Source organism: Staphylococcus sp. HMSC077D08 (assembly GCF_001837945.1).
Classification (GTDB): Bacteria; Bacillota; Bacilli; order Staphylococcales; family Staphylococcaceae; genus Staphylococcus; species Staphylococcus epidermidis.
The window spans coordinates 89,286-146,956 of the sequence record NZ_KV834742.1 but is presented as its reverse complement, the minus strand read 5'-3'; the positions used below and the strand labels follow the sequence as shown (position 1 = coordinate 146,956).

The following is a 57,671-nucleotide window of genomic DNA, read 5'->3' as shown; positions in this document are numbered from 1 at the left end:
TACGGGAGATTTAACTATAAAAGATTTAATCAATCGTATTGACGGCTCGACGCTTATAGATGAAAATAGTATTGACGTATTAGAAAAATTTGATAACGCTGTAATTTTATTTATGGGCGCAGGTGACATTCAAAAGTTACTAAAAGCTTATTTTGAAAAATTAGGCGTAAAAAATGATTTTTAATATGTTTATATAAAAGCATCATGGGTATTAAATATTAATGACTTTTATTTTATGGTAATTAGGAGGCGTTTTTAATGGATTGGATTTTACCAATTGCAGGAATCATCGCTGCGATAGCGTTTTTAATTCTATGTATCGGTATCGTCGTGGTACTTATTTCTGTTAAAAAGAATTTAGACTATGTGGCTAAAACACTGGATGGTGTTGAAGGCCAAGTTCAAGGTATTACTCGTGAAACGACTGATTTACTTCATAAAGTGAATCGCTTAACTGAAGATATTCAAGGTAAAGTGGATCGTTTAAATTCTGTAGTTGATGCTGTTAAGGGCATTGGAGACTCAGTACAAAACTTAAATGGATCTGTAGATAGAGTTACAAACTCAATTACGCACAATATTTCTCAAAATGAAGATAAAATTTCTCAAGTTGTACAGTGGTCAAATGTTGCAATGGAGATTGCTGACAAATGGCAAAACAGATACAATCGTAGAGGAAGTGCAAACTACAAAACAAACACTGTAGCAGATGATGCAAATCATAGCTACAATTCACGTGTTAATAAATAATTAATACTATTTAATGACAAATGCACTTAAATGAGGCTTTTACTTATTTAAGTGCTTTTGTTTTAGGAGGAAAGTTTATGGAACATTATAATCGTGATAATTTCGAGAAAAGCCATACAAGCGAAGAATTGTATCATCGCTCATCTCGTTCACAATCTAACTCATTGAAACGCAAGGATTTCGTAGTTAGTTTCATAGCAAGTGCGATAGTAGGTTCTGCTGTTGGATTGTACTATAAAAATAAAATATATAAAAAAACGGATGAATTGAAAGAAAAAGAACAAGATTTACGCAGTAAAGTTGAAGACTATAAACAACGAGCGGAAGATACAATGTTTTCTGTTAAATCTAAAGTTGAGCAATTAAAAAATGATTCCAAAGATAATATACATGCAGATGAATTACAAGCTCAAAAAGCTGCGATACAACGCGAAACGCATTTAGCGGATGAATCACCGGAAGCTCAAGCAATTCAAGAAGCAAAAAAAGAAACAAAAAAAGCGGATGGTGTGAGACCATCAGCAACAGAATTAGCAGCTCAACAAAATGCGATACAACGCGAAACGCATTTAGCGGATGAATCACCAGAAGCTCAGGCAATTCAAGAAGCTAAAAGTGAAGTTGATTCAAACAATAAAACATCTATGACACACATAGATAGTGAGAAAGAACCTTCTGCTGAAGAAATTGCAATTGCTCAAACGGCAGTTAAAGAAGAAGTACGTAGCCATAATTTAGCAAACCCATCTGCAAGTGTAGAAGATACTAAAAGTAAGTCAGAAACTGAAACAGAAAAATTAGCTGCAGCGGCAAAAGCAAAAAGAGATAAAATAAATAACAATAATAAAGTTGCTAGTAACACGAAAAACCTAATGCAAGAAGAATCTATAAAACATTCAAATAACTCTGATGTTCCAAATCTTGTAACTAATTTAAATCAATCTCAAGCATCAGGTACTAATTCAGATGCTTATCGCTTAGCACAGGCAGCAAAAGAGAAAAAATCTAAGCTCACAAATGGTTCTAAAGAAACACAACTTACAGAATCATTGTTAAAAGAACCATCAATTGCTAAAGCTCAAACAAAATTGAAGCGTATCCCTACACTTATTACTGAATCTAAACAACATTCAAATAATCCACACATCCAAAAAAATGCGAATCAGACTAAAAACATCACAGCAACTAAAGAGGATTCCGAAGGCAAACAGCAACATACACCTAATCAAAACAAACGCAATAAACAGCAAAAAGTAGAAAAAACTAGTAGCAAAATTGAAAAACGAACATTTAATGATTAATCTCGAGTTTTAAATATTCACAATGATAAAGTGTACAATGAAGTGTATTGAACATTGTAAAAGTTATATTCTTTATCTACTTAACACGATTTATAAACTATTGTAATTATTATGTTAAATTTTAAATGTAAGTCATTAATTTAAGATATTATTTCACTTTAATTTTAGATATTTAAATAATATCAGACATCTAGAGGTAGGACGACGAATTTATATTCAGTTCGTTCCTATCTCTTTTAACATTTAAATAATATTGGAATGTCATTATTTAATAAATTATTATTTACATAAATTTACAGAAGATTTAGTATTTTCTGTAAATTAACGCTTGAACTATAAATGTGAAATTGTTAAAATTAGATTTGAATATTTTTAATTTTATCGCTTTAAAGTAACATACTTTATGCGGAACTATATCTTAGAGGTGAGTAGAAATGACGAATAAACTAGAACAGTATAGAGAAGAAATTGTTTCCTTAAATGATCAAATATTAGAATTACTATCGAAGCGAGGAGAATTAGCACAGAAAATTGGTGAAGAAAAAATTAAGCAAGGTACACGAGTATATGATCCTCAGCGTGAAAAGGAAATGATTAATCAGCTATTAGATAAAAATAAAGGTCCATTTAACGACAATGTGATTAAGCAATTATTTAAAGAAATTTTTAAAGCCTCTACAGATTTACAAAAATCAGAAAATGAAAAACATCTTTATGTATCACGTAAATTGAAACCTGAAGATACGATTGTTAAATTTGATAATGGCGGAATCATTGGTGATGGTAATAAATCATTTGTATTTGGTCCTTGTTCTGTAGAATCACAAGAACAAGTTGATGCTGTAGCACAAGATTTGCAGGCTAAAGGTGAGAAATTTATTCGTGGTGGAGCGTTTAAGCCTAGAACTTCTCCTTATGATTTCCAAGGTCTTGGAGTAGAAGGTCTTAAAATTTTGAAAAATGTTAAAGATAAATATAACTTAAATGTAGTAAGTGAAATAGTTAATCCAAATGATTTCGAAATCGCTTCAGATTATTTGGATGTTTTCCAAATTGGTGCTAGAAACATGCAAAATTTTGAGTTGCTTAAAGAAGCTGGTCGTACAGACAAACCTATTTTATTGAAACGTGGTTTATCAGCAACGATAGAAGAATTTATCTATGCAGCTGAATATATTGCTTCACAAGGTAACCGAAATATTATTTTATGTGAGAGAGGTATTCGTACATACGAAAAAGCAACTAGAAATACATTAGATATCTCAGCTGTACCTATTTTAAAGCAAGGAACACATTTACCTGTTATGGTTGATGTAACGCATAGTACAGGTAGAAAAGATATTATGTTACCGACAGCGAAAGCGGCTTTAGCCGTTGGTGCTGATGGAGTTATGGCCGAAGTTCATCCAGATCCTTCTGTTGCTTTAAGTGATGCTGGTCAACAAATGGATCTTAATGAATTCAATCAATTTTATCATGAATTAAAACCACTTGCTGATATGTACAATTCGAAGAAACTGAAATAGTAGATCAATGTATCGTTATACAATTAAATAAGTAATAATTTCCCATAGTTCTATATATTTTGAGCTATGGGAAATTTTATTTATACCAACTCATTAATAAAAAATCACATAAAAAATATTAAATGTAACGAAGTTTTTAACAGAATTGTGACAAAAACATAAAATGATTTCACAAACTATACAAATATGATAAACTTTGAAAATGATATGAAAACACGTTATAATAACAAATAAAACGTTTACAAGGAGGAAATTATGACAGTTACAATTTATGATGTAGCCCGAGAGGCCAGGGTATCAATGGCAACTGTTTCACGTGTAGTAAATGGAAACCAGAATGTTAAACCAGAAACACGTAATAAAGTAAATGAAGTCATTAAAAGGTTAAACTATCGACCTAACGCAGTTGCAAGAGGTCTTGCAAGTAAGCGTACAACGACGGTTGGAGTTATTATTCCTGATATTTCAAATGTTTATTACTCTCAACTTGCAAGAGGTTTAGAAGATATTGCAACAATGTACAAATATCACTCAATTATCTCAAACTCAGATAATGATCCAGAAAAAGAAAAAGAAATTTTTAATAATTTATTAAGTAAACAAGTCGACGGTATTATTTTCTTAGGTGGAACTATTTCTGAAGAAATTAAAAGTCTTATTAATCAATCATCTGTACCAGTCGTAGTTTCTGGAACGGATGGTAAGGATGATCATATTGCATCTGTAAATATTGATTTTAAACAAGCAGCCGAAGAAGCAACACAATATCTTATAGAGAAGGGTGCTAAAACTTTTTCTTTAATAGGTGGAGAATATTCTATAAAGGCACAAGATGATGTCTTAGAGGGTCTTAAAAATGTTTTAAGTCAGCATCAACTAAAATTAGACGATACATTACATTTATCTGGCAATGAAAGTTACAAATCAGGTATAAAAACATTTGAACAATTACAATCGAATTTACCAGATGCTGTTCTTTGTATCAGTGATGAGCAAGCAATTGGTATATTACATAGTGCACAAGACGCTGGTGTGAAAGTACCTGAAGATTTACAGATTATTAGCTTTAACAATACACGTTTAGTTGAAATGGTGAGACCACAGTTATCTAGTGTTATTCAACCATTGTATGATATTGGTGCTGTTGGAATGAGATTACTGACTAAATACATGAATGATGAAGAAATTGAAAATCCTAATGTCATATTGCCTCATAGAATAGAATATCGTGGGACAACTCAGTAAAAATAATGAGTGACATATTAGATATCTAGATTAATGCTCTATAGTGAAAAAAATATTTTCATTATAGAGTGTTTTTCATATTCTTTTATTGTATCTAAATCATTCAATTTTTCTATATAAATTCACTTTAACAGATATTACTAAGGAATAACTTTGTAATTGTTCTTGTTATTACAATTAAATATTTATTAATTTTATGGATGAATATGATTATCATATTATCAACGAATTACAAGTTTTGTGATTCGTGTAACTTTTGCAAAATTTCTTATGTATCCAGAATACGAATAGCATGAGCATTTCTTAAATGACGAACTTTTAGTACTAAATACATTAAAATATTCGACATTTAAATGTAAGTCGGTTATCATGATTCATATAACTCGTTAATTATATATAATCAAGGGGCTGAATATTTTGGCACATTTATCAGATTTAGAAATAGCAAACTTATCAAAACTTAAACCAATAAGTGAAATTGCAAGAAAAGTAGGAATTACTGAGGACGCTTTAGAACCATACGGCCACTATAAAGCTAAAATAGATATTAATCAGATACAAGAACAGGAGAAAAAAGGGAAAGTCGTATTAGTAACTGCTATGAGCCCAACACCTGCTGGTGAAGGAAAATCCACAGTAACTGTAGGTTTAGCTGATGCATTTAACAAATTGAATCATAATGTTACCGTTGCATTACGAGAACCTGCCTTAGGACCAACTTTTGGTATTAAAGGAGGCGCAACTGGTGGTGGTTATGCTCAAGTACTTCCTATGGAAGATATTAATATACATTTTAATGGTGATTTTCATGCAATTACTACTGCAAACAATGCACTTTCTGCATTTATCGACAACCACCTACATCAAGGAAATGAATTAGGAATTGATCAACGAAGAATTGAATGGAAACGTGTTTTAGATATGAATGATCGTGCGTTACGTCATGTTAACGTAGGATTAGGTGGTCCAACTCACGGAGTACCTAGAGAAGATGGTTTTAATATAACAGTTGCGTCAGAGATAATGGCTATTTTATGTCTAAGCCGAAATATCAAAGACTTAAAAGAAAAAATAAGTCGAATTACCATTGGTTATACACGTCATCACAAACCGATAACAGTTTCTGATTTGAAAGTAGAAGGTGCATTAACTTTAATACTTAAAGATGCGATTAAACCAAATTTGGTTCAAACAATTGAGGGAACTCCAGCTCTTGTTCACGGAGGCCCTTTTGCCAATATTGCTCATGGTTGTAACTCTATATTAGCAACTGAAACTGCAAGAAACTTATCAGATATTGTTGTTACAGAAGCAGGATTTGGTTCAGATTTAGGTGCCGAAAAGTTTATGAACATTAAAGCTCGCGAAGCAGGTTTCGATCCTTCAGCAGTTGTTGTTGTAGCAACGATTCGTGCTTTAAAAATGCATGGTGGTGTTGCAAAAGACCAACTTCAACATGAGAATATAGAGGCAGTTGAAGCGGGACTCGTTAATCTTGAAAGACATGTGAATAATATTAAAAAATACGGTGTCGAACCCATAGTAGCTTTAAATGCATTTATTCATGATACAGCTTCTGAAACAGCTTGTGTGAAACAATGGGCTAAAGATAATCAAGTACGTATTGCTTTAACAGAAGTATGGGAAAAAGGTGGAGAAGGTGGAATTGAACTTGCTAATCAAGTGTTCGATGTAATGCAGGAACCTCAAAACTTTAAGCCTTTATATGATTTAAAACAACCACTCGAAGCTAAAATTGAAACGATTGTTAAAGAAATTTATGGAGGTTCAAAAGTAAATTTCAGTAGTAAAGCACAAAAGCAATTAAAGCAATTTAAAGAGAATGGCTGGGATGAATATCCGATTTGTATGGCTAAAACTCAATATTCATTTAGTGATGATCAGACATTGTTAGGTGCCCCAAATGATTTTGAAATAACAATTAGAGAACTTGAAGCTAAAACAGGCGCTGGATTCATCGTTGCATTAACAGGTGCTATAATGACTATGCCTGGTTTACCGAAGAAACCAGCTGCACTAAATATGGATGTTACTGATGATGGTAAAGCAATAGGTCTTTTCTAAGAAAATAAAAAAGAGAGTGAGTCAGTGTTGTTAATAAATATTGCTCGCTCTCTTTTTATTACAAAAATTTTGATAAATATATTTGATTTTTATTCGTCTTTCGATTGTTTCAGCAAGTGCTGTTTAATATTGTATTTTTCAGCATTTTTGTATTGTTGTTTAGAAATTTTTCCTTCAACACGCATACGTTTAAGTACGTATTGTTGACGTTTCATGCTCAATTTTAAAAGATGGTGAGGCTTTATTTTGCCATGTTCGTCATAAGGCGTATAGCCATATGGACTTTGCAGTAAGCCAATGAGATACGCTGATTGTGCAACATTCAAATCTTTTGCAGGTATACCAAACAGACTATATGAAGCGGAAGATATACCAGTTATATTGGCACCGTTGTAGTCATGACCAAAAGGAACGATATTTAAATACGTATATATGATTTCATCTTTTGATAATAAAGTTTCGACCCGTGTAGCCAAGATAATTTCATTTGCTTTACGACTATAAGTTTTTTTGTTTGAGAGCACTTGATTTTTTACTAATTGTTGCGTGATCGTACTACCACCAGAAGATTGGTTTGAATTTGTGATATCTTGAAGCATCGCTCTTAAAAGTGCTTTAGGCATGATACCGTTATGTTTATAAAATAATGTATCTTCAGAGGCTGTAAGTGCATGTATAATATTTGAATTTACATGGTTCGGTCCAACTATAAGTGTATTTTGTGAATGATCATATTCTTCCAAAATTTGATTATTATGATTTATTAGCTCATCGCCAGGTATATGAAGGATTTTTGCTTTCAAATCTTTATCACTTATTGACGAAGCATCTTTAGTTAATTGTTGGAAGTAAAATACTAATGACAACAGTATGATAAAACCAATCAAAAAAAACACCAAAAAAATCATGACACATATATGTTTGACTTTTTTATATAAATGTTCAAATTTAGTATATTTATCTGTAGTTAGTATTTGATACTTGTTGAAATGCATTAGATACCTCCTAAAGTTAGATATAGTATACCACATCTTGAAATTTGACTTTTAAAATAATGTTAACTATAATAATATTCAATTCAATATGTTTTGAATATAAAGGACAAGTAACTTTTGAGAAAGCTTAAAGAGAACTAGTGGTGGCTGTGAACTAGTAGTTTCTTATTGGTGAATACACCTTGCTATTTTTATTATTCAACGTTTTATTAATGAACGTATCATTAATAGAGATATTTATGAGTAACGAACTCTATCTAAGTATGGTGGTACCGTGCATAAGCGCCCTTACATTTTTGTAGGGGCGCTTTTTAATAGGTTTGGATAAATCACTATATTTATTAAATATCTTTAACTTTTTTAATTTAAAAAATTAGGAGGATTTTATCAATGACTAATGCTTTAATAGAAGATTTAAAATGGAGAGGGTTAATTTATCAACAGACAGATGAAGAAGGTATCGAAGAATTATTAAATAAGGAACAGGTCACATTATATTGCGGTGCAGACCCTACAGCTGATAGTTTACATATTGGTCACTTGTTAACTTTTTTAACATTAAGACGATTCCAAGAACATGGGCATCGTCCTATCGTCTTAATTGGTGGAGGTACTGGTATGATAGGTGATCCTTCTGGAAAGTCTGAAGAGCGTGTGTTACAAACAGAATCACAAGTTGAAGCTAACGTCAAAGGCCTGTCTAATCAAATGCATCGATTATTTGAATTTGACAGTGATAAAGGGGCACAATTAGTCAATAATAAAGATTGGCTTGGTCAAATTTCGTTGATTAGTTTTCTTAGAGATTATGGTAAACATGTAGGCGTTAACTATATGCTAGGAAAAGATTCTATTCAAACTCGTTTAGAACATGGTATCTCTTATACAGAATTTACTTATACGATTTTACAAGCTATTGATTTTGGTTATTTAAATCGTGAGTTAAATTGTAAAATTCAAGTAGGCGGTTCCGATCAATGGGGTAATATTACAAGTGGTATTGAATTAATGCGACGAATGTATGGACAAACTGAAGCATATGGACTAACAATCCCATTAGTAACTAAATCGGATGGGAAGAAATTTGGTAAATCAGAGTCTGGAGCTGTGTGGTTAGATCCTGAAAAGACAAGTCCATATGAATTTTATCAATTTTGGATTAATCAATCTGACGAAGATGTAATTAAATTCTTAAAATATTTTACTTTTTTAGAAAAAGAAGAAATTAATCGATTAGAACAATCAAAAAATGAAGCGCCTCACTTACGTGAAGCACAGAAAGCACTAGCTGAAAATGTGACGAAATTTATTCATGGAGAAGCAGCTTTAAAAGACGCTATACGCATTTCAAAAGCACTGTTTAGTGGAGATTTAAAATCGTTATCTGCTAAAGAACTTAAAGAAGGGTTTAAAGATGTACCTCAAGTAACGTTATCTACAAAAACGACAAATATAATTGAAGCACTTATTGAAACAGGTATTGCTTCATCTAAACGTCAAGCTCGTGAAGATGTAAACAACGGTGCAATATATATTAATGGTGAACGTCAACAATCAGTAGATTATGAGTTAAGTAGTAAAGACCTCATTGAAGATGAAATTACAATAATTCGACGAGGAAAGAAAAAATATTTCATGGTTAATTACCAATCATAAATGACAAAAAAATTATTTGATTATTTAAAAATATTCTATGTATATTATAAAAATTAAAAGATTTATTTAAAAAGGAATAACTATAAAAGTAAAACTCTGAGTATCTCTTACAATGAAGTATACTCAGAGTTTTTATTTAAAATCGGTCAACTAAAATAGCTTAAAATCAATAAGTATAAAGTGAAAATATTTTATTGAGCAAATTGACTTTGTGATTGAGATGATTCAGGTGCAGATGCTTGTTTTTTTAATTTCACATTAATATCTTGTGTCTTACCATCTCTGATAACTTTTAGAGTAACCATTTCACCTGGTTTTTTGCTTTCGTATAAATAAGTTCTTAAATCTGTATCATCTTTTATTTGTTTACCATCTATTCCAGTAATAATATCACCTTTTTTAATGGCATTATCACTGTCTACTTTAGCTACATAAACACCTTTGTCTTTATGAGTATGTAGTTCTTTACGATAGTTTTCAGGAATATCACTTAAGTTTATAAGACCTATACCGATTGAAGGTCGTTCGATTTTACCATGCTTAACGAGTTGTTCAATGGTCACTCTAACTTCATTACTAGGTATAGCAAAACCTATACCTTCTACTTGTGCTGCAGCGATTTTCATAGAATTGATACCAACGAGATTTCCGTTAATATCTACTAATGCACCACCTGAATTACCAGGATTTATTGCAGCGTCTGTTTGTAAAACATTAACTTTAGTATTACCAGCAGAAGTATTGGCATCAATTGTACGTTCGTTAGCTGAGATAATTCCTGATGTAACAGAATTTGCAAATTCTAATCCTAGTGGATTACCCATTGCAAAAACACTATCGCCAGTTTGAACTTTTGATGAATTAGCAAATTGAATTGATTTTATTCCTTTTGCATCCTTTATTTTTAGAACAGCAATATCTGTTAGGGCATCTTTACCTATTAATTTGGCATCTACTTGTTTTGTATTATGTAGTTGAACTTTAATTTCCGAAGCACCATCAACAACGTGATTATTTGTAACGATATATGCGGAACCATCACTTATTTGATAAATCACGCCGGAACCAATCCCCGCTTCTTTTGATTTAGATGCCTTACCATTGAATAGATCATCAAGGTTTGTAGATTTTTGCATGTTTATTACGCCGACAATTGCGGGAGAAACGTCTTTAATCATGTCATGTACTGATTTGTATTGGTTACTTTTACCATCTAACTGATTGCCACCATGACTATTTGAAACTTGATGAACAGTAGCACCTTCATTGTTAAAACCAGTTTTATTAAGGAGTTTACCAATACCTAAGACGAGAAGTGCTCCAATAATTCCAGCGATTATTGCAACAATAATTGTTTTAATCCATGGAAAAGTGTGTCGCTTCTGTGAAGAATTTCGATAGTGGTGTTGATTCTTTTCTTGTTCTGACATTTGTTACCTCCATAATTTGTAGTCTGTATTACTATTATGTATCGTTTGTATAAAATTTGCTAGTAATCAACTATACGACTTTAGGAGTATTATCATAAATGCTATTGTTGTCTTTAAGATTTGGAAGAATCAATGCTTGATAAAAATAACTTTGTAGTCATATTGTTATTTATTTCAGTGCTATAGTTATCAAATGACTAAAGAAAACATGTGTTGTATTGTTCTATGAATTTGATAGTGATAAAATCATTATGATAAAGAAAATAAGCAGGTGACATTATGTACAATTTTATAAGTAAGATTTTAGATGTTATTTTAGTGAAAATGTCTAAATCATTATATGTTATTGGTAAGGAAAATATACCTAAAGATAGTAAATATGTTGTAACTTGTACGCATGAAAGTTATAACGAAGTAATCATGTTAGGAATGGCATTACTCCCTAATCAAATCCATTATATGGCTAAAAAAGAATTATTTAGGAATCAGTGGGCTGGCAAATTTTTGAAATCACTAAATGCATTTCCAGTTGATAGAGAAAATCCTGGTCCAAGTACATTAAAAAAACCAGTGAATTTACTTAAAGAACATAAAACTATAGGTATTTTCCCGACTGGTCATCGTACTTCAGTAGAGGGAGCCCCATTAAAACGTGGTGCAGCTACTATAGCAATGCTAGGGAAGGCGCCTATCTTACCAGCGGCTTATGTGGGTCCAAAAAAAATTCATGGTTTGATTACAGGTCAAGCATTAATCAAAATCGGTAAACCAATTGAGATGGATGATATTCCAAAGGATTTGAAACGAAACGAGAAAGTTGATTTCCTAACCAAAGAAATCGAAAGACGCACAACTCAATTACAAAAAGAACTTAATGAAATTTCACGTAGTTTAAAGAAATAGAGAAATATAGATATCATTACTATTGAGGAACGTCGTACATTTAAATGATTTGTATAGACGTTCTTTCTTTTGGATTATAATTAAGCGTTTACATTAAAGTGGATAATTATTTTTCTAGAGTAAATAATTTGGCTTTAATGTATGGTATAGAAAACGATTTTGCATTGCAGTGTTTTAACGTTTGATAATAAAAAATAAGGGATGATATAAATGTATAAATTTTTGCAACATTTGGGTAGGTCTCTCATGCTACCTGTAGCAGTTCTGCCAGCAGCCGCAATAATTGTAGGTATAGGTCATACTTTAGATGCTTTAAATATACTGCCTCAAGCTGCTCTCTTTTTTACAAGTGTTGGGACCACTATATTAGAGCAATTAGGTATATTATTTGCTATTGGTGTAGCTATCGGTATGGCTAAGAAGAACGATGGCACAGTAGCATTAGCAGCAGCGTTAGGTTTTTTTATAGTTACGGTAGTACTATCTCCAGAAAAATTAGCAACTTTGTTACAAATTAAAGAATCTAAGATTGATTTAGCATTTAGTCAAATGAATAATGGAAATGTGTTTGTAGGAATTATTATAGGTTTGATTGCTGCATATAGTTATAACAAATTTAGTGAAACGAATTTACCTATGGCCTTATCATTCTTCAGTGGGAAACGACTTGTTCCAATCATGACAGCATTCTTTTGTACAATTTTAGCGGTTATTTTATTATTGATTTGGCCTCCAGTTTTTAATGGCATAGTTACCTTTGGTAAGTGGATTGTTGGTATGGGGCCATTCGGTGCATTATTATATGGTTTTTTTAATAGATTGTTAATACCTACTGGGTTGCATCATGCGCTCAACAATGTATTTTGGTTTGATACTGCTGGAATAAATGACATAGGTAAATTTCAAAGTGGTAAAAATGCTATTAAGGGAATTACTGGCAGATACCAAGCAGGATTTTTCCCAGTTATGATGTTTGGTATACCGGCAGCAGCTTTGGCGATGTATCATACTGCGAAGACGAATCAAAAAAAACAAGTTTACGCTTGGTTTTTAGCAAGTTCAGTTTCGGCATTCTTTGTGGGTGTAACAGAACCCATAGAGTTTGCATTCATGTTTGTAGCTCCAGTTTTATTTGTTATTCACGCAGTTTTAACTGGATTATCATTATTTATAGCAGCAATGTTTCAATGGACAGCAGGTTTTTCATTTAGTGCAGGTCTTATAGATTATGTGCTTTCATTAGTTAATCCGATATCTAATCACCCTTGGATGTTATTGTTGCAGGGTGTAGTCTTTTTTATTATCTATTACGTTATCTTTAGAGTTGTCATACAAATCTTTAATTTAAATACTATAGGAAGGGGAGATAATGAACTTATCGATCCAACATCAAATGATACTTCTGAAATGGAAGTATTACAGAACAAAACCACTACAAGTAAATATTATCAAAATGCTAAACGTATTTTAGATGGATTAGGTGGTAAAGAAAATATTATTAGTTTAAATCATTGTGCAACAAGGCTTAGATTAGAGCTTAAAGACAATTCAATTATAGATGAGCAGAAAATTAAAAATGCTGGAGCTATTGGTATAACTCAAAATGGACAGCATTATACCCAAGTGATTATTGGAACACACGTACAACAAGTTGCCAATGAAATGGATCGCCAAATGAATTAGTATGTGAAAGGGCTGGCTCGTAATGAGTTTGCCCTTTTTAATTGAACCATGTAATATAGTTATATCAGAATTTTCTGAAATGAAAGGGGTAAGGCATGAAGGCTATATTATTTGATGTAGATGGCGTATTTTTAAGTGAGGAACGATGTTTTGATGTTTCAGCAATTACTGTAGCTGAACTTTTATCGAGTCCAGATTTCTTAAATTGTGGTATAGATATTCATTTTGATGGTAATTTAACTGAAAACGATATAAACAAAATACGTAGAAACGTATTCAATCATGACCGAATACTAAATCAACTAAAGTCACTAGGTTTAAATTCAAATTGGGATATGCTATTTATTGTATTTAGTATTCATTTAATTGATAAAGCTAAACAATTAAAACCATCATTACGAGAGCAATTACTTGATGAATCATTGTTTACAAAAGAGACTTTAAAGGAAATAGCAAAGTATTTAACAGATAAAACGATAAATTATAGTTTACCTTATGATGTGATAGCTTCGTTTAGAAATGGTAAAGATGCTATTTACGAAGATTTGGAAGTTTACGCTAAAAATCAATTAGAACTTAACAACACTAGTTTATTTAAATTGAAAAGTCCCTTATGGACATTAGCAAAAGATATATATCAAGAATGGTATTTAGGAAAAGCTTTATTTAATCAAGTTGAATATAAAAAAGATATTCAAGATTTTAAGAAAGGTTTCATTTATGATGAGGTCATTCTTAAACCTATAGATGAAATTCAATTATTACTTCAAAATCTAATAGAAGCGGGATATCAAATTGCGATAGCAACTGGAAGACCACGAACTGAAACAATAATTCCATTTCAATCATTGGGATTAAAATCTTATTTTAAAGATGAACATATCGTAACGGCAAGTGAGGTGTTGCTAGCAGAGAAGCAATTTCCTCAATATCAACCTTTAGGAAAACCTAACCCATTTAGTTACATCGCTACTTTAAATGGAAATTATAACGACCAATATGAACGATATGCGACAAATCAAGAAGATATCGTAAATAAAGATGAGGTATACATAGTAGGTGACTCTTTAGCTGATTTATTAAGTGCGAAGAAGATAGGAGCAACGTTCATTGGTACTTTAACTGGTTTAAAAGGTAAAGCTGCTCACGCTGAATTAGTTGCAAATGGAGCAGATTATGTAGTAGAAGATATAACTAAGATTCGAAAAATTTTATTATAGACAAAAAATGACCTCAGATTGTATATTAATTTCAATCTGAGGCATTTTTATTGGTTTATAAAAAGACGAAAGTAATTAATTAAATTGTTAACTTAGTGCTAATAATTTTGTTAAATCCGCTTGTTTCATTTAAAATTTTTATAACTTCCTCACTTGCTTGTTGATCAATAGAAAGAATCATTAAAGCATCTCCACCTGCATCGTTACGGCCTAAAGTCATTGACGCAATATTAATTCCGTGACTTCCCAATAGGTTTCCTGTTTGGCCTACTATACCAGGTTTGTCTTTATGGCATGTCACTAATTGATATTGGTTAGGTTTAAAATCAAGTGAGTAATCATTAATACGTACTATTCTTGGCCCAAAACCTGCGAATACCGTTGCGCCAATTTTAATTTTATCCTGATCATTAACTAGTTCTAGCTCAATGTAACTACTAAAGCCAGAATGTTTCTTTTGTTTTTCTATATTATAGGTGACACCCTGTTGGTTAAGTATTGCTAATGCATTAATAATATTGACTTCATTACCTAAATCTTCTTTCAAGATGTTCGTTATAATTGTTCTTGTAATTAAACTAGTGTCATTTTGAGCTAAGTCACCAGCATATTTAACTTTAATTTCACTTGGAGCACCATCGAGGAGCTGAATAGCTAACTCACCAATAGTTGCACTTAAACCTATAAAGCTTTGCGTTGTTTCATCAACTTTACTTAAATCCATTTTTGGAGCATTCACGGCATGCTCCACATTCCCTTTAGTTAGAATTTCAATTATTTCTTCAGATACAGAGACTGCAACCTTCTCTTGGGCTTCTACAGTTGAGGCGCCAAGATGCGGTGTGACGATAATTTTATCATGTTGAATGAGGGGAGAATCAGTAGGAGGTTCATGTTCAAATACGTCAATAGCTGCACGATCTATTAAGTTATTATCCAATGCTTCAATAAGTGCAGTTTCATCTATAATCCCCCCTCTGGCAACATTTATGATTTGTAAATTTTGTTTAGCTTTATTAAAGAAAGATGATCCAACAATTCCTCGAGTTTTAGGTGTTAATGGCGTGTGAACTGTTACAAAGTCAGATTTTTCGGCAATTTCATCAACAGTTGCAATTTGAATATCTAATGACTTCGCTTTATCTTCTGTCAAATAAGGATCGAAAGCTAAAATTTTCATACCGAAACTCTGAGCACGTTTAGCGACACCCAAACCAATCCTACCAGCACCGATAATACCTAACGTTTTGCCATAAAGTTCAACACCTCTAAATGCTTTACGGTTCCATTCTTTGTTACGTAAAGATTGGTGTGCTTGAGGAATATTTCGTGCCATTGCTAGCAACATGGCTACTGAATGTTCTGTAGCAGAAATTGTATTACCATCGGGAGCATTAATTACTAGAATACCTTTTAAAGTCGCTGCTTCTATATTAATATTATCCACGCCTACACCAGCTCTTGCAATGACTTTCAAATTTGTTGCAGCGTTAATAATTCGCTCTGTTACTTGGGTTTGACTTCGTACGATAAGAGCTTCATATGTTGAAATCATATTTACTAAATCATTCTCAGATAAATCTGTTTGTACATCTACTTCAAATTCTGGATGTTTTAAAATACTTTGTAAACCATCCTCAGAAATTGGGTCTGATACTAATATTTTATGACTCATGTCCAATAACCTCCATAAATTGAGTTATCCCTTTTCCAATATAATTGACATTTCTATTAGAAGTTAAAATAATTTCCAATGCAGACACGACTGCTAAAATATCAAAAGGAGATATTTTTCCCATGTGACCAATTCTCAAAATTTGTCCTTTTAAGTGACCTTGTCCTCCAGCAATAGTTATATTGAATTGAGATTTAAGTTGATTTTTAATGATATTAAGTTCTTCTTGATTTTTTGGAACAAATGAGGTTACAGTAGGTGAGGCATGAGCATCATCTTTTACTAATAATTCTAATTCAAGTGCTTTTAGTGCCGTTCTTAAGGCATCCCGTATTTTAAAATGGCGTGAAATAACGTGATTTAATCCTTCTTTTTTTACAAGTTCTACATAAGCATTTATTCCTCTAAATAGACCAACATTAGGTGTGAAGGGCGTTGAATTTTGCTCTTGTGATTTGATGTATTTATTTAAATCTAAATAGAATCTTGGTGTTTCTACATCAGCAAATCGTTTTTTTGCTCTATCACTATAAGCAACAAATGCTAGACCTGGTGGTAGCATGATAGCTTTTTGACTTCCCGAAACTAATACATCGATTTTATCTTTTGTTAAATCAACATCCACTGCACCGATACAACTTACACCATCAACAATAAAATATAAGGAATTATCAAAAGCTTTAAGTGCATGACCTAATTGGTGAACTGGATGTATGACACCAGTAGACGTTTCACAAAATTGAGTGAATACTGCAGTGACTGGTACATTTAATTGCTTTAAATAATTAATAAAGTCATCAACTACTACAGCTTCCCCCCAGTTAACATCATATACATGTACATGATTATAATAAGTTTGTGCGATTTGTTTAAAGCGATTTCCGAATGCACCAGAAACAATTATCACAATATGATCCTCAGGATTTGCGATGTTAAGCATACTTGCTTCTAATACGCTAGTGCCACTAGATGTAAGAATAAGTACTTCGTTTTTGCTACCAAATACTGGCTTTAAACCTTTAAATGCTTCACTAGCAATTTCCTCAAAGTCAGTAGAACGATGACCTACCATTGGTAATTGTACGGCACTCAAGATTTGTTCCGGTACAGGAGTTGGTCCAGGTGTTAATAATAAAGGTTGGTAATACTGCATTGTACATTCCTCCCACAATAAGATTTATTTATTTTAGCAAAAATTCTGAATATTTAAAACCCTTATTAACTAGCTATCACATAATTAAAACGTTTACATGTTTTAAATTTGTGATAGCTATATGATTTATATTAAATTAGGCTCAATTGAAATAATGACATTATTCCGTATTGCATTAGATATCATGCAATTTTTATCTGCAATCACTAATAATTTATCTAAAATACTTTTAAGCTTTTCTGTTTGAGAAGAGGGCACTTCAATTGAGGGATAATGTGTAATACGTTCCATTTTAAATTTTTTATTTTCAAATGAGGCTGTACCTATTGACTGTTGATTAATTTTTACATTAGTAAAACCACTCTTTTCTAGTGTTGCAGCGAGTGAAATAATGTAACAAGATGATGCTGCACTTACTAGTAATTCATCTGGATTTGTGCCTTTTCCTTTGCCACCGAGTGAAGAGGGGATGGATATATTTTCATTGATAATATCTCCTCGAAGTTTACCTACTTCTTCACGTCCACCTAGCCACTCAGTTTTAACTTTAAAATCATGTCTAACCATATGAATTGACCTCCAATTTAATTATGGTAATTTAAGTTTAGGGCAAATTAAATAAGTTTAAAAGAAAGGTGACTTTGATGAAAATTCGACGTCCAAATCAACATTTCCAAATCGTAGCGCATAGAGGATTACCTGAAGATTATCCTGAAAATACTTTAATCGCTTATCGACATGCGCTCATGTTACATATAGATATGTTGGAAATTGATGTACATTACACAAAAGATAAAGAGCTTGTCGTTATACATGATGATACTATCGATCGTACGTCAAATGGTAAAGGCAAGGTTTCTGACTTTACTTTAAAAGAATTAAAAGCATTAGATTTTGGTTTCTATAAAGGAGAGAAATTTAAAGGGGAGAGTATACCGACTTTTGATGAAGTGTTAGATTTAGCAGATAACTTTTCGCAAAAATTATTAATAGAAATAAAAAAGCCTAGTCAGTATCCAAATATTGAAAATATGATCGTTGATAAATTGAAGGAAAGACAAATATCTAAATCTAAAGTGATTTTACAATCATTCGATTTTGATTGTGTAAAAAAATTGTCGGCAATGAATTTAGATTATGAATTAGGTTTATTAATTAGTAAGAAAAAATATTGGCACAAGTTACCGAATTTCAAAAAAATTGCCAAAGTTGCTGATTATGCAAATCCAAATTATCAAATTGTTTCGCAAAAATTTATCCAACTTGCTCATGATGAAGAGTTAAAAGTATTACCTTATACTGTAAATAAATTAAAAGAATCACAAAAATTAGTAGATATTGGTGTTGACGGTATTATTTCCGATGTACCTGAAGATTTATTCGAGCTATAAGTATGATGGGAAGTGTAAGTAACAACGCGAAGTTCAATACGTACGTACAACCAGAACTTGCTTCAAAAAATAATAAATAAGAGTGTATTTTCAATTAAGTTGAGTATTGATCATTGTTAATAAAAACTGGAATATTGATTAATATCCCAGTTTTTATTAAACAAAATGCATCATACAATTAAATACTTGAAAACTAAAACAAGATAGAAATTTTTACATAAAATAAAACACCCAAATCCAAAATTGGAATTGGGTGTAAAAAGTAGAAATCGATTATCTTGAGTAGTACTCAACGATTAATTGTTCATTGATTTCAGCTGGTAACTCGCTACGTTCAGGGAATCGAACGAAAGTACCTTTTAAGTTGTCAGCATCAAAGTCTAAATATTCTGGTACGAAATTGTTAATTTCAACAGATTCTTTAATAATATCTAAGTTTTGTGATTTTTCACGAACTGTAATCACTTGACCAGGTTTTAATGAGTAAGATGGGATATCTACGCGTCCACCATCTACTTCAATGTGACCGTGGTTTACTAATTGACGTGCTTGACGACGTGTACGAGCTAAACCTAATGAATAAACAACTGCATCTAAACGACTAGCAAGTAATATCATGAAGTTTTCACCGTGTACACCATATTGCTTACCAGCAATATCAAATGTGTTACGGAATTGTCTTTCAGTCATTCCATATAAGTAACGTAATTTTTGTTTTTCACGTAATTGTAAACCATATTCTGATAATTTTTTACGTTGGTTAGGACCATGTTGTCCTGGTGCGTATGGTCGTTTTTCTAATTCTTTACCAGTACCGCTTAATGAGATACCTAAACGACGAGATTTTTTCCAGTTTGAACCTCTGAATCGAGCCATGTGAGACTCCTCCTTTTTCTTTTTTGTTGTTATGAAAAAACAAAAAAGAGTGTTACATGCTTATCGAGATATATTGTTTTATGTGTCTTCACCTTATAGCGACAGTTACGCGACACGTCCACATTGGGAACAACATAGAGCTAGATAATATATAACTGCTATTTTCGTTAATTCACACAAAGCCTATTTTATCATTTTAAAAGAAAGTGTCAAGATTATTTTAAATTTGATTGAGTTGTTTTTCTAAAGTTTTTACAATAGATTCAAGTCCTTCTTGATCATCTTGTGAAAATCTATTTTTTATAGGAGCGTCAATATCTAATACTCCGATAATCTGGCCGTTTTGATGTAATGGAATAACAATTTCTGATTGACTATTTGCGTCACAAGCTATGTGACCAGGGAATTGATGGACGTTTTTAACACGTTGTATTTCACCAGATGAAACGGCAGTGCCACAAACCCCTTTGCCGATAGCAATATGTACACAGGCAGGATGGCCTTGAAATGGTCCAAGAATAAGCTCCTTATTTTCAATAAGGTAAAAACCTACCCAATTAATATGATCAATTGTATCGTTAAGAAGAGCAGAAGTATTGCTTAATATTGCAATTAAATTCTTTTCATCTTCGATTAAACTAGCAAGTTGTTTTGATATCAGTTTATAATTTGTTGGAATATTCATTGTCATCGTCATACCTCGTTACTACAATTTTTAATTTAGTATAAGCTTTTAAAAATAATCTATCAATTAATTGATTTTGTGATTTAACGACGCACAAAATTACGTTATAATGTAAGATGATAAAATAGGAGGAGAAGTATATGGTGTTATTTATCATATTAGCAATATTAGTAGTTATTTTAATTGCTATTGGCGTATTGTTTTATATGCGCTCAAACAAAAGAAATTTAATTGAAAAAACAGAAGAGCGTAAGAACGAAATTGAACAATTACCTTTAGATGATAACCTAAGAAAACTTACTGGTTTAAATTTAAAAGGTGAAACAAAGACTAAGTATGATGCAATGAAAAAAGACAACACAGAAACTACAAATAAATACTTAGCTCCAGTAGAAGAAAAAATTCAAAATGCTGAAGAGTTTTTAGAGAAATTTAAATTCACAGCAGCACAAACTGAAATTGATGATGCTCACGAATTAATGGATCAATACGAAGAGAATTATCAGCATCAAGTAACTCAAGTGGACGACATTATAAACTTACATAAAGAAAATGAAGCATTGTATGAAAAGTGTAAAGTTGACTATCGTGAAATGAAACGTGATGTATTAGCAAATCGTCATCAATTTGGTGAAGCAGCTGAACCACTTGAAAATGAAATCGAAAATTATGAGCCTAAGTTAAATGAATATGAGAGTTTAAAAAGTGAAGGTAACTATGTTCAAGCCCATAATCACATTGCTGCTTTAGAGGATCAAATTAAAAATTTAAAATTTTATATGGATGAAATTCCAGAATTAATTCGAGAAACTCAAAAAGAATTACCAGGACAGTTTCAAGATTTAAAATATGGATGCAGAGACTTAAAGGTTGAAGGCTATGATTTAGATCATGTTAAAGTCGATGGTACAATACAAAGTCTTAAGACAGAATTAAGTTTTGTTGAACCAATGATTAGTCGATTAGAATTAGATGAAGCTAATAATAAACTTGAAAATATTAATGATAAATTAGATGAAATGTATGATCTTATTGAATATGAAGTAAAAGCCAAAAATGAAGTTGAAGAAACGAAAGATATTATTACTGATGACTTATTTAAGGCCAAAGATATGAACTATACATTACAAACCGAAATTGAATATGTTCGTGAAAATTACTATATTAATGAATCAGATGCTCAAAGTGTAAGACAATTTGAAAATGAAATTCAAAGTCTCATCTCAGTTTATGATGATATTTTAAAAGAAACTTCTAAATCTGCGGTACGTTATAGTGAAGTACAAGATAATTTACAGTACCTTGAAGATCATGTATCTGTAATTAACAAAGAACAAGATAAACTTCAAAATCATCTCATTCAATTACGCGAAGATGAAGCTGAAGCAGAAGATAATTTATTAAGAGTACAATCTAAGAAAGAAGAAGTATACCGACGTTTATTAGCTTCTAATTTAACTAGCGTTCCAGAACGTTTCATTATCATGAAAAATGAAATTGATAATGAAGTAAGAGAAGTAAATGATCAATTTAGCGAACGTCCAATTCATGTTAAACAACTAAAGGATAAAGTAGCAAAAATTGTTATTCAAATGAATACATTTGAAGATGAAGCTAACGATGTACTTGTAAATGCTGTATACGCAGAAAAGCTTATCCAATATGGTAATAGATATCGTAAGGACCATCATCATGTTGATAAAAGCTTAAATGAAGCAGAACGACTATTTAAAAATAACCGATATAAACGTGCGATAGAGATAGCCGAAGAAGCATTAGAAAGTGTTGAACCTGGTATTACCAAACATATTGAAGAGCAAGTGATTAAAGAATAGTAATTTGTGTATAAATATTATACAAGTGTGAGTTAAATCTACATGAGATTTACTATCTTATTTTAATCATAATTGATAGAGTCAAAGATTAGTATAAGTGTAAATTTCTGCAGTCATCGACTCTCCATGCATCGGAATTACCTGAGACAATAATGAATGTCTCAGGTTTTTTAGTGTTCTATTAGTAGTGAATTAAAATTCATGGTCACACTCTTTTAATTTTGTGAGAAAATAGTATAATGCTTGAGTATCTTAATTTGTAAATTTATAGTGAAGCAATTCATTTTTAAAACAAGATTTAATTAAAATTTGAAAGAGAAGTGATATCAGTGATTTATTTAGACAATGCAGCCACTACCAAAGCTGATCAAGATGTTGTTGATTCATTCGTAAAAGTGAATCAAACATTATACTTCAATCCAAATAGTCCTCATCATGCAGGGGTTCAAGCCGAACAATTATTATTGAAAGCAAAAAGTGAAATCAATCGTATATTAAGCTTAAATAATCAGTTTGATATCATTTTCACAAGTGGCGCAACTGAATCGAATAATATACTGCTAAAAGGTATTGCGTATATGAAAAAAGAAACTGCTAATGAGATTATCACATCAGTCTTAGAACATCCCTCAGTTTTGGAAGTAATGAGGTATTTGGAAAGGGAAAAAGGTTTTAAATTAAAATATGTTGATGTGACAAAAGAAGGTAAGTTGGACACAGAACACTTAAAATTATTAATGACAGATAAAGTAGGACTTGTGACATGTATGTATGTCAATAATATTATGGGACAAATTCAACCTATTGAAGAAATAGCAAATATTGTAAAAAATTACCCACGTGCACACTTTCATGTTGATGCAGTCCAGGCTTTAGGTAAGGTACCTATGCAGATCAATCATGTTGATAGTTTAAGCTTAAGCGGTCACAAGTTTAATGGACTCAAAGGTCAAGGTCTATTACTTTTAAAAAATATTCAAAACATAGAACCTATTGTCCATGGTGGTGGACAAGAATATGGTTTACGAAGTGGTACAGTTAATTTACCAATGGCTATTTCTATGGTTAGAGCTATAAAGAATGCTGTTGATCAAACAAAAGAGCTTAATTTACGTTTAAGCAATTATAAAAATAAATTACTTTCATTTTTAGCAGAATACAAAAATGTATTTATCAACTCTCCTCAAAATGCATCACCCCACATTATAAATATAGGATTTCCAGGTGTTAAGGGTGAGGTACTTGTTAATGCTTTTTCCAAACAAAACGTAATGGTTTCAACTACAAGTGCTTGTTCTTCTAAGATGAATAAATTAAATGAGGTTTTACTTGCTATGGAAATTGCAGAGTCAAAAATAGAAGGTAGTATAAGAATTTCTTTAGGGGCACATACGACTGAAAACGATATATTAAGTTTTATGAATGCATTTGAAACTGTATATAAGGAAATTAAGGAGCTGTTAAAGTAATGCAATTTGATCATTTATTAGTTAGATATGGAGAACTTACGCTTAAAGGTACGAATAGAAAAATGTTTGTTAATCAACTTAAAGACAATGTGAAACGCGCACTTATTCCATTGCGTGGTTATCATCTCAAAGGAAAGAGGGATAGAATGTACATAGAATTATCCCCTGAAGCAGACATAAATGAGATCATTCACCGCTTATCTAAAGTTTATGGTATAAAATCAATCAGTCCAGTCATAAAAATTGATAAAAACGAAGAGAAAATTAATCAATCAGCGATACAGTTATCTCAAGACTTTGTAAAAGGTTCAACTTTTAAGGTAGATGTAAAACGCGTTGATAAGTCATTTCGATTGGATACGTATGAATTGCAACGTCAAGTCGGTGGAGCAATACTAAAAGAAAATAATAATATAACAGTGAATGTTAAAAATCCTGACTATGAAATTAAAATAGAAGTAAGAATGGATGCTATTTATATTTATGAAAAAGTAATCGCTGGTGCAGGTGGACTGCCAGTCGGTACAGGAGGTAAGACATTACTTATGTTAAGTGGTGGTATTGATTCTCCTGTAGCAGGAATAGAAGTAATGAAACGTGGCGTAACTGTTGAAGCAATACATTTTCATAGTCCACCATTTACGAGTGAAAAAGCTAAAGATAAAGTTATCGAATTAACAAGAATTTTAGCGGAACGTGTTGGTCCTATTAAGCTGCATCTCGTACCATTTACAGAAATACAAAAGCAAATTAATAAAGTTGTACATCCTCGTTATACAATGACTTCTACAAGAAGAATGATGATGCGTATATCTGATAAAGTTGTACATCAAATAAATGCTAATGCCATCGTAAATGGAGAGAATCTTGGTCAAGTAGCAAGTCAGACACTAAAGAGTATGTACGCTATTAATCATGTCACAGCTACACCTGTTTTAAGACCTCTATTAACGTTAGATAAAGAAGACATTATTAAGAAAGCAAAAGAACTCGGTACATTTGAAACATCTATTCAACCTTATGAAGATTGTTGTACAATATTTACTCCGAAAAATCCTGTAACTGAACCGGATTTTGACAAAGTAGTAAAATATGAAAGTGTATTTAATTTTGATGAAATGATAGAAAATGCAGTTGAAAATATTGAAACATTAACAATAGATCAAAATTATAAGAGTGCGAAAGAACAATCTACAGATTCATTGATTAAAGATTTATTCTAAAATTCGTAATGTAATAAAAACAAAGGGGTTAGGCTTAGTATGGATTGGAATTTATCGATTATGTTGATGATTGTTGCCTTTGGTTTTATCGCTTCATTCGTCGACTCTGTAGTTGGTGGGGGTGGACTAATTTCAACCCCTGCATTACTTGCAGTTGGCTTGCCACCATCTGTTGCTTTAGGTACAAATAAATTTGCGAGTTCTTTTAGTACATTAACAAGTGCATTAAAATTTTTACGTTCAGGTAAAGTTGACTTGAAAATAGTAGGAAAGATGTTTCCATTAATATTTGTTGCTTCCGGTGGTGGTGCTATCATTGCGACATACATACCAGCAATTATTTTAAAACCGCTAATCATTATAGCACTGTCATTAGTTCTTATTTATACCATCATACAAAAAGATTGGGGAAATGTAAGAACATTTACCGATTTTACTTTTACAAAAGCAGTATTATTTACATTAATATTTATTGTTATTGGATTTTATGATGGTTTTTTAGGTGGTGGTACGGGCTCCTTTATGCTATTTACACTTTTATTATTTGGCTTTGACTTTTTAAGCGCAGCTGGTAATGCAAAGGTTTTAAATTTTGCATCTAATTGTGGTGCGTTATTATTTTTCATGATTTTAGGTCAGGTCAATTATTTTTATGGTATTATTATGGCTTTTAGCATGATGATAGGTGCTTTGTTAGGTGCTCAATTTGCCTTGAAAAAAGGGGTAAGGTATGTAAAAGCTTTATTTATAGTAGTTACTGCAATATTAATTATAAAAAATCTCTACGATTTTATTGTGCAGTAAATAATTGTTAGATTAAGAGGTTCAAATGAAATTGTAGACAAACTTTAAATGAGTGTGTATTGCTTATCTTGTCGAGTTAATGTTTGCAAATTTGTTTGGCCTCTTTTATTACTATATTAAAAATAGCGATTTTTTGGAAAGGTTTTCATTTTTTAATAGATAATGGCTAAAAAATTGAAAATCATACGTTCTTTGTCGTATCATTATAATTAACTAAGTTGATAGGAGGTCGTTACGATGACTCAAATTACATTTAAAAATAATCCCATTAAATTATCAGGTTCTGAGGTTAATGAAGGTGATATCGCACCAAATTTCACAGTGCTTGATAATAGTTTAAATCAAATTACTTTAGATGATTATAAAAACAAGAAGAAATTAATTAGTGTTATACCATCTATTGATACAGGAGTATGTGATAGTCAAACTCGAAAGTTTAATGAAGAAGCTTCAGCTGAAGATGGCGTAGTTTTAACGATATCAGTAGATTTACCTTTCGCCCAAAAAAGATGGTGTGCATCAAGCGGATTAGAAAATGTAATTACTTTAAGTGATCATAAAGATTTATCTTTTGGTCGAAATTATGGACTTGTAATGGATGAATTACGCTTACTTGCACGTTCGGTATTTGTGTTAAACGAAAACAATAAAGTAGTATATAAGGAAATTGTCAGTGAAGGTACGAATTACCCTGATTTTGAAGCCGCATTAAAAGCATATAGAAATATTTAGTCATATTGAACTATTGACAGTAAAAAGTTTTAGTGTCCATACTTGTTCGAGTAGTAAATTAATTATTTAGAGTTAATTCATACTATCAATCACGGATGGACACTTTTTTAAATAGAAAGGGATATTTTATGTCTGAAGAAAACACTATAATGGAACGTCTATTTCATACATTAGACGATAAAGCTAAAGCCTTAAACAAAGAAAATGGACAAAGTTTTATCGAAAATTTAGGGCTAGCTATGGAAGATATATATACAAACCAAAGAGAACTTTTAGAGCAAGCAACGCTTCAAGATAGAAGGAAAGCTTTTCAATTTGCATATTTAAGTTTATTACAAGAAGAAAATATTCAAGCTAATCATCAGATTACGCCTGATTCTATTGGACTCATTCTCGGTTTTCTTGTTCAACGCTTTTTAGAACATAAAGAGGAAATGCACATTGTAGATATTGCAAGTGGGGCAGGTCATCTAAGTGCAGCAGTGAAAGAAGTACTTTCTGATAAAACAATTATGCACCATCTGATAGAGGTCGATCCGGTGCTATCACGTGTAAGTGTGCATTTGGCCAATTTTTTAGAGATACCATTTGACGTTTATCCTCAAGATGCGATTATGCCATTACCATTGGAAGAGGCAGATGTCGTGATTGGAGATTTCCCAATAGGATACTATCCTTTAGATGAACGTAGTAGAGAAATGAAGTTAGGTTTCGAAGAGGGACACAGTTATTCCCATCATCTGTTAATCGAACAATCTATTAATGCGCTAAAAGGGGCAGGTTATGCATTTTTAGTTGTTCCTAGTCATCTCTTTGAAGATGATAAAGTGAAACAGTTGGAAAATTTCATTGCTACAGAGACTGAGATGCAAGCATTTTTAAATTTACCTAAAACTTTATTTAAAAATGAAAAAGCACGTAAATCTATATTGATTTTACAAAAGAAAAAATCAGGAGAAACTCGACCAGTTGAAGTCTTATTAGCAAATATCCCTGATTTTAAAAATCCTCAACAATTTCAAGGTTTCATTTCTGAATTGAATCAGTGGATAGTCACAAATCATACAAAAAAATAGTCTGTAACAATATAGTATTCAAACTGTGTTAATGATAAAATGATTATGTGAAAAATATAACTAAACAAATGATGGAGGACAATGTCTTATGTCAAAATTAATTTTGGCGGTAAATGCTGGTAGCTCATCTTTAAAGTTCCAGCTAATTAAGATGCCTGAAGAAAAACTAGTAACTAAAGGTGTGATAGAACGTATTGGTTTAAGCGATTCTATCTTCACCATTCATGTTAATGGCGAGAAGCTTACTGATATCAGAGATATCCATAATCATGAAGAAGCCGTTAATATAATGTTAGATAGTTTTAAAGAACATGAAATGATTAAAGACATCACTGATATTCAAGGAACAGGTCATCGTGTTGTGCACGGTGGCGAAACTTTCCCTAAATCAGTTGTTGTTACTGATGATGTAGAATCTCAAATTGAAGAATTAAGTGAATTAGCACCTTTACACAATCCAGCTAATTTAATGGGTATTAGAGCTTTTAGAAAGTTATTACCAGAAATCCCACATGTTGCGGTGTTTGATACTTCTTTCCACCAAACTATGCCTGAACAAGCTTATTTATATAGCTTGCCATATCATTACTATGAAGACTATGGTATACGTAAGTATGGTTTCCACGGCACAAGTCATAAATATGTATCTCGTAGAGCTGCTCAAATTGTTGGTAGACCAATTGAAGATTTAAGAATTATTTCTTGTCACATCGGTAACGGTGCATCTATTGCAGCTATAGACGGTGGAGAATCTATTGATACATCTATGGGATTCACACCACTTGCTGGTGTAACAATGGGGACTCGTTCGGGGAATCTTGATCCAGCTTTAATACCATTCATTATGGAAAAAACAGGTAAAACAGCTGATGAAGTATTAGAAATACTTAATAAAGAATCAGGATTATTAGGTCTTACTGGGACATCAAGTGATTTGCGTGATTTAACTGAAGAAGCAAAACATGGACGTCAACGTTCACGTGTTGCACTAGATTTATTTGCTTCAAAAATTCACAAATATATTGGTTCTTATGCAGCTAGAATGCATGGTGTAGATATTATTGTATTTACTGCAGGAATAGGTGAAAACTCACATATTATTCGTGGTAAAGTTTTAGAAGGACTTGAGTTTATGGGTGTTTATTGGGATCCTAAGAAGAATGAAAGTTTACATGGTGAAGAAGGTTATATTAATTATCCACATTCACCTGTAAAAGTACTTGTTGTACCTACTGATGAAGAAGTAATGATATCTCGTGACGTGATTAAATATGGTCAACTTAATGATAATACACCCAAAAAAGAAGAATTTAATACCAACGAAAGTATCGAAGTGAATTAATTTTAAAAATAGAATTAATGAATTCAAATAGTATCTTTTTCTATATGTATTAAAAAATTTTAGTACATATAGAAATACTGCCGGTTAAGTTAGTAAACTACAACCGGCAGTATTTTTTATTTTATCTATAACAGTGACTAATCTTGATATTTTTCACGTAATTGTGATGTTGCTACTTGAGGTTGGAAATCTTCAGGCATTTCTTCTGTACGTACAACTAATACGTCACAAGGTGCATGTCGAACAATCGCTTCTGATACAGAGCCAACAATAAAACGTTCTACCGCATTTAAACCTGATGTACCACTCATAATCAAATCAGCACCAACATCATGCGCTAATTTTTTAGGTATAATTGCTTTAGGTGAGCCGAATTCTAAACATGTGTCAACATTTTTTACACCTGCATTTGTGGCTACTTCTTTATAACCTTTAAGTAATTCTTCGGAGAAATGCTTTGATTTTTCTGTGAATTGAGCATCATATACTTCATAAGAAGAATACGTACGTGAGTCAATTACATTCACAATAGTTAATTGAGCATCGTTACGTTTAGCAACACCGACAGCTTTGTTAAAAGCCCATTCTGCTTCATGAGATCCATCGACTGCGATTAATATATTTTTATAAGAAATCATCATTATTGCCCCCTTTATCTTTCTTAATTCTATTTTAACACAATAAACAGAATATTTAATTAATAATAATTACAAAATTATGTCATTATATGTTATCGTTTGCCGTTTTGATAAGGACACGATACGATAAGGTTGGAGGTAGATAATATGAAAATTGGGATTCCTAAAGAAATAAAGAATAATGAGAATCGAGTGGGGTTATCACCAAGTGGTGTACATGCACTTGTAGACCAAGGACATGAAGTTTTAGTAGAAACAAATGCTGGTCTAGGATCTTACTTTGAAGATGATGATTATCAAGAAGCCGGTGCCAAAATTGTTGATGAGCAGTCAAAAGCTTGGGATGTTGATATGGTCATCAAAGTCAAAGAACCACTTGAATCAGAATACAAATTCTTTAAAGAAGAGTTAATCTTATTTACTTATTTACACCTTGCGAATGAACAGAAATTAACTCAGGCACTTGTGGACAACAAGGTTATATCTATTGCTTATGAAACTGTACAATTACCAGACGGTTCTTTACCGTTATTAACACCAATGAGTGAAGTGGCTGGTAGAATGTCTGCACAAGTGGGAGCTGAATTTTTACAAAGATTTAATGGAGGTATGGGTATCTTACTAGGTGGCATACCTGGAGTGCCTAAAGGTAAAGTCACTATTATTGGTGGCGGTCAAGCAGGAACAAATGCAGCTAAAATAGCTTTAGGGTTAGGTGCTGAAGTGACAATTTTAGATGTTAACCCTAAACGTTTAGAAGAATTAGAGGACTTGTTTGATGGCAGAGTAAGAACAATAATGTCCAATCCATTAAATATAGAAATGTATGTAAAAGAAAGTGATTTAGTCATTGGAGCAGTTCTGATTCCAGGTGCTAAAGCGCCAAACTTAGTGACTGAAGATATGATAAAAGAAATGAAAGATGGATCAGTGATTGTAGATATTGCGATAGATCAAGGTGGAATCTTTGAGACTACTGATAAAATTACAACGCACGATGCCCCAACTTATACTAAACATGGTGTCGTGCATTATGCTGTGGCTAATATGCCAGGCGCCGTTCCACGTACATCTACAATTGGATTGAACAATGCAACATTACCTTATGCGCAATTATTGGCTAATAAAGGTTATCGTGAAGCATTCAAAGTAAATCATCCATTATCTTTAGGTCTAAATACATTTAATGGACACGTGACTAATAAGAATGTAGCCGATACATTTAATTTTGAATATACTTCAATTGAAGATGCATTGAAATAATGCGTGAAATTTACCCCAAGCTTCAATCATGTGAATGAAGCTTGGGGCTTATTGTGGTTTTGTTATTTTTCGTATTGAGTTAATATTTCATAACCATTTTCAGTTACTAAAATATCATCTTCAATTCTAACACCAGCCACATGAGGGACATATACGCCAGGCTCTATAGTAATCACCATTCCTGCTTCAAGTTTATTATTATTTACACTTGATATATCTTGATATTCATGTTCTTCAAGGCCTAATCCATGACCTAGTCTATGCGGAAAGTAATCACCATAACCTGCTTCTTGGATTATATCTCTTGCTATTTTATCAATATCTTTGATGGTAACTCCTGGTTTAATAGATTTAATTGCTTCCGTTTCTGCTTTTAAAACAATGTTATATATATTTTGTGCTTCCTTATTAGGTTTGCCAAAATGAATTGTGCGTGTCATATCACTGCAATAATGATGGTATACAACACCTAAATCAAATAGTACAAACTCATTTTGCTTTAATTTTCTGTCACCGGGTGTACCATGTGGTGAAGCAGCATGGTCACCGAAGAGTACCATCGTGTCGAAACTCATTTCATTAACGCCATATTTTTTTATTTCATTTTCGATATGGTTGACAACTTCTCTTTCTTCTACACCTTCTTTAAGAAAGGATTTACCAATTTCAATACATTTATCAGCTAACGCAGCTGCCTTTTTTATATTGATAATTTCATCTTCTGATTTGATATTACGTAAGTCCTTGATTGATTGATCAACATCTTGATAGTGTTCTATATTAAACGCTTTTGTTAATTCTCTTTGACGTTTAACTGTAAGATGTTCACTTTCAATGAGCATTTTAGAGAAAGTTTTAGAGTATTTGTCGAATGGGTTTTCAGTATCTAAATAACCGACGATTTTACCTTTAAACGGTGATTGTTTTACTTCTTCAACTTCCATTTTTGGACAAAATAAAACAGGCTCTTCATTTGATGGAATTAGCAAAGCGAAGAGTCTTTCATGTGGCTCACTTCGATACCCAGTAAAGTAAAAGATGTTTAAGGGTGTCGTAATCCATGCTGCATCAGCATCTTCTTGTTGTAAAACTTTTTTGATTTCTTCTATTTTAGTCATATAATGAACCTCCATCATGTGATGATATATTAATTCTATGCTAATAAGATATAGTTTTCAAAAAGTAAGAGTTATTGATTGAACTAAACAAGCTAAATAGCTCACTAGTGTTATAAATGTGACTGTTAGGGTATACTGTTAAAAGATATTACTTTTAGGAGGGGAACTCTTATGAAACTTTCATTTCATGGTCAATCAACAATTTATTTTGAAGGTAACGGCAAGAAAGTTATAGTTGATCCATTTATCTCTGGCAACGATAAATGTGACCTAGATGAACAAACGTTAGAGGTAGATTACATTATCTTAACACATGGTCACGCTGACCATTTTGGTGATGTAGTTGAATTGGCCAATCGTAACCATGCAACTGTGATTGGTTCGGCAGAATTACAAGGATATTTATCTACTTATCACGGAGTCGAAAATGTTCATGGCATGAACATTGGTGGGAAAGCTAAATTTGATTTTGGAACAGTCAAATTTGTTCAAGCATTCCATAGTTCTAGTTTTACACATGAAAATGGTGTGCCCGTATATTTAGGTATGCCTATGGGAATAATTGTCGAAGCTGAAGGTAAGACTATCTATCATACCGGGGATACAGGATTATTTAGTGATATGAAATTGATAGCAGATAGACACCCAGTTGATGTATGTTTTGTTCCTATTGGAGATAACTTTACCATGGGAATAGAAGATGCTAGTTACGCTATTAATGAATTTATTAAGCCTACAATCAGTGTTCCTATTCATTACAATACATTCCCGTTAATTGAACAAGATCCAGAGCAATTTAAGGATGCAGTTCAGGTAGGGGAAGTGCAAATTCTCAATCCAGGAGAATCAGTGGAATTTTAATTATTTGTCTAAATGACATATAGCTTTTGGTTTTTAAGTCATTTTCTAAAAGTACAACGTTAATTAAAATTTAACAGTAGTAAGTTGATATTTTGAATTTAAGAAATATAAATAAGAGCCTGAGACACACATAATGTCTCAGGCTTCCTAATGTTGTGGCAAGTCGATTGCTGAATAAAAATTGAAATTATATCAAACCTTTTAATACAAATACTAACTCATTTATTATAGTTTTGGTATTTTAGGTTACGAGTATGTCGTTTATTTAACTATTAAAACAGGAATAGTAGCACGTTTAGCTACTTTATGACTTACGCTACCTAAAACAAATTTCTTATTGTCTTCAGCTTTTCGGTTACTAAGAACAACAATTTCATATTTACCACTATTCGCAAATTTTAATAGCTCATCCTTAGCATTGCCTCTCACAATAACTTCATCATAATCAATGCCGTAGTCTTCTAAAGTTTTAAGTGTACTTTCTAAACCTTTAGAACGTTTTTCGGTTAGCTTATCTAAATGTACGCCAGCTCTGATTGACGCTTGAGCATCTTGCTCATTAATGGCATTTAAAACTGTGACGATAGTACTTTCACCTGCTAAACGAGACACCTCTTTAAGAGCTTTCTCATTTTTAATTTGAGTGTCTACCCCAAGTAGAATATGTTTATACATAAATCATCCCTCCTCAACTTTATTTTAGTAAAGTTTTAGTGTGATTTCCATTAATATTTAAATATTTTGAATATAATCTTTAACGGTAATTTATATTGATTAATATTTAGTATTTTAGAATGATTGAACAATGATTTTTTGTACATTAAAAGTTATAATGATAAAAAGACTGTTATAAAGATATAAGAGGTAACGGGATGACAAAGAATGAACAAATAATTAAACATATTGAATCTTTATCAATAGGCTCTAAAATCTCTGTGCGAAAAATTGCTAAAGATCTTAATGTGTCTGAAGGTACTGCGTACAGAGCAATTAAAGATGCGAGTCAACTTGGAATTGTAGCAACTATTGACAGAGTTGGTACTGTTAGAATCGAGAAACGAAATAGAGAAAATTTAGATAACTTAACGTTTAATGAAATTGCAAATATTGTTGAGGGTCAAATACTTGCCGGTAGAGCTGGACTTAATAAATCAGTTTCAAAATTTGCAATAGGAGCAATGCAATTTGATGATATTCTGAAATATATAGGCAAACACACATTATTAATTGTTGGAAATAGAGAAAATGTACAGATTGAAGCTTTAAAACGAGAAACTTCAATACTCATCACAGGTGGTTTTCGTCCAAGTGCTGAAATTATACGATATGCAGATGAGCATGAATTGCCAATTATTTCTTCAAGTTATGATACATTCTTAGTTGCTAATATCATCAATAAAGCAATGTTTAATCAGAAAATACGCAAAGAAATACTTGTGGTTGAGGATATAGTTAAACCAATCAATGAATTATCAGTGTTATTTGATTCAATGACAATTCATGATTACAAAAAAATAGCAAATGAAACTGGCCATACAAGGTTTCCTATAGTAAACGAAGAATTTAAATTAGTAGGTATAGTAACAAGTAGAGAAATCATCAATATGAACGAAGAAGATCTATTAGGTAAGGTTATGACTAAAAATCCATTGAGTGTTAAATTAACAAATACGGTTGCTAGTTGTGCCCATTTATTAATTTGGGAAGGGATTGAATTATTACCAGTAACTGATAATAATAAAAAAGCTGTCGGTGTAATTAACAGACAGGATGTTTTAAAATCAATGCAATTATTAGGTAGACAACCTCAAATTGGTGAAACAGTGAATGATCAAATTGCTAAACATATTTCAATACATCAACAAGGAATAAATGTCGACGTATCTCCACTCATTACAAATCATTACGGTACTTTAAGTAAAGCAGTATTTGTTGGAATTATTGAGGAAACGATTCGTCACGAAATGAGAAAGTATAAAAAAGGTAATGTCATGATAGAAAGTATGAGTATTATCTATATTAAGACTGTACCAATTGAATCTTCTATTGAAGTACATTATGAAATGTTAGATGTTGGACGATATTTTGCTAAATTAGAAGTTACTATGATTAATAATGGTGAAAAAGTTGCTAATGCCTTAGTAATTTGTCAAATGTTTGATGGGTTTTAAAATAATATTTAGAAATTTAAAGGGAGTAATTAAAATGGAAGTAAAAATGAATGAAATAATGGAAGCATTAGAACAAAGTGAGTTAATTATTATTCACAGACATCTAAGACCTGATCCAGACGCATATGGTTCGCAATTAGGTTTGAAATATTACTTGCAAAAGAAGTTTCCAGATAAACAAATTTATGCTGTAGGAACTAATGAAGATTCTTTGAAATTTATAGGTTTGATGGATGAAATTGACAATGATATGTATAAGAAAGCGACTGTAGTTGTATGTGATACGGCAAATGCACCAAGAATAGATGACCAACGTTATGATACAGGTACCAAACTTTTAAAAATTGATCATCATCCTGCTACTGATCAGTATGGAGATATAAACTATGTTAATACCAAAGCTTCTTCCACTAGTGAAATAATTTACGAATTCATTTCACATTTCAACGATGAACATATCATTGATGAACAAGTTGCTAGATTGTTATATCTTGGCATCGTCGGTGATACTGGACGTTTTTTATTTAATAATACTACACCACGGACAATGCAAATTGCTGGAAAATTACTTACATATCCTTTTGATCACAACCAAGAATTAAACAAAATGTCTGAAAAAGATCCGAAACTATTACCATTTCAAGGCTATATATTGCAAAATTTTGATTTAAATGATAAGGGATTCTGCAAAGTTAAAATAACTAAAGACATACTTGAAAAATTTCAAATACAACCTAATGAAGCGTCTTTATTTGTAAATACAATCGCCGATATTCGAGGATTAAAAATATGGATGTTTGGCGTTGATGAAGGAGATCAAATCAGATGTAGGTTGCGTTCTAAAGGTCATATTATTATTAATGATGTCGCTAATACATTTGGTGGTGGTGGACATCCAAATGCATCTGGAGTTTCAGTAAATAGTTGGGAGCAATTCGAGCAACTCGCCGAAGCTTTAAACGACAAGTTATAATTTTTAAAAGGAGGTAAGAGACCATGGTAGCACATTTAAATATTCATACTTCTTTTGACCTGTTAGATTCTAGTTTGAGAATTGATGCATTAATAGATAAAGCTAAAAAAGAAGGATACCGTGCGCTTGCAATAACCGATACAAATGTATTGTACGGTTATCCAAAGTTTTATGATGCTTGTATTGCAGCCCACATACATCCCATATTTGGTATGACTATATATTTAACGGATGGTCTCTATACTATTGAAACAGTTGTTTTAGCAAAAAATAATCAAGGACTCAAGTCATTATACCAACTTTCTTCTGCTATAATGATGAAAAATAAAGAAGAAGTACCTATTGAATGGCTAAAAAAATATGATAAACATTTAATTATCATATTTAAAGAGGCTGAGTTGTCTCATAAGCAAATCATTGATGCGTTTGAAGGTAAGAAAGAATTGTATTTAAATCATAATAGTAATAATACATTGACTGGCAAACGTGTATGGATGCAATCTGCAAGATATTTAAATGAAGATGATGCTGAAACCATTCCAGCTTTACATGCCATAAGAGATAATACTAAGTTAGATTTAATACATGAGAAAGAAACACTTGATGAACATTTTCCTAGTATGGAAGAACTTCAAACACTAAATCTTGGTGAAGATATGATTGCTAACACGAATGAAATTGAAAAATTATGCCAAGCAGAAATTGCATACCATCAATCACTGTTGCCACAATTTGTGACACCTAATGGTGAGACTTCGAAAGATTATCTTTGGACAATACTTATACATAGGTTACAAAAATGGGAACTTAATGACAAAACTTATTTCGATCGGTTGAAACATGAATATAAAATTATTACTGATATGGGTTTCGAGGATTATTTTCTTATTGTAAGTGATTTGATTCATTTTGCTAAAACACATGAAGTGATGGTTGGGCCAGGTCGTGGTTCATCAGCGGGATCATTGGTAAGTTATTTATTAGGTATTACTACGATAGACCCGTTAAAATATAATCTTTTATTTGAAAGATTTCTTAATCCTGAACGTGTAACTATGCCAGATATTGATATTGATTTTGAAGACACGAGACGTGAAAAAGTAATTAAGTATGTACAAGATAAATATGGTGAACATCATGTATCAGGTATTGTGACATTTGGACATCTGTTAGCCCGTGCTGTTGCTAGAGATGTAGGAAGAATAATGGGTTTTGATGAAACGAGTTTAAATGAGATTTCAAAACTTATTCCACATAAATTAGGTATAACTCTTGAAGAAGCATACCAGAAGCCAGAGTTTAAAGCATTTGTTCATCGTAATCATAGAAATGAACGTTGGTTTGAAGTAAGTAAAAAGTTAGAAGGCTTACCAAGACATACGTCGACACATGCTGCAGGTATCATTATCAATGATCAACCATTATTCAAATTTGCGCCATTAACAACTGGTGATACAGGATTATTAACGCAGTGGACTATGACAGAAGCGGAACGTATAGGATTATTAAAAATTGATTTCTTGGGATTACGCAATCTATCAATTATTCATCAAATTATTTTACAAGTTAAAAAGGATTTAAATATAAATATTGATATAGAAGCCATTCCTTATGATGATAAAAAAGTGTTTGATTTATTATCAAATGGGGACACTACAGGTATTTTTCAATTGGAATCAGAAGGCGTTAGAAGCGTATTAAAAAGATTGCAACCTGAACATTTTGAAGATATCGTAGCTGTCACATCATTATATAGACCAGGGCCAATGGAAGAAATACCAACTTATATAACCCGTAGACATAATCCTAACCAAGTTGCTTATTTACATCCTGATTTAGAACCAATCTTAAAAAACACATATGGTGTTATCATTTATCAAGAACAAATTATGCAGATTGCAAGTCAAGTTGCTGGCTTTAGTTATGGTGAAGCAGATATTTTAAGAAGAGCAATGAGTAAAAAGAATCGTGCAATCTTAGAGAGTGAGCGTCAACATTTCATAGATGGTGCAAAAAATAATGGTTACGGTGAACAGATAAGTAAGCAAATTTTTGATTTAATACTTAAGTTTGCTGATTATGGGTTCCCACGTGCCCATGCTGTTAGTTACTCAAAAATTGCATACATAATGAGCTATTTAAAAGTGCACTATCCTCATTATTTTTATGCAAATATCTTGAGTAATGTAATAGGAAGTGAAAAAAAGACTGCAGCTATAATTGACGAAGCTAAGCATCAAAGAATTAGCATTTTGCCTCCCAATATTAATCAAAGTCATTGGTATTATAAGGCAAGTAATAAAGGAATATATTTGTCTTTAGGTACAATTAAAGGAATTGGATATCAAAGCGTTAAATTAATTATTGATGAGCGCCAGCAGAATGGACCTTATAGAGATTTCTTTGATTTTTCAAGACGTATACCAAAAAGGGTGAAAAATAGAAAATTACTTGAGTCTCTTATCTTAGTAGGCGCATTCGACACTTTTGGCAAAACTAGAGCGACATTATTACAAGCAATTGATCAAGTATTAGATTTAAATTCTGATGTTGAACAAGATGATATGCTTTTCGATCTTTTAACTCCTAAACAATCATATGAAGAAAAAGAGGAACTGCCTGATCAATTATTAAGTGATTATGAAAAAGAATACCTAGGATTCTATATTAGTAAACATCCAGTTGAAAAGAAATTTGAAAAGAAACAATATTTAGGTATATTTCAATTGTCTAATGGAAGTCACTATCAACCTATACTTGTTCAATTTGACCATATCAAACAAATAAGAACGAAGAATGGTCAAAATATGGCATTTGTAACTATGAATGATGGAAGAACGATGATGGATGGAGTGATTTTCCCAGATAAGTTTAAAAAATACGAAACTTCTATTTCAAAGGAACAGATGTATATCGTATTGGGTAAATTTGAAAAGCGTAATCAGCAAATGCAACTTATCATCAATCAACTTTTTGAAGTTGAAGCGTATGAACAAACAAAATTGTCTAATTCGAAAAAAGTTATTTTACGTAATGTAACCCATCTTGAACCACAATTTGAACATTCAAAAGTGCAATCTAATAAACAACATGCATTAAATATTTATGGTTTTGACGAATGTGCAAATAAGATGACAATGTTGGGACAAATTGAACGTCAACCTCAAAATTTTGATCTATTAATACAAACTTATTCACCAGCTGATATTAGGTTTATTTAACTTTTAACGATTTTTAAATTATGATATAGTTAACTGATGATTATTTCTTAATCATCAGTTTTTCTTTTATAATTATTTTTTGTTCTGATTTAACACACTAAATCTGTTTTATCAGCAGAAGAAATAATTTGAATTGCAACATCTAAAAATCAATTTACTTTCAATGATTGTACTATTGTTCTACATATTTACTAGTAAATCGTGTATATTTAAAATGATTCAGTTTTCTATTCATGGATTGATTTATGTACTGAATACATATAGTTCAATGACTTCTCACAAAATAAAATAGGGGTTGATTAAATGTCTTTAAGAGATGACGCTTTAGAAATGCATAGAGAGAACCAAGGTAAACTAGAAATTACACCAAATGTTAAAGTGACAAATAAGCAACAATTAAGCCTAGCATACTCACCTGGCGTTGCTGAACCTTGTAAAGAAATCCATGAAGATCCAAGAAAAGTGTATGAGTACACTATTAAGGGGAATACAGTTGCTGTTGTAACGGATGGAACTGCTGTTCTCGGTTTAGGTAATATTGGAGCAGAAGCAAGTATTCCAGTAATGGAAGGAAAGGCAGCACTGTTCAAAAGTTTTGCGGGTATTAATGGTGTGCCGATAGCATTAGATACAACGGATACTCAAGAAATCATAAAAACAGTTAAACTTATTCAACCCAACTATGGTGGAATTAATCTTGAAGATATATCAGCTCCTCGCTGTTTTGAAATTGAAGAAACCTTAAAGAAAGAGACCAATATACCTATTTTCCATGACGATCAACATGGTACAGCTATCGTTACTATGGCTGGGTTAATCAATGCTTTAAAAATTGTAAATAAAGAGTTAACGGATATAAAAGTTGTATTAAATGGTGCAGGTGCAGCAGGTATCGCTATAGTAAAGTTACTTCATGCTTATGGCGTGAATAATATGATTATGTGCGATTCAAAAGGTGCTATTTATTCTGGCAGAAATTTAGGTATGAATGATACAAAAACATATGTAGCAAAGTGGACGAATAAAGATAAAGTTGAAGGTTCACTTGAAGAAGTGATTAAAGATGCAGATGTTTTTATAGGTGTATCTGTAGCGGATATATTGACGCAAAATATGGTGAAGACAATGGCTGATGACCCAATTATTTTTGCTATGGCTAATCCTAATCCTGAAATCAATCCCAATGAAGCCAAACAGGCAGGTGCAAAGGTTGTGGGTACTGGTCGATCTGATTTTCCGAACCAAATTAATAATGTATTAGCTTTTCCAGGTATTTTTAGAGGCGCTTTGGACGTTGAAGCTACTCATATTAACGAACATATGAAAAAGGCAGCTGTAGAAGCTATCGTTCATTTAATCGACGAAAGTGAGTTACATCCCGATTATTGTATACCAGGACCATTTGATAAAAGAGTAGCTCCATCAGTAGCCAAAAATGTAGCTAAAGCTGCTATGGAATCCGGTGTAGCAAGAATTAAAATTGATACACAAGAAATATTTGATAAAACTATGAAACTTACTGACTTAAAATAGATTAAACGAATAGCTATATTTTAGTACTATTACGACTTTTACAAAATATGTAAAGTCTTTTTAAATGAAGTAACAGAGGATATTTGGAGGTTTACCAATGTTTAAAGATTTTTTTAATCGAAGTAAGAAAAAGAAATATTTAACAGTTCAAGATTCTAAACAAAATGATGTACCTGCTGGTATAATGACAAAATGTCCTAAATGCAAAAAAATAATGTATACAAAAGAATTGAATGAAAATTTAAATGTATGCTTTAATTGTGATCATCATATAGCTTTAACCGCATATAAAAGAATAGAAGCAATTTCAGACGAAGGGTCATTTATAGAATTTGATAGAGGTATGACATCTGCTAACCCATTAGACTTTCCTGGATATGAAGAAAAAATTGAAAAAGATCAGCAGAAGACTGGACTTAATGAAGCGTTAGTGTCTGGTACTGCGAAATTAGATGGAATACAATATGGTGTTGCAGTTATGGATGCTCGTTTTAGAATGGGAAGCATGGGCTCAGTAGTTGGTGAAAAAATATGTAGAATTATTGATTATTGTACAGAACATCGTTTGCCATTTATTCTGTTTTCTGCGAGTGGTGGAGCTAGAATGCAAGAGGGAATTATTTCTTTAATGCAAATGGGGAAAACTAGTGTTTCTTTAAAAAGACATTCTGATGCAGGACTATTATATATTTCTTACATAACTAATCCCACTACTGGAGGGGTTTCTGCAAGTTTTGCTTCGGTTGGGGATATTAATTTAAGTGAACCTAAAGCACTAATCGGATTTGCTGGTAGACGTGTTATAGAACAAACAATTAATGAAAAGTTGCCTGATGATTTCCAAACTGCTGAATTTTTACTAGAGCATGGTCAACTTGATAAAGTCATTCATCGAAAAGATATGCGTGAGACTTTATCAAATATTTTAAAAATCCATCAAGAGGTGAGTAACTAATGTTAGATTTTGAAAAACCACTTTTTGAAATTAGAAATAAAATTGATTCTTTAAAAGAATCTCAAGAAAAAAACGAAGTTGATCTTCAAGATGAAATAGATATGCTGGAAGCATCATTAAAAAGAGAAACAACAAAAGTTTATACTAATCTGAAACCTTGGGATCGTGTTCAAATCGCTCGTTTACCAGAAAGACCAACCACATTAGATTATATTTCCTATATTTTTGATTCATTTATTGAGTTACATGGCGATAGAACTTATAGGGATGATCCAGCAATGATTGGTGGAATTGGTTATCTAGATGGTAAGCCAGTAACAGTTATAGGCCAACAACGTGGTAAAGACACGAAAGATAATATTTATCGTAATTTTGGTATGGCTCACCCTGAAGGGTATAGAAAAGCTTTGCGTTTAATGAAACAAGCAGAGAAATTTAATCGTCCAGTATTTACTTTTATAGATACTAAAGGTGCTTATCCGGGTAAAGCAGCTGAAGAAAGAGGTCAAAGTGAATCAATTGCAAAAAATTTGATGGAAATGGCTTCATTAACTGTACCAGTTATTGCTATTGTTATTGGTGAAGGTGGAAGTGGCGGTGCTTTAGGTATTGGAATCTCAAATCGTGTTCTGATGCTTGAAAATAGTACTTATTCAGTTATTTCACCTGAAGGTGCAGCTGCACTTTTATGGAAAGATAGTAACTTAGCTCAAATTGCCGCTGAAACTATGAAAATCACTGCACATGATTTACTAGATTTAGGTATCATAGATGAAGTGATTAATGAACCTCTTGGTGGTGCACAAAAAGATGAAGAAGTGCAAGCCTTATCAATTAAGAAAATGTTCCTTAAACATTTAAATGAATTGAAGCAACTCACACCTGAAGAATTAGCAAATGATCGTTTTGAAAAATTTAGACAAATTGGTTCGGTTGTGGAGTAATTTTGTATAGCTATTAGTCTAATTGTTAGGCTTTTAGCTCTTTTTTTTATGTTGTAATAAAAATTACATTTTTAAAACGTTTACATCTATGAATTGTCTTTCTTTTAATGGAACGTTAAAAAAATTTATGGTAATTTAGAGTTGAAGATAAATCTAGTTAAGGAAAGGTATGTCGTCATGAAGAAGATTGCAGTTTTAACTAGCGGAGGAGATTCTCCGGGTATGAACGCTGCTGTTCGTGCAGTGACTCGAACAGCAATTTACAATAATATTGAAGTTTATGGTGTTTATCAAGGTTACCAAGGTTTACTTGATGATGATATTCATAAGCTTGAATTGGGTTCAGTAGGGGATACAATACAACGAGGAGGAACGTTTCTCTTTTCCGCAAGGTGCCCTCAATTCAAAGAAGAGGATGTACGTAAGAAAGCTATTGAGAATTTACGTAAGCGTGGTATCGAAGGTTTAGTTGTCATTGGAGGAGATGGCAGCTATAGAGGGGCACAACGAATTAGTGAGGAATGTAAAGAAATTCAAACAATTGGTATTCCAGGTACAATTGATAATGATATTAATGGTACGGATTTTACAATTGGTTTTGATACTGCATTAAACACTATTATTGAATCAGTCGATAAGATTAGAGATACGGCATCAAGTCACGCAAGAACGTTTATTGTTGAAGTTATGGGGCGTGATTGTGGAGATTTAGCATTATGGGCTGGATTATCTGTAGGAGCTGAAACGATTGTTTTACCAGAAGTCAATACAGATATTAAAGATGTAGCTGAAAAGATTGAACAGGGTATCAAAAGAGGAAAAAAACATTCTATCGTTATGGTTGCAGAAGGTTGTATGAGCGGCCAAGAATGTGCAGATGAGTTAACGAAGTATATTAACATTGATACACGAGTTTCAGTGTTAGGTCACATTCAACGTGGCGGTAGCCCATCTGGTGCTGATCGAGTATTAGCTTCTCGACTTGGCGGATATGCTATTGAACTTTTAAAACAAGGCGAGACAGCTAAAGGTGTTGGCATTAGGAATAATCAATTAACTTCTACACCGTTTGATGAAATTTTTGCTGAAAATGATCGCAAATTTAATAGTCAAATGTATGAATTAGCAAAAGAATTATCAATTTAAATTTATTTGGGAGGATTATAAAAATGAGAAAGACTAAAATTGTATGTACAATAGGACCAGCTTCAGAATCAGAGGAAATGCTCGAAAAATTAATGAATGCAGGAATGAACGTTGCGCGTTTAAATTTCTCACATGGTAGTCATGAAGAACATAAAGCAAGAATTGATACAATTCGTAAAGTTGCTAAACGTTTAAATAAAACAATTGGCTTGTTATTGGATACTAAAGGGCCAGAAATTCGTACGCACAATATGAAAGATGGGCTTATTGTTTTAGAAAAAGGCAAAGAAGTCATTGTAAGTATGGATGAAGTTGAAGGAACACCTGAAAAATTCTCTGTAACATATGAAAATCTAATCAATGATGTCAATATTGGTTCATATATACTATTAGATGATGGTCTAGTTGAACTTCAAGTCAAAGAAATTAATAAAGATAAAGGCGAAGTTAAATGTGATATCTTAAATACTGGTGAATTAAAAAATAAAAAAGGTGTTAACTTACCTGGTGTTAAAGTTAATTTACCTGGTATCACTGATAAAGATGCCGATGATATCAGATTTGGTATAAAGGAAAATGTAGACTTTATAGCTGCAAGTTTTGTAAGACGTCCTAGTGATGTTTTAGATATCCGTCAAATTCTTGAAGAAGAAAAAGCAGAAATAACAATTTTCCCTAAAATTGAAAACCAAGAAGGTATCGATAATATTGAAGAAATTCTTGAAGTATCTGATGGATTAATGGTAGCACGCGGTGATATGGGTGTTGAAATTCCGCCAGAAAGCGTACCAATGGTTCAAAAAGATTTAATTAGAAAATGTAATAAATTAGGAAAACCTGTAATTACTGCGACTCAAATGCTTGATTCTATGCAACGTAATCCACGTGCGACACGTGCAGAAGCAAGTGACGTAGCTAATGCAATATACGATGGTACTGACGCGGTAATGTTATCAGGAGAAACTGCAGCAGGTCAATATCCAGAAGAAGCTGTTAAAACTATGCGCAATATTGCAGTTTCTGCTGAAGCAGCGCAAGACTATAAAAAATTATTAAGTGATCGTACTAAATTAGTTGAAACATCATTAGTCAATGCAATTGGTGTTTCTGTTGCACATACTGCCTTAAACTTAAATGTAAAAGCTATAGTAGCAGCAACTGAAAGTGGTTCAACAGCACGTACAATTTCTAAATATCGTCCACATTCAGATATCATTGCTGTAACACCTAGTGAAAAAACTGCTAGACAATGTGCAATTGTATGGGGAGTAAATCCTGTAGTTAAAGAAGGACGTAAAACAACTGATGCTTTACTAAATAATGCTGTAGCAACAGCAGTCGAAACTGGTAGAGTTTCAAACGGGGATTTAATTATTATTACTGCTGGTGTACCTACTGGAGAAAAAGGAACTACAAATATGATGAAAATCCACTTAGTAGGTGATGAGATTGCTAAAGGCCAAGGTGTTGGTAGAGGATCTGTTGTAGGCCACGCAATTGTTGCAGATAGTGCAAGTGACTTAGAAGGTAAAGATTTATCTGATAAAGTTATCATTACAAATTCTGTTGATGAAACATTAGTACCATATGTTGAAAAAGCTATAGGTCTAATTACAGAAGAAAATGGTATTACTTCACCAAGCGCAATTATAGGTTTAGAAAAAGGTATACCTACTGTTGTTGGTGTAGAACAAGCAACTAAAGAAATTAAAAATGATATGTTAGTGACTTTAGATGCGTCACAAGGTAAAGTGTTTGAAGGTTATGCTAACGTTCTTTAATTTAACAAATGATAAATTAAAAAAGAAGATTTGATAATCACAAAGCTTTAAAGCTATTCATAAGAGAGCCTGGAACATTGATTTATGTTCCAGGCTCTTATTATTAGGGTAGTTAATTATTGAAATTAAAAATGATTAAATCAACCTTTTTCAATACTAGTTATCGATTTTAAGGTAAAACATCAAATGTCATCTGTATCCTAATTTATTCTTTTTAAAACTTACAAAACAAATTATAAAAAATTATATATATAGGGATTTTTCTGTGTTTAATAAAAAAAGTAATAGAAGAATGATTCATTGAAAAATAAAAATTGTAGAAATTAACAAGATAAGATCAGAGGTTTCTAGATGACATCAATTAGTAAAAAGTAAGAAAAGTATATCATTAAAACAAATTAAAAAATCGACACTAGTAATCAGAAATTACTAAGTGTCGATGTAAATTTTATCGTGCTTCTTTATTAGCTTTTTTGTATCTTAAGTACATTAAACCTAATAAAATAAACCAAATAGGCGTGCAGTAAATCGCTCTTCTTGTATCAACATTAATAAATAACAAGGCAAATACAAAAACAAAGAAAATAAGAATAAGGTATCCCATGTATTGACCGCCTGGTAGTTTATATGTTGCTTTCTTATGAAGTTCTGGATTTTTACGACTATAGTTAATATAAGCAATAATAATTAATGCCCAAACCACAACAAATAATACTGTAGAAATCGTAGTTACATAAGTAAATACAAGTGTTGCATCAGGGAATATGTAATTCAGTAGCGCTGCAATTAACAATAAAGCTGATGATGCAATGATCGCTTTATGTGGCACACCATGTTTATTAGTACTAGCAAATGTTGGTGGTGCTTGATTTTGGTTTGAAAGTCCATAAAGCATTCTGCTGTTTGAGAAAATACCACTGTTACATGAAGAGGCAGCAGCTGTTAAAACAACGAAATTAATTATTCCTGCTGCAAATGGTATACCAATTAATGCAAACAATCTAACGAATGGACTATTATCTGGATCTACTTTATCCCATGGAATAATAGACATGATGACTGCTAATGCACCTACATAAAAGATTAAAATTCTAATAGGTACACTATTGATAGCTTTAGGTATAGTTTTTTCTGGATCTTTTGTCTCGCCTGCAGTAACACCAATCATTTCAATACCAACAAATGAGAACAATGCCATTTGGAATGACATAAAGAATCCAGAAGCTCCTTTTGGAAAAATTCCATGTTGATACAAATGAGTTAAACTTGTGTTACCAAATGGTGTCTTGAATGCGAATAAAATCATGATTACACCTATAACGATTAATGCAATGATTGTAACTATTTTGATGATTGCGAACCAGAATTCAAGCTCACCAAACAACTTTGCACTTAATAAATTGAAAGACATTAGAATAAGTACACAAAATAAAGCACTAATCCAATTAGGTATATCTGGGAACCAAAAACTTATATATTTGGCAACTGCAGTCACTTCAGCCATACCAGTAATAATCCAGCATAGCCAGTAAGTCCAACCAGTTACAAATCCTGCGAACGGTCCTATATATGTGTTGGTCACGTCAGCAAAAGATTTGAAGTTCGTATTTTGAATAATAATTTCTCCCAATCCACGCATGAACATAAATAACATGAACCCTATAATAATATAAGTAAGTAATATTGAGGGACCAGTCATTGCGATAGTTTGTCCGGCACCTAGGAACAGACCAGTTCCTATAGCACCTCCGATGGCAATTAATTGAACATGTCTATTGCTCAATTCTCTTTGTAAATTCTCAGCCATAAGACAACTCCCTTACTATAAGATATATATATTATGCACTTATAATGCAATTTATACAATTCTTTTCGAAAAAAAGTGTGAAAATTCACCATAATTATTATTAATATTTTTTAATCATTCTTGATAACTAAACGAAAAGACATAATCAATTGTGATTTTTTGGAGGAGATAAGTATGGGGAAACCTGTGTTGTTAGGGGTTTTAGAAAGCAAATATTATAAGTGGTGACTAGTGATTTTTCTTGTACTGATATGAGAATGTTTTTAATGTTTCACAAATTGTTTGAATTTAGCTATAATATTTATTGAAAGCCATTTCATAAAGAAACAGTAAAGGGGAAATTTATCATGGCAGAATTAAAAAGAGGTTTAGAAGGGGTTATTGCAGCTGAAACTAAAATTAGCTCAATAATTGACAGTCAGTTAACATATGCGGGCTATGATATTGACGATCTCGCAGAAAACGCGCAATTTGAAGAAATAATTTTTTTACTATGGAATTATAGACTTCCTAATGAAAAAGAGCTAAGTGAATTAAAAGAAAAATTATTTGATTATATGACTCTTAACACTAGAGTATACAAGCATTTTGAGGAGTATGTGACAGATCATGTACATCCAATGACTGCTCTACGTACATCAGTATCTTATGTAGCTCATTTTGATTCAGAAGCGGAAAATGAATCTGATGAGAATAAATATGATAGAGCTATTCGTATTCAAGCTAAAATCGCTTCTTTAGTAACGGCTTTCGCTAGAGTTAGAGACGGTAAAGAACCTGTTAAACCTAATTCTGAACTTAGTTATGCAGCAAATTTCTTATATATGTTAAGGGGAGAACTACCAACAGAAGTTGAAGTTGAAGCATTTAATAAGGCATTAATTTTACATGCTGATCATGAACTTAACGCATCTGCATTTACAGCACGTTGCGCAGTATCTTCGTTATCAGATATGTATTCAGGTGTTGTTGCAGCTATTGGTTCATTAAAAGGACCATTACATGGTGGCGCAAATGAACGAGTGATGTCAATGCTTAAAGAAATAGGTAGCATTGATAATGTTGATCACTATTTAGATGAAAGATTTGCAAATAAAGATAAAATTATGGGCTTTGGTCATCGTGTTTATAAAGATGGTGATCCAAGAGCTAAATATTTAAGAGAAATGAGCCGTAAAATCACTGAAGAAACAGGGCAAAGTGAACTGTTTGAAATGTCATTAGCCATTGAGAAGAGAATGAAAGAAGAAAAAGGACTTATTCCTAATGTCGATTTCTTTAGTGCTACAGTCTATCATAGTATGAATATTCCACATGATTTATTCACACCAATATTTGCAGTAAGTCGTGCTTCTGGTTGGATTGCTCATATTTTAGAGCAATATCGAGACAATAGAATTATGCGACCAAGAGCTAAATATATAGGTGAACAAAATCGTAAATATGTGCCTATTGAAGAAAGATCATAAAATAAATTAGTATTATAACTTAAAAATATGGAGGTTAATTGTATGTCTGCAGAAAAAATAACACAGGGTAAAGATGGTTTAAATGTACCTAACGAACCTATTATTCCGTTTATTATTGGTGATGGTATTGGACCTGATATTTGGAAAGCAGCTAGCCGAGTAATCGATGCAGCTGTTGAAAAAGCGTATAATGGAGAAAAACGTATAGAATGGAAAGAAGTTTTAGCAGGTCAAAAAGCTTACGATGAAACTGGAAAATGGTTGCCACAAGAAACGTTAGAAACAATTAAAGAATATTTAATTGCTGTTAAAGGTCCTTTAACAACTCCAATTGGTGGTGGAATTCGTTCGTTAAACGTAGCACTGAGACAAGAGTTAGATTTATTTACTTGTTTACGTCCGGTACGTTGGTTCAAAGGCGTTCCTTCACCGGTTAAACGACCTGAAGATGTTGATATGGTTATTTTCCGTGAAAATACCGAAGATATATACGCAGGGATAGAATTTAAACAAGGTACGTCAGAAGTAAAAAAAGTTATCGATTTCTTACAAAATGAAATGGGAGCAACAAATATTCGTTTCCCCGAAACTTCTGGTATTGGTATAAAACCAGTATCCAAAGAAGGTACAGAACGTCTAGTAAGAGCGGCTATTCAATATGCAATTGATAATGATCGTAAATCAGTAACTTTAGTTCATAAAGGTAATATTATGAAATTTACTGAAGGTTCATTTAAGCAGTGGGGCTATGATTTAGCTCATAATGAATTTGGTGATAAAGTGTTTACATGGCAACAATATGATGAAATTGTTGAACAAAAGGGTAAAGATGCTGCGAATGAAGCACAAAGTAAAGCTGAACAAGAAGGTAAAATTATTATTAAAGACTCTATCGCTGATATCTTCTTACAACAAATATTAACACGTCCAGCTGAACATGATGTTGTGGCAACTATGAATTTAAATGGTGACTATATCTCTGATGCTCTCGCAGCTCAAGTTGGAGGCATTGGTATTGCGCCTGGTGCTAACATTAACTATGAAACTGGACATGCTATTTTTGAAGCAACACATGGTACTGCACCTAAATATGCTGGTTTAAATAAGGTTAATCCGTCATCAGAAATTTTAAGTTCAGTTTTAATGCTGGAACATTTAGGTTGGCAAAAAGCCGCAGATAAAATCACTGACTCTATTGAGGCAACAATTGCTTCAAAAATCGTAACATATGATTTTGCACGTCTTATGGATGGTGCAAAAGAAGTTTCAACATCTGATTTTGCTGATGAACTAATTAAGAATATTAGATAATTTTTACTAACTTTTTTATAAAAATTTCAAAGAACCTGAGACATAAAATATTAGTGTCTCAGGTTTTTTTGTATGATCAATGAATTTAAAATAAGCCTAACATTTTTTTACTTCATTGCGACCCAGTAGATAGAATATCATCAATAAATTGTACAAACACAGCAAGTTGGAATTGGGATAGAAATGTTTATTTAATACAAATTTAACCCACTTCTTATCTTGAACAATCACTCTGTTTAAATTTCATATTTCTTTTAATAAAGTTTCCTTCAAGAAAATATAAGTCGATGTTACTATCATGTATAATTATTACGGGTAAAATTATAACTTTTATTAAGATTATGTAAATTTGATGTGTAGCTATATTATTTCCATTTAAATATCAGTTATAATATAAATGTATAAAAAGATTAGGAGGCACACTATGTCACAAAAAATATTAGTGGTTGATGATGAGCAATCCATCGTGACCTTACTAAAATATAATTTAGAAACAGCAGGGTATATAGTCGAAGTCGCTTATGATGGTGAAGAGGCATTGAAAAAAGTTGAAACAGAACAACCGGAACTAATTGTATTAGACGTTATGTTGCCAAAAAAAGATGGTATAGAAGTATGTAAAACAATCAGGTCTGATAAAAATTTAGTACCGATTTTAATGTTGACAGCAAAGGACGATGAATTTGATCGGGTTTTAGGACTAGAACTAGGTGCAGATGATTATATGACAAAACCATTTTCACCTAGAGAGGTAGTTGCCAGAGTTAAAGCAATATTAAGACGTTCTCAATTTGTTAATGAAATTGAAAAAGAAGATGTTGATGATGAAGATATTATCATTGGTTCAATTAGAATACGACCTGAATTCTTTGAAGTCTATAAAGAAGATGAATTATTAGAATTGACGCCAAAAGAATTTGAATTGTTATTATATTTAATTGAAAGACAAGGAAGAGTTATTACCCGAGAACATATGTTGAATTCAGTGTGGAATTATGAATTCGCTGGAGATTCTCGAATTGTTGATGTACATATAAGCCACTTAAGAGATAAATTGGAAGAAAATCCTAAGCAACCTAAATTGATAAAGACTGTACGAGGTTTAGGTTATAAACTGGAGAGACCTAAAGCTTAATGTTGAAGTTTCATCTGCGTTTATTACTATTAATTAGTACTATTACAATCATTAGTTTTATTGGTTTAGGCGCTATCATTCACAACACAATTTATCAAACATTAACTAGTAATCAAATTAAAAGCTTAGATAGTGAAGCTCGTAATTATATTAATCTCTTTAATAATAATAAAGAGAAAGAAATCACTAATATAGCTCATAATGAAAAAAATATCATATTAATAAAAGAGAACGATAAAGATAAAATTATTTACTCAAGTGGAAATATTAAAAATATTGACCATAGAATTGATAATGAAGCTAATCCTTCGAAATTAATCAATAAAAATACAAAACTCGGTATGCGTTACACCTATAAGAATACAATAGATAATAAAACAATATACATAAGTGGAATTAATAATGAAATTATTGATTTACAAAAGGATTTATGGAAATATTTGTCTATTGTTGGAGTCATTGTATTATTTACGGTTTATTTAGCAAGTAGAAGTATCAATCGAACATATATTAGACCTATCAATGAAGTAACTTATGCTACATCACTTCTTGCAGATGGATATTACCATGTTCGTGTTCCAGAAAGTAATGTGAAGGAAACTAGAGCATTATTTGTGACTACAAATGACTTAGCGCGACGATTGCAAAAATTAAACAATAGTCAAAAAATTCAATCCAATAGATTAAAAACTACCTTAGAAAATATACCGAGTTCAGTACTGATGATTGATAAACATGGAGAAATTGTAGTTGCTAATCATGCTTATTATCAGGTGTTTAACCCTGATCAAATGGTAGAAAATAAAAGTTACATTGGTTTCATAGATGATAGTATCGAAAAATTGATTATTGAAAGTTTTAGAACTGAAAAAGTTATCTATGAACAATTAGAAGTTGATATTAATAACGTACATACTAAATATTTCGATGTATCTTGCATCCCCATTTTAACTAAATCTAAAAAAAATTTACAAGGTATGGTGGTTGTGCTTCATGACATTACTAATTTGCAGAAATTAGAAAACCTTAGAAGGGAATTTGTTGCTAATGTGTCACATGAACTCAAAACACCGATTACTTCAATCAAAGGTTTTGCAGAAACTCTGATTGAAGGTGCTAAAAATGATGAACAATCGCTTGATATGTTTTTAAATATTATTTTAAAAGAATCTAATAGAATAGAGTCATTGGTTACAGACTTATTAGATTTATCACATATTGAACAGCAAAAAGAACTTGAAATAAATTACATGAATTTGTCTGAATTAGCTATTAATATAATAGATAATTTGCAAACACAAGCACAAAATAAGAGAATCAAAATACAATCTGAAATCGAAAAAGATGTCATCATTGAGGCACATGAAAATAAAATAGCGCAAGTTATTACTAATTTACTATCAAATGCTATAAATTATTCCTCAGAAGATAATAAGGTAATAGTAAGAGTATATAGAAATGACAATAAAGTTTATTTAGAGATTCAAGATTATGGTATTGGTATAAGTGAAACAGATCAAAAGCGTATATTTGAACGTTTCTATCGTGTAGATAAAGCGAGAAGTAGAGATTCAGGTGGTACAGGACTTGGTCTTTCTATAACAAAACATATTGTTGAAGCACACAATGGTAGAATAGACGTTAAAAGTGAACCTGGCAAAGGTTCGATATTCAAAGTTCTATTTAATGATAATTAAATTTGAGGGCACTACATTGTTGGTACAGACAAAGTGGTGTCCTTTGTTGTAGTGATTATTTAGAAATATAATGTTAAGACTTATGCTATTAATTAAAATCAAAATACATATTGTCATTGACAGACATAAGATGAGTGCAAACTCATAGATGGGAAATTTTTAAGAAGCATTTAACTTAATATTTTTTTAGCATTTATAAGTTAACTATTAGTAATAGTTAATGCGTAGCGAGTACTAAACTCGCTTACTCGTTATGTATTTGTATATATGCTAAAATATATGTAAATCTGTTCTGGAGGTTACGTATTTTGAATAAATTAGTATTAATAGATGGTAATAGTTTAAGCTTTAGAGCGTTTTATGCTCTTCCTTTACTTTCAAACCATGCAGGTATTCATACAAATGCAGTTTACGGCTTTGCTATGCTTTTAGAAAAAATAATTAAAGAAGAAAAACCGAATCATTTTTTAGTTGCATTTGATGCAGGTAAAACGACTTTCAGACATTCTAAGTACAGTGAATATAAAGGTGGTCGTCAAAAAACTCCACCTGAACTAAGTGAACAATTTCCATATATTCGTCAACTATTAGATGCGTATCATATTAAAAGATATGAACTTGATAATTATGAAGCTGATGACATTATAGGAACATTAAGTAGACAAGCTGATGAAGCTGATTTTGAAACCATTATCATTACAGGTGATAGAGACTTAACTCAATTAGCCACTGATAATGTTACAATATATTATACAAAAAAAGGTGTTACCGACGTTGATCATTATACACCTGAATTTATAGCAGAGAAATATCAGGGGTTAGTGCCGAAACAAATTATCGATATGAAAGGTCTAATGGGGGATACCTCTGACAATATTCCTGGAGTCGCTGGTGTCGGCGAAAAGACGGCAATTAAATTACTTAATCAATTTGAGTCAGTAGAAGGGGTCTATGAACATATTGAGGAGGTTACTGCAAAAAAATTAAAAGAAAAACTCATTAATAGTAAAGCTGATGCCTTAATGAGTAAAGATTTAGCAACAATCAATGTTCACAGTCCGATTGAAGTATCATTAGAAGATACAAAATTAACTCTTCAAGACGACACTGCAGAAAAAATTGAACTATTTAAAAAGCTAGAATTTAAACAGCTACTAGCAGATATAGACACACCTTCTAATAATGAAGAAGTTATAGATAAAACTTTTGAAATTGAGCAAGACTTTCAAAATGTAGATTTGAATGATTTAAATGAAGCGGTAATACATTTTGAACTTGAAGGTACTAATTATCTTAAAGACGCTATTCTCAAATTTGGTTTTTATACAAATCATCAACATGTAGTAATAAATGCTGATGATGTAAAGAATTATAAAAATTTAGTTCGATGGCTTGAAGATAAAAATACAACCAAAATTGTCTATGATGCAAAAAAGACTTATGTATCTGCTCATCGATTAGGGATTAATATAGAAAATATTGAATTTGATGTTATGTTAGCAAGCTATATTATTGACCCATCACGTTCTATTGATGACGTTAAATCTGTTGTAGGTTTATATGGACAAAATTATGTAAAAGATAATATTACAGTTTTTGGGAAAGGTAAGAAACATCATATACCTGAAGAATCAATTTTAAACGAACACATTGCTTCCGTGACAGAAGCTATATCAGCTGTAACTCCAATCATGAAATCACAGTTAGAAGATTATAATCAAATTGAACTGTTGAAAGATTTAGAATTACCATTAGCAAGAATTTTAAGTGAAATTGAAGAAATTGGTATATATACCGATATCAATGATTTGAAAGAAATGGAATTCGAAATTCAAAAAAAATTAGATGTATTAATTTCCAATATTCATGAGTCTGCTGGTGAAGCATTTAATATAAATTCTCCTAAGCAATTAGGTGTTGTTTTATTTGAAACATTACAATTGCCTGTCATTAAGAAGACCAAAACGGGCTATTCAACAGCTGTAGATGTATTAGAAAAACTACAAGGTGAGCATCCTATTATAGATGATATTTTAGAATATAGACAACTTTCTAAGTTGCAATCTACGTATGTAGAGGGATTACAAAAAGTAATAAGCAAAGATCATAGAATTCACACACGTTTTAATCAAACGCTTGCTCAAACTGGTAGATTATCTAGTGTAGATCCTAATTTACAAAATATACCTATACGATTAGAAGAAGGAAGAAAGATTAGAAAGGCTTTTAAACCAACTTCTAAGGATAGTGTGATTTTATCTGCTGATTATTCACAAATTGAGTTACGTGTACTTGCGCATATCACGCAAGATGAAAGTTTAAAACATGCATTTATAAACGGACATGATATTCACACTGCAACAGCAATGAAAGTATTTAATGTTGAATCTGATCAGGTTGATAGTTTAATGAGACGTCAAGCAAAAGCTGTTAACTTTGGTATTGTTTACGGCATCAGCGATTATGGATTGAGTCAGAGCTTGGGTATCACTAGAAAAAAAGCTAAAGCATTTATTGATGATTATTTAGCTAGTTTTCCAGGTGTAAAACAATATATGTCTGACATTGTTAAAGATGCAAAAGCGCAAGGTTATGTAGAAACACTACTTCATCGTCGTCGATACATTCCTGATATAACAAGTAGAAACTTTAATTTAAGAAGTTTTGCAGAAAGAACAGCAATGAATACGCCCATTCAAGGTAGTGCGGCTGACATAATAAAATTAGCAATGGTTAAATTCAGTGAAAAGATTAAAGAAACTAAATATCATGCTAAGTTATTATTACAAGTTCATGATGAACTCATATTTGAAATACCAAAATCAGAAGTAGAAGATTTTAGTAAATTTGTAGAAGAAATTATGGAACAAGCATTAGTGCTTGATGTACCTTTAAAAGTAGATTCTAATTATGGTGCAACATGGTACGATGCTAAATAAAGAAAGGATAATATCATGCCTGAACTACCTGAAGTTGAACATGTTAAAAGAGGTATTGAGCCATTAATAAAAAGTGCAAAAATAGAGAAAGTAACTTTTGCTAAAAATGTAATTAACGGTAAGAATAATCACCGTGAGACGATTATAAAAGGTATGGAATTAGATACTTTTAAAAAACTTACTGAAGGTTATGTTATAAAAAAAGTTGAAAGAAGAAGTAAGTACATTATATTTTATATAGCCTATCATGACGAGGACAGAATCTTAGTTAGTCATTTAGGTATGGCAGGCGGTTTTTTCGTTGTTAATAACCTTGATGAGATAAGTACACCGAATTATCGAAAGCATTGGCAAGTCATTTTCGATTTGGATAATGATCAAAAATTAGTCTATTCTGATATCAGACGGTTTGGAGAAATCAGAAATATAGTCAATTTTGATAGTTATCCATCTTTATTAGAAATCGCTCCAGAACCATTTGAAGAGGTGGCATTTGAACACTATTTAGAATGTTTGACTTTGAAAAAATATAAGAACAAACCAATAAAACAAACGATTCTTGATCATCGTGTTATAGCAGGAGCTGGAAATATCTATGCCTGTGAAGCTTTATTCAGAGCTGGTATTACTCCGGATAAAATTACAAATTCACTCACTAAACAAGAAAGAAAATCTCTCTTTTATTATGTTCGAGAAGTTTTAGAAGAGGGTATAAAATATGGAGGTACTAGTATTTCAGATTATAGGCACGCAGATGGTAAAACAGGACAAATGCAATTACATTTAAATGTATATAAACAAAAAAAGTGCAAGGTTTGTGGTCATTCGATTGAAACAAAAGTGATAGCTGGAAGAAATAGTCATTTTTGTCCAAACTGTCAGAGATAAAGGAAGAGTGAAATAATGTCTAAAGTGATTGGGATAACAGGTGGTATTGCCACTGGAAAATCAACTGTTTCAGAATTATTAACAGCATATGGGTTTAAAATAGTAGATGCTGATATTGCTTCACGCGAAGCAGTTAAAAAAGGATCTAAGGGACTTGAACAAGTTAAAGAGATTTTTGGGGAAGAAGCAATTGACGAAAATGGTGAGATGAATCGTCAATATGTAGGAGAGATTGTTTTTAATCATCCTGACTTACGCGAGGCTCTTAATGAAATAGTTCATCCTATTGTAAGAGAGATAATGGAACAAGAGAAAAACAATTATCTAGAACATGGATATCATGTAATTATGGATATCCCATTGTTGTACGAAAATGAATTACAAGATACTGTAGATGAAGTTTGGGTGGTTTACACTTCTGAAAGTATTCAAATCGATCGTTTAATGGAAAGGAATAATTTATCATTAGAAGATGCAAAAGCACGTGTATATAGTCAAATATCTATAGATAAAAAAAGTAGGATGGCAGATCATGTGATAGATAATCTAGGTGATAAATTAGAACTTAAACAAAATTTACAAAAATTACTTGAAGAAGAAGGGTATATTCAATCTGAGAGTGAATAGTAAATATAATGAAAATCGTATAGAATGCTTTTATATTGTTATCACTAAGTGTATGTATTATAAATAAATAATTACATATTAAACACTAACAATTAGAGCCACAAATTAGGCTGGGACATAATTCCTAGCAAAATAGCCA

The 57,671-nt window shown here is 31.9% G+C and carries 46 protein-coding genes (1 of these 46 only partly in view); 35 read left to right on the top strand and 11 right to left on the bottom strand.

Translation table 11 applies throughout. From position 1 onward, the window contains the following. From murC to HMPREF2663_RS01535, 6 genes are all read left to right on the top strand, one after another. Positions 1 to 184, top strand: the 3' portion of a protein-coding gene (gene murC / locus HMPREF2663_RS01560) for a UDP-N-acetylmuramate--L-alanine ligase (protein WP_002457837.1). Its footprint begins 1,130 nt before the window's first position; only the last 184 of its 1,314 coding nucleotides appear in the window; its start codon lies off the left edge, out of view; the stop codon is at positions 182 to 184. A gap of 74 nt (positions 185 to 258) precedes the next feature. After that, positions 259 to 750, top strand: a complete 492-nt coding sequence (locus tag HMPREF2663_RS01555) for a DUF948 domain-containing protein (RefSeq protein WP_001830868.1) — start codon at positions 259 to 261, stop codon at positions 748 to 750. A gap of 77 nt (positions 751 to 827) precedes the next feature. Further along, positions 828 to 2,051 carry a YtxH domain-containing protein gene (locus HMPREF2663_RS01550; protein ID WP_002490134.1) on the top strand — a complete coding sequence of 408 codons (1,224 nt, stop codon included), beginning with the start codon at positions 828 to 830 and terminating at the stop codon, positions 2,049 to 2,051. Between the two features lie 434 nt (positions 2,052 to 2,485). Then, the gene (locus HMPREF2663_RS01545) at positions 2,486 to 3,577 is read left to right on the top strand and encodes a bifunctional 3-deoxy-7-phosphoheptulonate synthase/chorismate mutase (protein WP_001830908.1); all 1,092 of its coding nucleotides are present in this window, start codon (positions 2,486 to 2,488) and stop codon (positions 3,575 to 3,577) included. A 255-nt stretch (positions 3,578 to 3,832) separates the two neighbouring features. Further along, positions 3,833 to 4,822, top strand: a complete 990-nt coding sequence (gene ccpA, locus HMPREF2663_RS01540; RefSeq protein ID WP_002446692.1) for a catabolite control protein A — start codon at positions 3,833 to 3,835, stop codon at positions 4,820 to 4,822. 417 nt (positions 4,823 to 5,239) lie between these two features. Beyond that, on the top strand, positions 5,240 to 6,907 hold the full coding sequence (locus tag HMPREF2663_RS01535; RefSeq protein ID WP_070845635.1) for a formate--tetrahydrofolate ligase: 1,668 nt from the start codon (positions 5,240 to 5,242) through the stop codon (positions 6,905 to 6,907). 89 nt (positions 6,908 to 6,996) lie between these two features. Here the strand turns inward: HMPREF2663_RS01535 and HMPREF2663_RS01530 are convergent, their stop codons facing one another. Then, the gene (locus HMPREF2663_RS01530; RefSeq protein ID WP_002446690.1) at positions 6,997 to 7,902 is read right to left on the bottom strand and encodes a transglycosylase domain-containing protein; all 906 of its coding nucleotides are present in this window, start codon (positions 7,900 to 7,902) and stop codon (positions 6,997 to 6,999) included. A gap of 390 nt (positions 7,903 to 8,292) precedes the next feature. Here HMPREF2663_RS01530 and tyrS point away from each other — a divergent pair, with 390 nt between their 5' ends. After that, the gene (tyrS, locus tag HMPREF2663_RS01525) at positions 8,293 to 9,558 is read left to right on the top strand and encodes a tyrosine--tRNA ligase (protein WP_070845634.1); all 1,266 of its coding nucleotides are present in this window, start codon (positions 8,293 to 8,295) and stop codon (positions 9,556 to 9,558) included. Positions 9,559 to 9,749: 191 nt separating this feature from the next. Here tyrS and HMPREF2663_RS01520 read toward each other — a convergent pair whose 3' ends face one another. After that, positions 9,750 to 10,988 (bottom strand): S1C family serine protease, encoded by a 1,239-nt coding sequence (locus tag HMPREF2663_RS01520; RefSeq protein ID WP_070845633.1) that lies wholly within the window; start codon positions 10,986 to 10,988, stop codon positions 9,750 to 9,752. 279 nt (positions 10,989 to 11,267) lie between these two features. On the opposite strand from HMPREF2663_RS01520, the gene HMPREF2663_RS01515 reads away from it, so the two are divergent. From HMPREF2663_RS01515 to HMPREF2663_RS01505, 3 genes are all read left to right on the top strand, one after another. Beyond that, a complete protein-coding gene (locus HMPREF2663_RS01515) occupies positions 11,268 to 11,891 on the top strand; it encodes a lysophospholipid acyltransferase family protein (RefSeq protein ID WP_002446687.1) in 624 nt (207 codons plus the stop codon). Positions 11,892 to 12,101: 210 nt separating this feature from the next. Beyond that, a complete protein-coding gene (nagE, locus tag HMPREF2663_RS01510; RefSeq protein WP_070845631.1) occupies positions 12,102 to 13,574 on the top strand; it encodes an N-acetylglucosamine-specific PTS transporter subunit IIBC in 1,473 nt (490 codons plus the stop codon). A 95-nt stretch (positions 13,575 to 13,669) separates the two neighbouring features. Then, positions 13,670 to 14,794, top strand: a complete 1,125-nt coding sequence (locus HMPREF2663_RS01505; RefSeq protein WP_002490146.1) for an HAD family hydrolase — start codon at positions 13,670 to 13,672, stop codon at positions 14,792 to 14,794. Between the two features lie 79 nt (positions 14,795 to 14,873). On the opposite strand, the gene serA is transcribed toward HMPREF2663_RS01505, so the two are convergent. From serA to HMPREF2663_RS01490, 3 genes are all read right to left on the bottom strand, one after another. Beyond that, on the bottom strand, positions 14,874 to 16,469 hold the full coding sequence (serA, locus tag HMPREF2663_RS01500; protein WP_002490138.1) for a phosphoglycerate dehydrogenase: 1,596 nt from the start codon (positions 16,467 to 16,469) through the stop codon (positions 14,874 to 14,876). Then, entirely contained in the window at positions 16,459 to 17,622 is a 1,164-nt protein-coding gene (locus tag HMPREF2663_RS01495; RefSeq protein ID WP_002446683.1) for a pyridoxal-phosphate-dependent aminotransferase family protein, read from the bottom strand. Before HMPREF2663_RS01495 ends, serA begins: the two co-directional genes overlap by 11 nt. Positions 17,623 to 17,748: 126 nt before the next feature. Further along, entirely contained in the window at positions 17,749 to 18,189 is a 441-nt protein-coding gene (locus tag HMPREF2663_RS01490) for an SACOL1771 family peroxiredoxin (protein WP_002474967.1), read from the bottom strand. 77 nt (positions 18,190 to 18,266) lie between these two features. Between HMPREF2663_RS01490 and HMPREF2663_RS01485 the strand changes: the two genes are divergently transcribed. After that, positions 18,267 to 19,013, top strand: a complete 747-nt coding sequence (locus HMPREF2663_RS01485; RefSeq protein WP_070845629.1) for a glycerophosphodiester phosphodiesterase — start codon at positions 18,267 to 18,269, stop codon at positions 19,011 to 19,013. Between the two features lie 273 nt (positions 19,014 to 19,286). Here the strand turns inward: HMPREF2663_RS01485 and rpsD are convergent, their stop codons facing one another. Further along, entirely contained in the window at positions 19,287 to 19,889 is a 603-nt protein-coding gene (gene rpsD / locus HMPREF2663_RS01480; protein ID WP_001830798.1) for a 30S ribosomal protein S4, read from the bottom strand. Positions 19,890 to 20,109: 220 nt separating this feature from the next. Next, on the bottom strand, positions 20,110 to 20,580 hold the full coding sequence (locus HMPREF2663_RS01475; RefSeq protein WP_002474952.1) for a GAF domain-containing protein: 471 nt from the start codon (positions 20,578 to 20,580) through the stop codon (positions 20,110 to 20,112). Between the two features lie 134 nt (positions 20,581 to 20,714). Here HMPREF2663_RS01475 and ezrA point away from each other — a divergent pair, with 134 nt between their 5' ends. The 7 genes from ezrA to HMPREF2663_RS01440 all read left to right on the top strand — a co-directional run bounded on the left by ezrA (position 20,715) and on the right by HMPREF2663_RS01440 (position 29,055). Then, the gene (gene ezrA / locus HMPREF2663_RS01470) at positions 20,715 to 22,409 is read left to right on the top strand and encodes a septation ring formation regulator EzrA (protein WP_002486736.1); all 1,695 of its coding nucleotides are present in this window, start codon (positions 20,715 to 20,717) and stop codon (positions 22,407 to 22,409) included. Positions 22,410 to 22,738: 329 nt separating this feature from the next. Beyond that, entirely contained in the window at positions 22,739 to 23,878 is a 1,140-nt protein-coding gene (locus HMPREF2663_RS01465; RefSeq protein ID WP_002446677.1) for a cysteine desulfurase family protein, read from the top strand. Then, on the top strand, positions 23,878 to 25,101 hold the full coding sequence (gene thiI / locus HMPREF2663_RS01460) for a tRNA uracil 4-sulfurtransferase ThiI (protein WP_002475001.1): 1,224 nt from the start codon (positions 23,878 to 23,880) through the stop codon (positions 25,099 to 25,101). Before HMPREF2663_RS01465 ends, thiI begins: the two co-directional genes overlap by 1 nt. Before the next feature lie 39 nt (positions 25,102 to 25,140). Next, complete coding sequence (locus HMPREF2663_RS01455) at positions 25,141 to 25,905, top strand: TSUP family transporter (RefSeq protein WP_002474970.1); 765 nt, start codon at positions 25,141 to 25,143, stop codon at positions 25,903 to 25,905. A 237-nt stretch (positions 25,906 to 26,142) separates the two neighbouring features. Further along, positions 26,143 to 26,637 (top strand): thiol peroxidase, encoded by a 495-nt coding sequence (gene tpx / locus HMPREF2663_RS01450; RefSeq protein ID WP_002446674.1) that lies wholly within the window; start codon positions 26,143 to 26,145, stop codon positions 26,635 to 26,637. Between the two features lie 128 nt (positions 26,638 to 26,765). Beyond that, positions 26,766 to 27,713, top strand: coding sequence for a class I SAM-dependent methyltransferase (locus HMPREF2663_RS01445; RefSeq protein ID WP_002457822.1), 948 nt, complete (start codon positions 26,766 to 26,768; stop codon positions 27,711 to 27,713). A gap of 88 nt (positions 27,714 to 27,801) precedes the next feature. Next, entirely contained in the window at positions 27,802 to 29,055 is a 1,254-nt protein-coding gene (locus tag HMPREF2663_RS01440; protein ID WP_002446672.1) for an acetate kinase, read from the top strand. A 137-nt stretch (positions 29,056 to 29,192) separates the two neighbouring features. Here the strand turns inward: HMPREF2663_RS01440 and HMPREF2663_RS01435 are convergent, their stop codons facing one another. Further along, entirely contained in the window at positions 29,193 to 29,693 is a 501-nt protein-coding gene (locus tag HMPREF2663_RS01435; protein ID WP_070845627.1) for a universal stress protein, read from the bottom strand. 147 nt (positions 29,694 to 29,840) lie between these two features. Here HMPREF2663_RS01435 and ald point away from each other — a divergent pair, with 147 nt between their 5' ends. After that, complete coding sequence (gene ald / locus HMPREF2663_RS01430) at positions 29,841 to 30,956, top strand: alanine dehydrogenase (RefSeq protein ID WP_002474956.1); 1,116 nt, start codon at positions 29,841 to 29,843, stop codon at positions 30,954 to 30,956. Positions 30,957 to 31,018: 62 nt separating this feature from the next. Here ald and HMPREF2663_RS01425 read toward each other — a convergent pair whose 3' ends face one another. Further along, the gene (locus HMPREF2663_RS01425; RefSeq protein WP_002474995.1) at positions 31,019 to 32,074 is read right to left on the bottom strand and encodes a M24 family metallopeptidase; all 1,056 of its coding nucleotides are present in this window, start codon (positions 32,072 to 32,074) and stop codon (positions 31,019 to 31,021) included. A gap of 171 nt (positions 32,075 to 32,245) precedes the next feature. On the opposite strand from HMPREF2663_RS01425, the gene HMPREF2663_RS01420 reads away from it, so the two are divergent. Then, positions 32,246 to 32,935: a metal-dependent hydrolase gene (locus tag HMPREF2663_RS01420; protein ID WP_002446668.1), complete on the top strand. Its 690-nt coding sequence runs from the start codon at positions 32,246 to 32,248 to the stop codon at positions 32,933 to 32,935. Positions 32,936 to 33,196: 261 nt separating this feature from the next. Here HMPREF2663_RS01420 and HMPREF2663_RS01415 read toward each other — a convergent pair whose 3' ends face one another. After that, the gene (locus HMPREF2663_RS01415) at positions 33,197 to 33,610 is read right to left on the bottom strand and encodes a universal stress protein (RefSeq protein WP_070845625.1); all 414 of its coding nucleotides are present in this window, start codon (positions 33,608 to 33,610) and stop codon (positions 33,197 to 33,199) included. Between the two features lie 197 nt (positions 33,611 to 33,807). Here HMPREF2663_RS01415 and HMPREF2663_RS01410 point away from each other — a divergent pair, with 197 nt between their 5' ends. The 8 genes from HMPREF2663_RS01410 to pyk all read left to right on the top strand — a co-directional run bounded on the left by HMPREF2663_RS01410 (position 33,808) and on the right by pyk (position 45,659). Further along, positions 33,808 to 35,106: a DRTGG domain-containing protein gene (locus HMPREF2663_RS01410; RefSeq protein ID WP_002446666.1), complete on the top strand. Its 1,299-nt coding sequence runs from the start codon at positions 33,808 to 33,810 to the stop codon at positions 35,104 to 35,106. Between the two features lie 34 nt (positions 35,107 to 35,140). Further along, the gene (locus tag HMPREF2663_RS01405) at positions 35,141 to 36,079 is read left to right on the top strand and encodes a DHH family phosphoesterase (RefSeq protein ID WP_002457815.1); all 939 of its coding nucleotides are present in this window, start codon (positions 35,141 to 35,143) and stop codon (positions 36,077 to 36,079) included. Positions 36,080 to 36,102: 23 nt separating this feature from the next. After that, positions 36,103 to 39,300 (top strand): DNA polymerase III subunit alpha, encoded by a 3,198-nt coding sequence (locus tag HMPREF2663_RS01400; RefSeq protein ID WP_002476145.1) that lies wholly within the window; start codon positions 36,103 to 36,105, stop codon positions 39,298 to 39,300. 303 nt (positions 39,301 to 39,603) lie between these two features. Next, positions 39,604 to 40,833: an NADP-dependent malic enzyme gene (locus tag HMPREF2663_RS01395; protein WP_070845623.1), complete on the top strand. Its 1,230-nt coding sequence runs from the start codon at positions 39,604 to 39,606 to the stop codon at positions 40,831 to 40,833. A 97-nt stretch (positions 40,834 to 40,930) separates the two neighbouring features. Beyond that, positions 40,931 to 41,788: an acetyl-CoA carboxylase, carboxyltransferase subunit beta gene (gene accD / locus HMPREF2663_RS01390; protein WP_001832673.1), complete on the top strand. Its 858-nt coding sequence runs from the start codon at positions 40,931 to 40,933 to the stop codon at positions 41,786 to 41,788. Then, entirely contained in the window at positions 41,788 to 42,732 is a 945-nt protein-coding gene (locus HMPREF2663_RS01385; RefSeq protein WP_070845621.1) for an acetyl-CoA carboxylase carboxyltransferase subunit alpha, read from the top strand. The genes accD and HMPREF2663_RS01385 overlap by 1 nt, the downstream gene beginning before the upstream one ends. Positions 42,733 to 42,909: 177 nt before the next feature. Beyond that, on the top strand, positions 42,910 to 43,878 hold the full coding sequence (gene pfkA, locus HMPREF2663_RS01380; protein WP_002446661.1) for a 6-phosphofructokinase: 969 nt from the start codon (positions 42,910 to 42,912) through the stop codon (positions 43,876 to 43,878). A 23-nt stretch (positions 43,879 to 43,901) separates the two neighbouring features. Continuing rightward, entirely contained in the window at positions 43,902 to 45,659 is a 1,758-nt protein-coding gene (gene pyk, locus HMPREF2663_RS01375) for a pyruvate kinase (RefSeq protein WP_002446660.1), read from the top strand. 448 nt (positions 45,660 to 46,107) lie between these two features. On the opposite strand, the gene HMPREF2663_RS01370 is transcribed toward pyk, so the two are convergent. Beyond that, positions 46,108 to 47,466 carry an amino acid permease gene (locus HMPREF2663_RS01370; protein ID WP_002446659.1) on the bottom strand — a complete coding sequence of 453 codons (1,359 nt, stop codon included), beginning with the start codon at positions 47,464 to 47,466 and terminating at the stop codon, positions 46,108 to 46,110. A 347-nt stretch (positions 47,467 to 47,813) separates the two neighbouring features. Between HMPREF2663_RS01370 and HMPREF2663_RS01365 the strand changes: the two genes are divergently transcribed. The 7 genes from HMPREF2663_RS01365 (at position 47,814) to coaE (ending at position 57,532) form a co-directional block, all read left to right on the top strand. Next, complete coding sequence (locus HMPREF2663_RS01365) at positions 47,814 to 48,935, top strand: citrate synthase (RefSeq protein ID WP_070845619.1); 1,122 nt, start codon at positions 47,814 to 47,816, stop codon at positions 48,933 to 48,935. 42 nt (positions 48,936 to 48,977) lie between these two features. Beyond that, positions 48,978 to 50,246: an NADP-dependent isocitrate dehydrogenase gene (icd, locus tag HMPREF2663_RS01360; RefSeq protein WP_070845617.1), complete on the top strand. Its 1,269-nt coding sequence runs from the start codon at positions 48,978 to 48,980 to the stop codon at positions 50,244 to 50,246. A gap of 424 nt (positions 50,247 to 50,670) precedes the next feature. Next, entirely contained in the window at positions 50,671 to 51,381 is a 711-nt protein-coding gene (locus HMPREF2663_RS01355) for a response regulator transcription factor (RefSeq protein WP_001830897.1), read from the top strand. Beyond that, positions 51,381 to 53,078, top strand: coding sequence for a two-component system histidine kinase PnpS (gene pnpS, locus HMPREF2663_RS01350; protein WP_002446656.1), 1,698 nt, complete (start codon positions 51,381 to 51,383; stop codon positions 53,076 to 53,078). Before HMPREF2663_RS01355 ends, pnpS begins: the two co-directional genes overlap by 1 nt. 308 nt (positions 53,079 to 53,386) lie before the next feature. Continuing rightward, entirely contained in the window at positions 53,387 to 56,017 is a 2,631-nt protein-coding gene (gene polA, locus HMPREF2663_RS01345; RefSeq protein ID WP_070845615.1) for a DNA polymerase I, read from the top strand. 15 nt (positions 56,018 to 56,032) lie between these two features. Beyond that, positions 56,033 to 56,905 carry a bifunctional DNA-formamidopyrimidine glycosylase/DNA-(apurinic or apyrimidinic site) lyase gene (gene mutM / locus HMPREF2663_RS01340; protein WP_002446654.1) on the top strand — a complete coding sequence of 291 codons (873 nt, stop codon included), beginning with the start codon at positions 56,033 to 56,035 and terminating at the stop codon, positions 56,903 to 56,905. 15 nt (positions 56,906 to 56,920) lie between these two features. Next, entirely contained in the window at positions 56,921 to 57,532 is a 612-nt protein-coding gene (coaE, locus tag HMPREF2663_RS01335; RefSeq protein WP_001830774.1) for a dephospho-CoA kinase, read from the top strand. Positions 57,533 to 57,671 lie beyond the last annotated feature (139 nt).

Bases quoted from the DNA above. Each gene is read 5' to 3' on its own strand.
- HMPREF2663_RS01520 (WP_070845633.1), bottom strand. From the start codon at position 10,988: ATGTCAGAACAAGAAAAGAATCAACACCACTATCGAAATTCTTCACAG.
- HMPREF2663_RS01550 (WP_002490134.1), top strand. From the start codon at position 828: ATGGAACATTATAATCGTGATAATTTCGAGAAAAGCCATACAAGCGAA.
- HMPREF2663_RS01415 (WP_070845625.1), bottom strand. From the start codon at position 33,610: ATGTATAAACATATTCTACTTGGGGTAGACACTCAAATTAAAAATGAG.
- mutM (WP_002446654.1), top strand. From the start codon at position 56,033: ATGCCTGAACTACCTGAAGTTGAACATGTTAAAAGAGGTATTGAGCCA.
- HMPREF2663_RS01405 (WP_002457815.1), top strand. From the start codon at position 35,141: ATGGAAGTAAAAATGAATGAAATAATGGAAGCATTAGAACAAAGTGAG.
- pfkA (WP_002446661.1), top strand. From the start codon at position 42,910: ATGAAGAAGATTGCAGTTTTAACTAGCGGAGGAGATTCTCCGGGTATG.
- HMPREF2663_RS01485 (WP_070845629.1), top strand. From the start codon at position 18,267: ATGAAAATTCGACGTCCAAATCAACATTTCCAAATCGTAGCGCATAGA.
- HMPREF2663_RS01455 (WP_002474970.1), top strand. From the start codon at position 25,141: ATGGATTGGAATTTATCGATTATGTTGATGATTGTTGCCTTTGGTTTT.
- ccpA (WP_002446692.1), top strand. From the start codon at position 3,833: ATGACAGTTACAATTTATGATGTAGCCCGAGAGGCCAGGGTATCAATG.
- accD (WP_001832673.1), top strand. From the start codon at position 40,931: ATGTTTAAAGATTTTTTTAATCGAAGTAAGAAAAAGAAATATTTAACA.
- HMPREF2663_RS01420 (WP_002446668.1), top strand. From the start codon at position 32,246: ATGAAACTTTCATTTCATGGTCAATCAACAATTTATTTTGAAGGTAAC.
- HMPREF2663_RS01545 (WP_001830908.1), top strand. From the start codon at position 2,486: ATGACGAATAAACTAGAACAGTATAGAGAAGAAATTGTTTCCTTAAAT.
- HMPREF2663_RS01445 (WP_002457822.1), top strand. From the start codon at position 26,766: ATGTCTGAAGAAAACACTATAATGGAACGTCTATTTCATACATTAGAC.
- HMPREF2663_RS01435 (WP_070845627.1), bottom strand. From the start codon at position 29,693: ATGATTTCTTATAAAAATATATTAATCGCAGTCGATGGATCTCATGAA.
- HMPREF2663_RS01475 (WP_002474952.1), bottom strand. From the start codon at position 20,580: ATGACAATGAATATTCCAACAAATTATAAACTGATATCAAAACAACTT.
- HMPREF2663_RS01355 (WP_001830897.1), top strand. From the start codon at position 50,671: ATGTCACAAAAAATATTAGTGGTTGATGATGAGCAATCCATCGTGACC.
- nagE (WP_070845631.1), top strand. From the start codon at position 12,102: ATGTATAAATTTTTGCAACATTTGGGTAGGTCTCTCATGCTACCTGTA.
- HMPREF2663_RS01440 (WP_002446672.1), top strand. From the start codon at position 27,802: ATGTCAAAATTAATTTTGGCGGTAAATGCTGGTAGCTCATCTTTAAAG.
- HMPREF2663_RS01395 (WP_070845623.1), top strand. From the start codon at position 39,604: ATGTCTTTAAGAGATGACGCTTTAGAAATGCATAGAGAGAACCAAGGT.
- pyk (WP_002446660.1), top strand. From the start codon at position 43,902: ATGAGAAAGACTAAAATTGTATGTACAATAGGACCAGCTTCAGAATCA.
- thiI (WP_002475001.1), top strand. From the start codon at position 23,878: ATGCAATTTGATCATTTATTAGTTAGATATGGAGAACTTACGCTTAAA.
- ald (WP_002474956.1), top strand. From the start codon at position 29,841: ATGAAAATTGGGATTCCTAAAGAAATAAAGAATAATGAGAATCGAGTG.
- HMPREF2663_RS01515 (WP_002446687.1), top strand. From the start codon at position 11,268: ATGTACAATTTTATAAGTAAGATTTTAGATGTTATTTTAGTGAAAATG.
- icd (WP_070845617.1), top strand. From the start codon at position 48,978: ATGTCTGCAGAAAAAATAACACAGGGTAAAGATGGTTTAAATGTACCT.
- HMPREF2663_RS01530 (WP_002446690.1), bottom strand. From the start codon at position 7,902: ATGCATTTCAACAAGTATCAAATACTAACTACAGATAAATATACTAAA.
- tyrS (WP_070845634.1), top strand. From the start codon at position 8,293: ATGACTAATGCTTTAATAGAAGATTTAAAATGGAGAGGGTTAATTTAT.
- HMPREF2663_RS01370 (WP_002446659.1), bottom strand. From the start codon at position 47,466: ATGGCTGAGAATTTACAAAGAGAATTGAGCAATAGACATGTTCAATTA.
- HMPREF2663_RS01400 (WP_002476145.1), top strand. From the start codon at position 36,103: ATGGTAGCACATTTAAATATTCATACTTCTTTTGACCTGTTAGATTCT.
- HMPREF2663_RS01505 (WP_002490146.1), top strand. From the start codon at position 13,670: ATGAAGGCTATATTATTTGATGTAGATGGCGTATTTTTAAGTGAGGAA.
- rpsD (WP_001830798.1), bottom strand. From the start codon at position 19,889: ATGGCTCGATTCAGAGGTTCAAACTGGAAAAAATCTCGTCGTTTAGGT.
- ezrA (WP_002486736.1), top strand. From the start codon at position 20,715: ATGGTGTTATTTATCATATTAGCAATATTAGTAGTTATTTTAATTGCT.
- serA (WP_002490138.1), bottom strand. From the start codon at position 16,469: ATGAGTCATAAAATATTAGTATCAGACCCAATTTCTGAGGATGGTTTA.
- HMPREF2663_RS01385 (WP_070845621.1), top strand. From the start codon at position 41,788: ATGTTAGATTTTGAAAAACCACTTTTTGAAATTAGAAATAAAATTGAT.
- HMPREF2663_RS01410 (WP_002446666.1), top strand. From the start codon at position 33,808: ATGACAAAGAATGAACAAATAATTAAACATATTGAATCTTTATCAATA.
- HMPREF2663_RS01555 (WP_001830868.1), top strand. From the start codon at position 259: ATGGATTGGATTTTACCAATTGCAGGAATCATCGCTGCGATAGCGTTT.
- pnpS (WP_002446656.1), top strand. From the start codon at position 51,381: ATGTTGAAGTTTCATCTGCGTTTATTACTATTAATTAGTACTATTACA.
- HMPREF2663_RS01495 (WP_002446683.1), bottom strand. From the start codon at position 17,622: ATGCAGTATTACCAACCTTTATTATTAACACCTGGACCAACTCCTGTA.
- HMPREF2663_RS01425 (WP_002474995.1), bottom strand. From the start codon at position 32,074: ATGACTAAAATAGAAGAAATCAAAAAAGTTTTACAACAAGAAGATGCT.
- HMPREF2663_RS01365 (WP_070845619.1), top strand. From the start codon at position 47,814: ATGGCAGAATTAAAAAGAGGTTTAGAAGGGGTTATTGCAGCTGAAACT.
- tpx (WP_002446674.1), top strand. From the start codon at position 26,143: ATGACTCAAATTACATTTAAAAATAATCCCATTAAATTATCAGGTTCT.
- HMPREF2663_RS01490 (WP_002474967.1), bottom strand. From the start codon at position 18,189: ATGGTTAGACATGATTTTAAAGTTAAAACTGAGTGGCTAGGTGGACGT.
- coaE (WP_001830774.1), top strand. From the start codon at position 56,921: ATGTCTAAAGTGATTGGGATAACAGGTGGTATTGCCACTGGAAAATCA.